Genomic DNA, 55,666 nt, shown 5'->3' with positions numbered 1-55,666 from the left:
ACCACGTCTCGGCCTCGACCGGCGGTCCTTCGCCGTAGATGAGGTGGTACGGACCGGCCGTGAGCAGTTCCCAGAGCGCGATGAGGATCATGTAGATCCCGACGACGATCGCCATCGACTTGCCCCGCGTGGAGACGGCGGCGGAGGTGCCGACGGCCAGTCCGGCGAAGGCAGCCCCGAAGAGCACGGAGACGGCGGCGAAGCCGAGCCAATCGACGAACGGGACCGAGCCGAACAGGACGGCCCCGAGCACGAGCGAGACGAGACACGCGAGCGCGACGGCGACGGTGACGACGGCCGTCCGACCGAGCAGTTTCCCGAAGACGACGTCGGTTCGGTTCGGCGGCAGGCCCAGGAGGAGCTTGATGCTTCCCGAGCGGCGCTCCCCGACGACGGCCATGTAGCCGGCGATCAGCGCCGCGATGGGGAGGATCACCTGCAGCGGCGTGGCGACGAAGCTGAGCACTTCCGCCCCGCTGACGTCGTCTACCGTGTACCAGATCGCGACGTAGCCGATCGTGACCAGTCCGACGAGCAGTCCGATCAGCGCCCAGAGCAGTTTCGACCGCCCGGCGTCCTCGAACTCCTTGCGGGCGACGGTGCCGACGTGGCCGCTCATCGGCTCACCTCCGTCTCCGAGGCGGTCACGGGAGCGGCCGTCGCGTCGGGCTCCGCCTCGCCCTCGTCGCCGCTCGTCAGCGCCGTGAACAGCGTCTCGAGCGAGACGTCCTCGATCCGCACGTCCGCGATCGTCGCCCCCGCGCGGTCGAGCGCGATCACGAGGTCGGCTTTCGCCGCGGGATCGGTGACGGTACACTCGAGGGTGTGGTCGGACGCGACGACGTCGGTGATGCCGGCGACCGACGCGGCCGGCTCGCGCACGTCGGCGGCGCCGTCGGCGAGGATCAGTTCCATCGACGCGCCGCCGCCGATCTCCTCGCGGAGCCCCGCGATGGTGTCAACGGCGACGAGTTCGCCGTCGTTCAACACGCCGACGCGATCGCAGACCGCCTCGACGTGCTGGAGGATGTGACTCGAGAAGAAGACGGTCGTTCCCCGTTCGGCCTCCGAGCGGACCAGGTCCTGCATCTCGCGGATGCCGTGGGGGTCGAGACCGCTCGAGGGCTCGTCCATGATGAGCAGGTCGGGGTCGCCCACCAGGGCCATCCCGGTCGCGAGCCGCTGACGCATCCCCTTGGAGTAGTCGCCGGCCGGTCGGTCGGCGTCGGCGGCGGAGAGGCCCACGCGCTCGACGATCGCGTCCGGATCGTCGGCGGCGTCTTTGGTCTCGATCGCGAACTCGATGTGCCGACGTCCCGAGAGACGCGGGTAGATGTCGAACCCCTCCGGCAGGACGCCGACGCGGGGGCTGATCTCGTCGATCTCGGTCTGTGCGTCGTGGCCGAGTACCGTCGCCGATCCCGCGGTCGGCCGGGTGAAATCGAGTAGCATGTTGATCGTCGTCGATTTCCCGGCGCCGTTGGGGCCCAGAAAGCCGAAGACCTCTCCCGCTTCCACCGCGAGGTCGAGATCGTCGACGGCGACGAGGTCGCCGTACGCTTTCGTCAATCCGGTCGTCTCTATCGCGGTCATGTACTTCAGCCAACACGCGAGAGACACATAACCGCTGGGCCGCAGTTTCACAGTCGGAAGTTCCGACCCGCGTGGTTCAACGCGGCGCCAGACCCGTTCGGAGTGGCGTCTGCGGCGTAATCGCCCCTCGTTGAACGTCAATCACGCGGGTGTCGGGTCACCCGGCCGGCAGTAGTACCAAAATAGTTTGGAGACATCGATATGTCGCTCCCCCAAGAACACCGAAGTGGCAGGGCAGGTTACTGGACGATCTGACCAGATCCCTGCCGAGGCACCCACCCACCAACCGACCCACCACTCCCACCGCATCCGCCTCCCGCCTCCGGTTTTTGGCCCCAACTCCCCGCACCCACCGTCGTGAACGCCGGTTCGATCGACGAGACCGAAGGAGTGTTTTGCCTGCGGTCCCTCCTAGTCGCCAATGAGTCAACAGAATCTCGAGGCGCTCGACGTCGAGGCCATCCGCGACGAGTTCCCCATCCTCGAGCGGGAGTTCGACGGCCAGCAGGTCGTCTACCTCGACAACGCGGCGACGACCCAGACCCCCGATCCGGTCGTCGACGCGATGAGCGACTACTACCGCGAGTCCAACGCGAACATCCACCGGGGGATCCACCACCTGAGTCAGGAGGCCTCCATCATGTACGAGGAGGCCCACGACCGCGTGGCGGAGTTCATCAACGCCGACGGCCGGGAGGAGGTCATCTTCACGAAGAACACGACGGAGAGCGAGAACCTCGTCGCCTACGCGTGGGGGCTGAACGAACTCGGTCCCGGCGATCGGGTCGTCCTCACGGAGATGGAACACCACGCTTCGCTGGTCACGTGGCAACAGATCGGCCAGCGCACCGGTGCCGACGTCGAGTACATCCGGATCGACGAGGACGGCCGCCTCGACATGGACCACGCCCGCGAACTGATCGACGACGACGCGGCCATCGTCTCGGCGGTCCACGTCTCGAACACGCTGGGAACGGTCAACCCCGTCGCCGAACTGACCGATCTGGCCCACGAGCACGACGCGCTCTCCTTCATCGACGGCGCCCAAGCGGTTCCGAACCGCCCCGTCGACGTCGAGGCCATCGACGCCGACTTCTACGCCTTTTCGGGCCACAAGATGGCCGGCCCCACCGGTATCGGCGTCCTCTACGGCAAGCAGCACCTCCTCGAAGAAATGGAGCCCTACCTCTACGGCGGCGGGATGATCCGGAAGGTCACCTTCGAGGACTCCACGTGGGGCGACCTGCCCTGGAAGTTCGAACCCGGCACGCCCCAGATCGCCGAGGCCGTCGGCCTCGAGGCCGCCATCGACTGGCTCGAGGAGATCGGCATGGAGCGCATCGCGGCCCACGAGGAGGAGATCGCCCGCTACGCCTACGAGCGACTCGCGGACGAGGACGACGTGGAGATCTACGGCCCCGAACCGGGCCCCGACCGCGGCGGCCTGGTCAGCTTCAACATCGAGGGCGTCCACGCCCACGACCTCGCCTCGATCATGAACGATCACACCATCGCGGTCCGCGCGGGCGACCACTGTACCCAGCCGCTGCACGACAAACTGGGGGTTCCGGCCTCGACTCGAGCGTCGTTCTACGTCTACAACACGCGGGAGGAGGTCGACAAACTGGTCGCGGCGTTAGACGACGCTCGAGAACTGTTCGCGTAAGCGACTGCTGGCTGCGGGACGGTTTCGCGGGTTCTTCGCTACTGTTCGAATCCGACGAGCGACGTCGCGGCCATCGACTGCACGACTCGAGTCGGACGCGACAGCAACGGACACAGTCCGCGTGCGGTGGCGCGCGCTGAGCCGCGAGGAGCGACAGCGACTCGCGGCCCAAATCGTGCGAGGGATGAGCGAACAACGTGAGCGAATCGGCTGGGGAGGGTGTGGAAATCCCAGTTGCCAGTAGCAGCAGAACGCACGCTCGTCGTCACTACTGATACCTGTGGTTCATCCTACCGTACCGTCAACGGGCGACTGCACACCGAACGTACTGCTGCTCGACGAATGTATTAGTCCGATCAGTGCGTTGATAGCAGTATGGACGACGCGACAGTCACGCTCCGACGGGCCGACGAGAGCGCACTCGAGGACGTCGAAACGCTGCTCGCCGAGAACGACCTCCCCTCGGCGGACGTCCGAACGTCGTCCGCGCGGTTCTACGTCGGCTTCGACGGCGACGAACGGGTCGGTATCGGCGGCCTCGAGCGCTACGGCACCGACGGACTCCTCCGCTCGGTCGTGGTCGAGCGATCGGTGCGCGGGAACGGGTACGGAACGGCGCTCTGTGATGCGCTCGAGCGGCGGGCTCGAGCCGACGGTCTCGAGACGCTGTACCTGCTCACGACGACCGCCGCCGGCTTTTTCGCGGGTCGAGGGTGCGAGGAACTCGAGCGAAGCGACGCACCGGCCGCGATTCGCGAGACGACCCAGTTCGATGAGCTCTGTCCCGCGTCGGCCACGTGTATGCGGACGTCGCTGCGAAACCAGTCCTGATGCGGCAGGAACGCCGGAGATCGGGTCGCTGGTCGCGAACGGAGCGTTTATTCGACCCGTACCGAAACACGACGGCCATGCTCGAGGCAGTCCGAACCCGCGCCCGAACCTACTTCGAGGCGGCCCCGCCGGCCCACGACTGGCACCACGTCCAGCGCGTCGAGACGCTCGCGGAGACGCTGCTCGACCGGCACCCGGAGACTGACGAAATCGACGACCAGGTCGTCACCCTCGCCGTTCTCCTGCACGATATCGGCCGCGAGAAGGAGGATCGCGGCGAGATCGACGATCATTCGGCCTGGGGCGCCGAGGAGGCGGGTCGGATCCTCGAGGACCTCGGCGCCGACCCGGCGACGATCGAGGCGGTCCGCCACTGCGTGCGCGCCCACCGGTACTCGAACGCCGTCGAACCCGAGAGCCTCGAAGCGAAACTCGTCAGCGACGCGGACAACCTCGACGCGCTCGGCGCCGTCGGGATCGCGCGCACCTTCGCCCACGGCGCCGCGTTAGGCGAGGCGATTCACGATCCCGCGGTCCCACCGGCTGACGACGAGACGTCGGCCGGCGCCACGCAGTACAATCACCTCCACAAGAAGATCCTCGACCTCCCCGAGCGCATGTACACCGACGTCGGCCGAGAGCTCGCCGCCGACCGGGCGGCGTTCGTCCGCGAGTACGTCGCCCAGTTCGACGCGGAACTGGCCGGCGAGCGCTGACGGCTGCGGGCGACCGCCGCTCGAGTCGCACGTCGGGGGAGCCGCAGTACGGGAACAACAACAACAAACTCGCGTAGGATTTTTCCGAATCCCGATCCTACGACGGCCTGCCGAGGTGAGAACGATGCAAGAGAACGGTATCAGTCGTCCCCGACGCGACCCCTTCGAAACCCTGGTCGACGTTCTCGCCGCGGTCGATCGGGACGACCTCCTGCTCGGGATCGTCCCGATCGCGTTCGCGGTTGCGCTGGTCGCGGCGAGCACCCTGAGCGTATCGCTGCCCGGAGCGATGGGCATCGCGGCGACGATCGGCGTGCTCGTCGTTATCGATGCCTGCTACCGCAACCCGCCGATCGACCAGGGGTCCACGTAGCGGTATCGACCAGCAACCGTTTTTCGCCGCCGGTCCCAACCGACCAGCGACGCCGCCGTCCCGACGCCCAGTCAGTCGGCCGTCCGCACCCGGATTTGCCCGTCAACGAGCCGTTCACGTGACCGTTCGCGGGACCGATCGATTCCGCCCCGGAACCCTTTTACAACTCTCGGGCCTATTCGAAGACAACAATGGGACTGGGCTCGGATATGTACCGACAGCAGATCCTCGACCACTACAAGAACCCCCGGAACTACGGGGAACTCGAGGATCCGACCTTCACCCACGTCGGCGAGAACCCGATGTGCGGCGACGAGATTCGCATGGACGTCAAGCTCGACGACGAGGAGGAGACGATCGAACGCGTCGCGTTCTCCGGCGACGGGTGTGCGATCAGCCAGGCCTCCGCCAGCATGCTCTCGAAGGAGCTTACGGGCAAGAGCCTCGAGGAACTCCACGAGATGGACCGCGACGACGTGACCGACATGCTCGGCGTCGACATCTCGCCGATGCGGGTCAAGTGCGCCGTCCTCGCCGAAAAGGTCGCTCAGGACGGCGCGGAGATCTATCAGGGCGAACTCGACGTGGACAAGACGACGACCGAGGACTGAGGCGCCTCGCTTCCGACCCGTCGACGATCGGTGAGCTGCCGGCCTCGACAGTTCCCTCCTGATTTTGGATCGTACAGCCGGGTTGCGAGTACTGATAGCTACGTATCGGTATCTAGCGTAGCGCTTTCGATGAGTATCCACTCGTGATCGACGTCGCAATCGATGTCGACGGCGTGGTCACCGTCTCGCTCGAGGCAGTCGAAGAATAGAATCGAAGCGCGTCGAACCGTCGTTATTCCGGCTTCAGCCCGCCGTCCTGGACGCGCATGACGGCCTCGCCGTCGGCGAGGTTCGGCGCGTCGACGAGTCGGACGATCCGCTTGTCGCCCTTGGACTTGCGGAGGTAGATGCGGAACGTCGACTTGTGACCGAGGATGTTGCCACCGATCGGCTGGGTCGGGTCGCCGAAGAACGAGTCGGGGTTCGAGGCGACCTGATTCGTGACGATGACGGCGCAGTTGTAGAGGTTGCCGACCTTGTCGATGTCGTGGAGGTGTTTGTTGAGTTTCTGCTGTCGGTCCGCGAGTTCGCCGCGGCCGACGTACTCGGCGCGGAAGTGGGCGGTCAGCGAGTCGACGCAGAGCAGGCGGACGGGGTACTCCGAGTCCTCGTGCTCGCTAGCCAGTTCCTTGGCCTTCTCGGCCAGCAGCATCTGGTGGTTGGAGTTGAACGCCTTCGCGACGTGGATCTTTTCGAGGACGTCCTCGACGAGTTCGTCGACCGCGGCCTCGTCGTCGGCCGAGCCCTCGATTTCGCGGTCCTCGAGCGTCGCGTTGATGGCCTCGTCGGGCAGGCCGCGAACCATGTCGTCGATCCGCTCGGGACGGAACGTGTCCTCGCTGTCCACGAAGATCGCACAGCCGTGGAGGCCGCCGACCTCCTTGGGAAGCTGGACGTTGACGGCCATCTGGTGGGTGACCTGGGACTTGCCGGCGCCGAACTCGCCGTACACTTCGGTGATCGACTGGGTCTCGATCCCGCCGCCGAGCAGGTCGTCGACCTCGTCGATGTGCCAGCTCAGCTTGCCGATTTCGTTTCGTCGCTCGAGGACGGTCGACCCGGTCTCGAAGCCGCCGATGTCGGCCGCGTCTCGGGCGGCGCGGACGATGTCCGACGCGGTGGACTCGCCGACGTCCGCGGTGTTCGACAGTTCCGAGGGGGAAGCCACGGCGAGACTCTGGTAGGAGTCGAAGCCAGCATCGTGGAGTTTGTCTGCGGTTGCCGGTCCGACGCCGGGGAGCGTCTCGAGGTCTGCTTCAGGCATATCCACTCCTTGTGCCGGACCCCTCATAAACCCTCGTTAACAGGGGAGTGAAAGTGAAACTGTGGGCCGGCAGCGGGCTCTTCGAGAGAAGAGCAGCAAGTTTAGAAGGAATGACGTCGGCTCGCTGGCGAGAGAGTGGTCGTGGACGAGAGAGTAGTCGTGGAGGAACGAGCGGGTGACGAGACCCGGCCGCGAGCGAACGAGCGGGTGACGAAACCGAATCGAGCCGTGAGCGTTAGCGACTCGATTCGCCGGATCCCCACTCGAGACAGTGGAGGTGCCCGTCCTCGGAGCCGACGAACAACCGTCCGTCACCGAGCGCGGGCGTCCCCGAGACCGCGCTCTCGAGGCGGTAGTGCCACTCGAGGTCGCAGTCGTCGCCGACGTCGACGCCGTAGAGCGACCCGGCCGCGTCGCCGACGCAGCAGATATCGCCGGCGACGACGGGACTCGAGCGAACCGGGCCGTCGAGTGCCACACCCTGCTTCGAGAAGAGCCAGCCCCGGAGTTTTCGCCGGCCGAAGGTCGTGTCGGTGACGTGGAGGTAGCCGTCCCCGGCGCCGACGAACGTCGTATCGATCTCGGGGAGGACGGTCGGGGACGACGTGAACCCGTCCTCGGTTCCGTAGGAGAACCACGACTGGCCGTCGTCGGCGTGCAACGCGACGAGCGTGCCGCCGTCGTCCGCGACGTACACCCGCTCGCCGACGACCGTCGGTCCGTCGACGACCGCGCCGCCAGTCGGTGCGTCCCACAGTTCCTCGCCGGTCTCGGCCTCGAGCGCGAGCACCGTCCCGTCGGCGGTGCCGGCGTAGACCCGGTCCTGATCGCTCGCCCGCTCGTCCATCTCGGCGTCGTCGAGCGACAGCAGGTCGATCTCCGTCTCGTCGCGTTCCTGCCCCCAGCCCCGCCGGTCCCGATCCGCGTCGCGGTCGACCGCCGGCGCGCCGGCGACGGGGGCGTCCGTTTCGTGCGCCCAGACGCGGGCGCCCGTTTCCGCCTCGAGCGCAGACAGACCGGCCGCGTGGCCGGCGTAAAGCAGCCCGTCCGACAGCGCGAGCGGCGACTCGAGCGCGCCCTCGAGTTCGGTCTCCCAGCGCTCCTCGCCGGTCCCGGGATCGAGCGCGCGGACGGTCCCCTCGCCGGTGCCGAAATACAACAGGTCGCGCGTGACGACCGGCGCCGCGTCGGTCGAAGCCGTCGTCTCGACGGACCAACGCTTCCGTCCGGTCTCGCGCTCGAGCGCGTAACAGTTCCCGGCGCTCGTCCCGACGAAGACGGTGTCGCGGTCGAGAACCGGCGTTCCGGCCGGGCCGGCGAGATCGGCCGTCCATGCCTTCGTGACGCGATCCGGCCCCTCGAGGTCGCGTCGGAGTCCCGAGTGGTGCGGATCGCCCTTGAACTGATTCCAGTCGGTCACTGGCTGGTGATAGCGAACGGACCGGTATGAAGATACGTCCTCGAGACCGGCCGGAAGACCGCCGACCCGTCAGCGCGCGCTCTGCTCCGACTCGACCGGCTCGACGCCGGAGAACTCGAAGCGGGCGCCGTCCGCGGCGCTCTCGTCGACCGAGACGTCCCAGCCGTGGGCCTCCGCGATGCTGCGAACGATGTTGAGTCCGAACCCGGTCCCCTCGGCGTTCGTCGTGTACCCCATCTCGAACACCGCCTCCCGACGGTCGGCCGGGATCCCGGGGCCGTCGTCTTCGACGACGAACCCTGCGTTCGTCCGACGGACGGTGACGGTTACGCCCGGATCGCCGCTGTCCTCGTCGGCTGCGGGCCGGTCGTTCGCGGAGCCGTGTTCCACACTGTCGTCGGCCTGCGGCCGACTGCCCGTGGAACCGTGTTCCACGCAGTTCCGAAACAGGTTCTCGAGCAACTGACGCAGTCGGTCCCGGTCGCACGAGATCACGCCCGGGTCGCCCTCGATCCGGAGCGTCGCCGCTGAGGACCCGGCCGTCGACCACGCCGATTCGACGAGGGGGCGAAACGGGACGCGATCGAACTCGTCGACCAGTTCGCCCTGTCGCGCGAGCGTCAGCAGATCCCCGATGAGAGCGTCCATGCGGGCCAACGCGTCCGACACCTCGGAGAGATACTCGTCGTCCCGCTCCTCGCGGGCGAGCTCGAGGTTGCCCGACGCGACGTTGAGCGGGTTCCGGAGGTCGTGCGAGACGACGCCGGCGAACGCGTCCAGCCGTTCGTTCTGCCGGGCCAGTTCGCGCTCGCGTTCCGCGAGGCGTTCGCGGGTCTCGATCGTGGCGATGGCGTGACCGATCGTCTCGCCGAGTTCCGTGAGGACCGTTCGTTCGTGGTCGTCGAACACGTTCTGGCGGTCCGCGTAGATGCTGAAAAACCCGTAGACGGTATCGCCGTGACCGACAGGAACGACCGCGAGCGACTGGACGCCGTGCCACTCCAGCAGGTCCCACCACGGCTCCATCGTCGGATCCTCGAACACGTTCGGAACGCACTGCATCTCGCGGCGCTTGATGGCGCGGCCGCCGGGACCGTTGCCGGTCGGGCTGTCGTCGACGGTGATCTCGATCGACTCGAAGTACTCGTCGTCGAACCCGGACCACGCCGCAGGGCGGACGCGGGCGTTCGCCTCGTCGTATCGGCCGATCCACACCGCCTCGTAGGGGTCGGATTCGCTCAACCGCTCGCAGACGGCCCGCTCGAGGGCCGATCGCTCCGTCTTGTTCACCAGCTCTCGAGTCGCGATGCGGAGCGTGTCGTTGATGCGATTCAACTGCTCGATCGAGCGCTGTCGGTCCGTTCCCCGGGCGTCGTACACGCCCACCAGCAGGCCGACGAGCGCACCGAACGTGGAGACGTTGAGCATCGCCGTCAGCGGGTCCAGCAGCGAGAACCCGCTGACGACGGTCGCGGCGAACAGCCACGCAGCCAGCGCCGTGAGCGCCAGCACGCCCGCACAGGTCCACGCCAGCAGCCGTCCCGCGAACCGCCCGGGAAGCAGGCGCTCTCGTGCGAGCAACGCGCCGGCGCCGATCAGCCCGAGCGATAGCACGAGGGGCGGCACCGTGACGAGCAACGGTACCGACGTCGTCCGCAGGCCGACGGCGGTGGCCAGGTGAAACAACGAGAGGAAGAGGCCTGCTGCGACGAGTATCCCGCCCGCGAGCCGGTTCGAAACGCCACTCATTGTATCGTTCACTCGGTACTGCGGAGCCGGGACTATAGCTACATCGGCCACGAGAGGTCCGCCGGCCAGCCGTCAGTCAGGTGAACGAGGACCGTCCGACGAACGAGACCCCGAGACGCGAGTGGGCGGAGACGATGCTGCTCGAGTCCGGGACTCGTCAGGAGTTGAAAAGCGGCAGGAAAAGGGGGCAACTGGTGTATGGCGCAGTTGGTGATGATGTGGCGTGGATGACTTCCTGCCGTACTTTCATCCATGGCCTCCGCTGGCATAGCAGTGATGCCAACACGATTTGGTATCGGCCGAGAACGAGGGCGCCGCCGGTTCGAGACGAGGGCTGGACCGTCGCCGTCGTCCCGCTCCTCCGTTCGATCTCACTCCCAGGGATGCGTTCCGCCCGAACTCGGCCACAGCGGGTACCAGTACTCCTTCTCTCGCTCGATCTCGAGTTCGCCGTCCAGGGCCGCCTCGAGTTTGAACTCGGCGCTCGAGTCGCGCTCGCGGCCGGAGCGGGGGGCGAAGGGGTAGAATCGGCCGCGACGGAACGAGTAGATCCAGTAGGCGGGACCGTCCACTCCGGCGGTTTCACCGCCTCCGTCCCGATGCCGCGAAGCGGCATCGCCATCCTCGTAGGCGAAGACGGCCGCCAGCAGCCGCGAGCCGTAGCCGTGCTCGATGAAGGTGTCGGCGGCGAAGTGCATGCTCGTGATCAGGTCCTCGGGGTCGTCGTCCTCGAGGACGACCCAGTGGTAGCCGTGGTCGTCGCTGGTGACCGAGAACGCCGTGCCGGTCTCCTCCTGGCCGGCCTCGAGGATCGCCTCGACCTCGTCGACCGCGTCCCGAAAGCTGCTCGAGTCGACCCCGGAGAAACAGAGCGCGCCGACGTCGAGCGACTCGTAGCCCAGATCGGCCTCCATCGTCATGTAGGCGGTGCTCATCCCGAAGAGGTCGTCGGGGTCGGCGTCGCGTCTGGCGTCGGTCTCGGCGCGCAGGCCGAAGACGGCCCGGAGTCCGTCGAACAGTCCCATGCTCGTCTAAAGCGCATAATTCCTTAGAAGGATTGCGTTTGGCCGCGACGACGGGACTCTGTCGCGGCGTCAGTTGATCCCCCAGCGCGTCTCGTACGGATACCGCTCGGCGCGGTACAGGCCGACGTGGAGGACGACTGCGGTGATAATCAGGCTGAGATTCACCGGGGTCGAGTCGTACGCGATGACGTTCACGATCACGTCGCCGCGGTACAGCGGCCAGAGCGGGGCGATCGCCGTGTCCGGTTCGGCCGAGAGCAGGTCGGCGAGAACGTGACTGACGCCGCCGGCCCAGAACGCGCCCGTCGTGAACACGAACGTCGTCGACGGCGTGATCGAGTCGCTGTGGATCAGCCGGGTCGCATTGAGGAACGGCGTCAGCACGCGCGCGGCGATGGCGCCGAAAACGGCGCCGACGAGCAGCATAAACGGAATCGTGTGGGTGATTCCGTGGTGCTGGAGCAACGGATGCGAGAAGTAGTCCTTGAGGACCATATCGACGTCGGGGAGAAGGGCCGTCACCTGGGTCAACGCGGTGAACGTGACAGCCGGGCGGCGACCCCACAGGAACCACGCGGGCACCGCGAACAACAGCGCCGTCGCGGCGTGACCGATCAGTTCGACCATGTCCGTGGCGTCCGCCCGACACCTCTTAAGTAATCACTCGAAAGCACGACTACTCTCCCGGATGCAATGCAGTTCACAGCGCCTGCATCTCGCGCTCGAGGGTGCGGAGCTGTTCGATGCGCTTCTCCGTCGGCGGGTGGGTGCTGAACAGTCGGCCGACGATGCCGGACTTGATGGGAATGATGAAGAACGCGTTCATCTCGGCCTCCTCGCGCAGGTCGTCCTTGGGGACCTTGTCCATCTCGCCGGAGATCTTCAGGAGCGCCGAGGCGAGCGCCGACGGGTTCCCGGTGATGGCGGCCGCGCCCCGGTCGGCGGAGTACTCGCGGTACCGCGAGAGCGCGCGGATCAGCAGGTAGCTGATGATCCAGACGACCAGCGAGATGACGATGGCGACGACGATGCCGCCGCCCCCGCCGCCGCGACCGCGGTTGTGACCGCCGCCGAAGAACGCGCCCCAGCGGACGATCATGAACGCCATCGTCGAGAGGAACGAGGCGATGGTCATCACCATCATGTCCCGGTTCTTGACGTGGGCGAGCTCGTGGGCGAGGACGCCGTCGAGTTCCTCCTGATCGAGCGTGCGCATGATCCCCGTCGTCACGCAGACGGCGGCGTTCTTCTGGTTGCGCCCCGTCGCGAAGGCGTTGGGCACGTCGGAGTCGATGACCGCCACTTTCGGCTTCGGGAGGTCGGCCTGCTGGGAGAGCCGTTCGATCGACCCGTGCAGTTGCGGGTACTCGTCGGCCGAGACCGTCTTGGCGCCCATGCTCCGGAGGGTGAGCGTGTCGCTGAAGTAGTACTGGACCAGCGACATCCCGCCGAACATGAGCGCGAAGACGAAGATGCCGCCGCCGATATACGCGGTGATTACGCCGGCGAAGACGATGTACAGCGCGAACAGCAGGAACATCGTCACGAACATCCGGAACCGTAATCCCCAGTCCGCCTGCCAGTTCATGGGTGGAATGAGGGGTTCCGGACGAATAAGTATCACCAACACAACCGGCGAACAACTGATAATTTATCGGACAATACTCGTCGACGTTCGGTGAACCCCTTCGTTTCGCATGGAGACTCCGGGACGCGGTCACGTCTGACACGCTCGAATCGGCCGTCGTCTGACGCGCGTCTGACGGTTCGTGGGCCGCTCGAGGGCGGAAATCGACTCGCGGCGGGCGACGGTCGCGGGGGAAGCCTTCGGTTCGCGTAGGCCGTCACGAAAGTATCGAGGGGCGACGGATCGAAGCGGCGCGGAGAACACGGCGTTTAACTCCGTCAGGGCCCAAGCGGGGGCAATGAGTGAGTCTCGTGCGTTCTGTCCTCGCTGTGGGGATCCGGTACCCGAGCGGTCGGCCGACGACGCCGACGGCGAGACCCCGGCGGATCCGCTGCGACCCGGTGCGGAGGTCGAACTCTGCGATTCGTGTTACTTCGAGGGGTTCGACTTCGTCGACGCGCCGGATCGGATCGACGTTCGCGTCTGCGCCCGGTGCGGCGCGGTCTACCGGGGCAACCGCTGGGTCGACGTCGGCGCGCAGGATTACACCGACATCGCGATCGAGGAGGTCAGCGAGGCGCTGGGCGTCCACGTCGACGTCGAGGACGTCGCCTGGCAGGTCGAACCCGAACAGATCGACGAGAACACGATCCGGATGCACTGTTACTTCACGGGCGTCGTGCGCGGGACGCCCGTCGAGGAGCAGGTGATGGTCCCCGTCAAGATCGCCCGCCAGACCTGCAAGCGCTGCGGCCGGATCGCCGGCGACTACTACGCCAGCATCGTCCAGATCCGCGCCGAGGATCGGACGCCGACGAGCGACGAGATGGACCGCGCGAAGGAAATCGCGAATACGGTCGTCGCCGACATGGAGGCGACGGGCGACCGCAACGCCTTCGTCACCGAGGTCGGCGAGGTCGACGAGGGGCTGAACATCAAGGTCTCGACCAACAAGATCGGCAAGAAGATCGCGAACAAGATGATCGAGGGGTACGGCGGCACCGTCAACGACGCCGAGACGCTCGTGACGGAGGACGAGGACGGCAACGAAGTGTATCGGGTCACCTTCGCCGTCCGCCTGCCGCCCTACACCCCCGGCGACGTCATCGACCTCGCCGACGACGAGGGCGGGCCCGTCATCGTCCGCAGCGCCCGCGGCAACCTCAAGGGCGTCCGCGCGACGACCGGCGAGCGCTACGAGGCCGGCTACGAGGAGGGGAACTCGCCCGACGCGCGGAAACTCGGCGACCTCGAGGACGCCGTCGAGACGACCGTCGTCACGGTCGAGGACGAGAACGCCGTGCAAGTGCTCGATCCCGAGACCTATCAAGCCAAAACGGTCTCCCGGCCGGACTACTTCGATGTCGACGCCGAGACGGTGTCCGTACTGAAGAGCCGTGCCGGCCTACACATTCTCCCCGAGACCGACGATGAGTGAGGACGACGCGCCGAGCGAGGGCGACGGGCCAGCGCGAGCGGAACCGACGGCCGACGACGTCCTCGAGCGAGCCGAGGCCGACGCCCCGCTGGCCGCCGTCGTCGAGCAATCGCGTGCCGAGACGGCCATCGAGTCCCTGCGCGCCGAGGGGGTCTACGACGACTCGAGGCGCGTGCGCGAGGCGCGAGGGCGACGCGGAGCAACGCCCTCGGACGATACGAACGGGGAGAGACGACCCGTGAGCGACGCGACCGGGGAGCGCGGCGAGCGAGAGGACGAGGGCGACAGGGTCGCGCTGCCCGTCACGGAGCCTCCCAGCGAGACGCGCGTCCTCGAGGTCGTCCGCCAGCTCGAGCCCGACCGCCGGAATCCGGACCTCGAGGACCTGCTGGCCGAGCGGGGCTGGAGCGAGGCGGACCTCGAGTCGGTGCCGGGCTCGTGGGCCGTGATCGGCTCGGTGATCCTCGTGACGGTCCCCGAGGGCTGTCCCGACGAGCGGGCGCTGGGCGAAGCTCTGCTCGAGCGACACGGCGAGGCCGACAGCGTGCTGGCCGACAAGGGGATCGCCAACGATGGCGCGGCCGGAACCTACCGCGAGCCTCGCACCCGGCTGATCGCGGGCGAGCGCGACACGGAGACGATCCACACCGAACACGGGACCCGGTACGGGCTCGACCCCGCGAAGGTGATGTTCTCGCCGGGGAATCAAGCGGAACGCGTCCGCATGGGCGAGTTGACTGACGCCGACGAGCGGGTCTTCGACATGTTCGCCGGCATCGGTTACTTCACCCTCCCGATGGCCCGCTCCGGCGCGCGGGTGACCGCGACGGAGCTCAACCCGACCGCGTTCCGCTACCTGCTCGAGAACGCCGTGCTCAACGACGTCGGGGACCGGGTCGACGCCTACATGACCGACTGCCGGGACCTCGCGGGCGAGATCGACGCCGACCGCGTCGTGATGGGGTACTACGGGAGCGACGACGGCTTAGACGAGGACGGACACGGCTCACGGACGGACGAGGCCCACGAGTTCCTCCCGGCCGCCCTCGAGGCGCTCGTCCCCGGCGGCGTCCTCCACTACCACGAGGCCACCCCGGAAGCGCGGCTCTGGGAGCGGCCCCTCGAGCGCCTCGAGACCGCGAGTGAGACGGCCGGCCGAGCGCTCGAGATTGTCGAGAAACGTCGCGTCAAGAGCCACAGCGCGGGCGTCGCGCACGTCGTCGTCGACGCGCGGTTCGAGTGAGCCGACCCGCGGCGACGCGAAACGACGAACGGCCGCGGCCGGGACGGGCGTGACTTTCATGCCGGAGTAGTGAGTGGCGTCTCGTATGGATCGAAACCAGATTATCGCCATCACCTTCGCCGTCCTCATGGTTACCTCGATGGTGGCGTGGGGCGTCCTCGCCGCACTCTAGGCGCGTCGTGTCCCCCAGCAGTTTGCACGCACTCGGCGATTCGTCTCGCCGTCGCCGTCTCGAGCGGCGGAACCACCGCGTCGTCGATCGACTTCGGCTTATCCATCGGTGTCCCAGACGTCGGCCAGCGGACTCGAGGACGACGACCGACCCGATCGTCTCGACCGAGAGCGCGATCGTGACCGTCCGGTTCGCGACTCGCTTCCGTTCCCCCCGGATCCGCCGGACCCGCCGTTCCCTCCCGACGACGCGGTGCCGTCGCCGAGGGCCGCCTGCGGCCGAAACTCGGGCAATTCGGGCCGTTCCATCCGATCGACTTGCGCCGCGAACCAGTCGGGCATATCCGCGCGAGCGCGCTCGAAGCAGTCCAGCAGGCTCGAGTCCGCGAGGTACGTCGCGCCGTAGTCGTCGGGCGCCCGCACGACGCGGCCGCAGGCCTGGATGACCGTCCGCAGCGTGGTGCGGTAGTACCACGCCCACTGCCCCTCCTCGAGTCGGTGGGCGACGCGAGAGTCGCCCGTGTTGAGGAAGGGGGCCTTGCAGAGTACCTGCCACCGACAGAGGTCGCCCTTCAAGTCGAGCGCCTCCTCCATCTTCACCGAGAGGAAGACGTCGGGGTCGTCGCCGGCCTTCCAGCCGTCCAGCGCGGCGTCGCGGCCGTCGCGGTCGTGGGTTCGAATCCGGTCGCCGACGCCGAAGTCCTCGAGTAGGTCGGCGAGTCGTTCCTGAATGTCGTAGGAGTGGGCGTGGACCAGCCCCTTCTCGTCGGGGTGGCGCTGCATCAGCCGAACGATCGTGCGAGCGATCTTCGGCGTCGTTTCGTCGCGGTGCTCGTAGGTCATCTTCCCCTGCGTCACGTCGTACAGCGGTCGGTTCTCGACCGGGAAGGTGTGTTCGACGTCGACCAGCGCGACGTTCTCGGGGGTCAGACCCACCTGTCGGCAGAAGGCGTCCTTGTTCAGAATCGTGGCCGACAGCAGCGCGAACTTGTTCCCCCGGTCCCAGACGGTGTGCTGGAGGTACTTCTCCGGGTTCATCGGCTTGATCGTGAGGGGGCCGCCGGCCGGTTCGTCGTCGGCGGCGTCGCTCCCGCTCGAGTCGCCGCCCCGACCCGCAGAGCCCGACGGTTCGGACTGGTCGACCAGCCACGTCGTCGGGCTCTGCGGGTCACGGTAGTCCGAGACGAACCAGTCGAGTTCCCCGATGAGTTCCTGCAGGCGGTCGCGTTCGCGCACTTCGGCGGGCGACAGGGAGTCCTGGGCGAGGAGGTCGTCCTTCCGCCGGCCGCAGGTCTGCTGGAGGCTCTCGGCGTAGCGGACCGCGCGGTCGACGGAGTCGATCTCCGGCACGCGGAGGTCGTCCCAGAACGGGACGGTCCGCGGTCCCAACTGAATGGTCGCGTACATCTCGGCCCACTCCGCGAGGCCGTGGGCCTCGTCGACGACGACGACGTCGCGCTTGCGGAAGACCTCGCTGCCCGCGGTCTGCATGAAATAGGCGAGCGTCATCGCCGCGATCGACCGGTTCGAGGCGATCGCGCGGTCGGAGAAATACGGACAGCGGTGCTTGACGGAGCAGTCGTACCCCCGCTCGCGGACGCAGGGAGCCTGATTGACCGGCGTGTCGCGCTCGTCGGGGAGGATACAGGAGTAGTTGGACTTCCCGCGGATGACGTTCAGATCTGCCAGCAGGTCGTCGGCCGCGACGTCGTCCAGCTGCGAGACCTGCGGGGTCGTGTAGTAGGCACCCGTCGCGTCGCTGGGGTCGGCATCATCCACCGGCCGAGCACAGCCTGCGACGGCCCGGGCCAGCAGGGACTTGCCGCTCCCCGTCGGCGCGCGGACTAACACGACGTCGTTGCCGGCCGCGAAGGCGTCGCGAATGTCGCGGAGGGCCTGCTCCTGCGCCCCGCGGTAACTCGGCGCGGGAAACTCCTCGAAGATCCGCTCGGGGTTCACCGTTCGACTCACGGAGCGGCGGCGTCCTAAAGGCTGCGAACCGTCGCCCGTCGTGGGGTCCTCGAGCGACGCGACGCAATAGCCGAAACGACGGAAACGGCCGCCGCCGGGCCACGAACGGACGGCCTACCGACCACGCGTCCGCGTCGACGGGCTGTAAGTGACCGATACCGGCGGATAGTCGCCCGATTACAAATATCAACTCCCAATACGAATGGAGTACGGAAGGGGCGTCGGCGACGGACGCCGCGGCGGCATCTCGTGGCGACCCACCCCTTCCGCGTGCGGCTGTCGGCACCACGGATCGCGGTTGCGCTCGTGGCTCACGCGCCAGTCCGCGATCGAATCGCGAGCGACGCGCGGTCGATGGGCACTCATACGGTCTGCTGTAACGATTTGCCGGAGCAACCACAGGACGGTTCGTGGTTGCTCCGGAAATGACTTACAGCGGTCCGTATCACACGTCGCGCTCACGACAACGGTCCACTCGTTATCCGCTCGCGTCGGCCCAATTTTTTGCCGTCACGACGCGCCGAGTTGCGAACGCTCCTCGTCGACTCGCTCGAGTCGGTCGACGTCCGCGGCGGACGGATCGTCGGGTAACGCCTCGATACAGGGGTAACAGAGCAGGTATTCGGAGCCGTCGGCGAGTTCCAGCGTCATCGCGGTGCCGTCGCTACCGGCCCCGAACGTCCAGATATTGGCGATCCCGCCGGTAACGGAGACCGTCCGACCGCAGCCGTCGCAAGAAGTCTTTGCCATGTGTCCCACCGCGCTCCGCGCGCTGAAAGTCGTTCCCCCGTGCCCGATCGATTATATTCGCGCCAGTGCTATCGATACGCATGGAGGTGCACTGCGAGGGCTGTGCGGGCTGTTGTCTGGACTGGCGACCGCTGCTCGAGGACGCTCCCCGTACGAACGACGCGACCCGCGGCCGGCGGCGGACGCCGTTCGACACCGACGCTCGAGCGCCGCTGGACGACGACACCAGTTTCGTCCCCCTGACCCGCGAAGAGGTACGGAGCTTCCTCGAGGACGGGATGGCCGCTGCACTGACGCCGCGGTTCTGGCGCGCTCGCGACGCTGACGAGGGCGTCGAGATCGACGGCCGCAGCGTCGCCGCCGTCGCGGGGCGTCCCGTCTTCTTCGTCGGCCTCCGGAAGCCCCCGAAGCCGGTCGCGCCCTTCGGCCGCGAGGAGACGACGTGGCTCCCGGCGTGCGTCTTCCTCGATCCGACGACGCTGCAGTGTCGCATCCACGGCGACGAGCGGTTCCCGGACGAGTGCGGGGCCTACCCCGCCTACAACCTCGCGCTCGAGCAGGAAACCGAGTGCCAGCGCGTCGAGTCAGCTTTCGGGGGCGAGCGGCTCCTCGAGGCCGAGGTCGACGCCGATCTCGACGGCCTCCTGCTGGGCTCGCAGGCGCTGGGTGCGAAGCTCTTCGTTCATCCCGACCCCGAGCGCCTCGAGGGGATCGTCGACCGGTCGGCCGCCGGAGAGCTCACCGCGGCGGACCGCGCGGAGTGTCTCGGCGTCGCCGCGGGCTCCAGTCCCGGCACGCTCGCGATCTCCGAGTCCCACTACGAGTGGGGGAAAGCGCGGGCGCTCGAGACCGCAAGAGACGACGACCGCGACACGGGCGAGCGCGAGACGGGCGACCGTGGCCGCGACGAATCGTGGGTCGGTCCAGCGATACGAGAGTGGCAGCGCCGCTATCGGGACGCGAACGGAACGGTTCCACCGGCTGACGTCGCCGGGTACGTCGAGGTGGACCGCGGCGCACCCGAAACGCCGGGCTGGGACGCCCTCGAGTGAGTTCGGTCGCGTCGCTGGCGGTCCGACGTCGCGAAGCACCCGCAGAAGAACGGAGCGGTGATCGCCGCTAGTTCGACTTGATCTGCTCGAACTGATCTAGCAGTTCCTCGGCCGACTCCCCGGAGTCGTACTCGACTTCGCCGCGGTAGATCGTCCGCTCGTCGTCGAAGTCCGTATCGACAGTGGAGGCCTGCTGCTCGCGTCGCTCGTGTTCGTCTTCGTCATAGGCACCCATTGACATGGTAAGTATACACACGTATGTCGCTGTCTCACATTAATGTAACGGTCCCTCATACCACCCGGTGCTCGCGGAACGCGTAAGACGTATGCAGTCGGCCTCCGTAGTGAACCCGTGGCACGGCCGCTTCGCTTTCGACACTCGCCCATCGCCTGGAGCGAGGAGAAGGTTCGACACGAAATTCTCCAGCCGCTCCGGTCGAACATCGGGGCTCGCGCGGTCGCGCCGTGGTTCGATATCGGCGCGAACTGGGAGACGCACCGCTTCGAGATGCAAAACGGCGACGTCGCGCTTTTCGCGCGAAACGGCGAAAAGGCCTACTGGATGGGCAACACTGAGACGCCCTCCGCACTCTGGAAGACCGACAAGGTCGGCTGGCGGGACGTCCCCTATCACGTCGCGCGCTGGACCCAGCGCGAACTGCTCGCGACCCTCCACGAGGAGGATCCGTGGCTGGCCGACTACCCGCACCTCTCGTGGTTCTTCCTCCCCGTATTCATGTCCAAGGACGGCCGCGAGTCGACGCGGGCCTTCTTCCGCGAGCACGCCGCCGGCTTCCCCGACGCCGGCCGCCGGGAAGCGACCCGCTTCTTCGAGGACTTTCTCGGCACCGGCGTCTTGGACGAGTACCGACACGTCATGTCGGGGAAACTCGGCACCAGCGACCACGTCGACCGAGTCCGCATGAGCGCCGCGATGGCCGAGTTCATCGCGGCGAAGATCCTCACCGACGCCGGTTACGACGTCGAGCCCGAAATCGAGGTCACGACGGGCCACTCGCTGGACTTTCGCGCCGAGGACGAACGCACCAACGTCCTCGTCGAAGTTACCCGGCCCCAGCCCCCGAACAACCGCGTGGCGGCCGGCCCCGTCGCCGCCGTCCGCGACACCGTCGAGACCAAGACCAGCGGCCAACTCGCGGAACACGGCGGCGGCGCCGTCCTCTTCGTCGACTGCTCGAGTTTCCGCGACGAGGCCTGGAACGCCGTTCGGGCCGAACAACCGGACGTGCGCCACCGACCCGCCGTCGTCTACCGCGTCAGACCGAACGGCCACGTCGAGGGCTACACCAAGGGGTCGGTGCCGCTCGATCTGGCGGGTGCGATCGACCTGCTGAACTGACCGCCCGGCGCTCCGCCGGCTCCCGCGACCGTTCGCAGAGCCGTTCTCACCGCTCCTCGAGGAATAACTCTCAGGTTCGGTGACGTTTCGGACAGGTATTTGTGATATGATAGCGATACACACTCTATGCGTGCAGCAGTCCTCGAGGAGCACGGCGAACCGCTATCGATCGAAGACGTCGACGCGCCGGAGCCGGCGCCGGACGGAGCCGTCGTCGAACTGGAAGCCTGCGGCGTCTGCCGGAGCGACTGGCACGGCTGGCAGGGCGACTGGGGATGGCTCGGCCTCGAAACCCAACCCGGGCAGATCCTCGGCCACGAACCCGCCGGCCGCGTCGCGGCCGTCGGCGACGAGGTGGAAGGGGTCGCGGAGGGCGATCACGTCGCCGTTCCCTTCAACCTCGGCGACGGGTCCTGTCCGCGGTGTCAGCGGGGCCGCTCCAATATCTGCGAGAACGTGATGCCGCTGGGGTTCATCGAGCAGGCCCAGGGCGCGTTCGCCGAGCAGGTCCACGTCCCCGTCGCCGACCACAACCTCGTGACGCTCCCGGACGGCGTCTCGTCGGTCGACATGGCCGGACTGGGCTGTCGGTTCATGACCTCGTTCCACGCGCTGGCCCACCGCGCCGACGTCGACGCCGGCGACTGGGTGTCGGTCCACGGCTGCGGCGGGGTCGGCCTCTCGGCGGTCCACATCGCCGACGCGCTCGGCGCGAACGTCGTCGCGGTCGACCTCAAGGACGAAAAACTCGAGAAGGCCGAGTCCCTCGGCGCGGTCGAGACCGTCAACGCGGCGGACGTCGACGACGTCCCCGGCGAGGTGCAGGGAATCACCGACGGCGGCGCGAACGTCTCGATGGACGCGCTGGGCATCGCGACGACCAGTCAGAACTCCGTCTCGAGTCTCGACGCCCGCGGCCAGCACATCCAGGTCGGCCTCACGACTCAGGAGGAACAGGGGATCATCCCCCTCCCGTCCGACGCGATGGTCATGCAGGAGATCGAGTTCATCGGCTCGCTGGGGATGCCGCCGACCCGCTACGACGAGATCTTCCGGATGGTCGCGACGGGCAAACTCGAGCCCGAAAAAGTGGTCTCCGAGACGATCGGCCTCGAGGACGTCAGCGACAAACTCGAGGCCATGACCGACTTCGAGACGGTCGGGATCCCGGTCATCGACAACTTCAACTAAATTTTGCTCTGTCGTTCGAGAAAGCGAAGCTCTCTCGTGATGACGAAAGGCGCGAAGCGCCTTTCGAACCACGGGCGCGGCTTCGCCATACCCTCGGCAAAATTTAGTATAACAGCACTCCTCCCTCCGTTCGCTCGCGCTGCTCGCTCACATCAGTCGTTGGCCCGCTCGCTCCCGTTGGTCGCTCGCGGATGCTAACGGTGACTCCTCCGCTGCAAGCAGTAGTACCGAGCGCGAGCGTAGCGAGGGCTGAGCAAAGCGAAGCCCTCGAGAAGCGACGCGCTCGGCCTTTTTTCATCGAAGTTTTTTGGCCGGGTTCGAGCGAACGGAGTGAGCGAGGACCCGGCCAAAAAAGTTCGGTTCTAGAAGGAAACCGCGTCGGGCGAGTACGGGCTGCCCACCGGCGTCGGGTCGCGGTCGCTGTAGCCGACGCGGCCGACGGCCTTGTCGCTGACGGCGGAGTAGATAGCGAAGCGCGCGTCCTCTGGAGATTCGAAGGTTTCGGACTCGAGGCGGGCGAGTACATCGCCGACCGTCTCGGACCCGTTCGGGAGTTCGAGGGTTCGATCGCCGTGTTCGTCGATCAGTTCCTCGGTGGTGGCGGGATACTCGTAGTCGTCGATGACGTCGCCGGTGCCGTTGAGCAGCATTACGCCCTATCCTCCGTGAACGATAATTATAAACATTGTCCATCTATGTTTCCTAGTAGCACTGTAGACCTAGTAGTCCTAGGATGACCCTAGAGATTAGCTGAACCGACGGGGGCGGGACCCGAGAAACCGGGCGCAGGCGCGGAGAAACGACTTTACGAGCGGCGGCCTTCGACTCGAGTGTTCATGCCGTACGCCGACCTGCACGTCCACACCACGCGCTCGGACGGGAGTCTCGACCTCGAGGGAGTGCCGGACGCCGCCCGCCGCGGGGGAGTGGACGTCGTCGCGGTGACGGACCACGATCGCCTCCAGCCGTTCGACGAACCGATCGTCGAGCGCGACGGCGTGACGATCGTCAACGGGATCGAACTTCGGGTCGAAACCCCCCACGGCGAGCGGGTCGACCTGCTGGGCTACGGCGTCGAGCCCACCCCGGAACTCGAGGGGCTGGTCGAGCGCATCCAACGAGACCGCGTCGAGCGCGGGCAGGCCATCGTCGACTGCGTCGAGACGCGACTCGGAATCGACCTCGACGTGACCGTCGACGAGGGGTTCGGCCGGCCCCACGTCGCCCGGGCGGTCGATGCCCATCCCGGCGTGGATCTCGACTACGAGGCCGCGTTCGACGGGCTCATCGGCGGCGGCGACCCCTGTTTCGTGGCTCGAGAGGTCCCCTCGTTCGAGCGCGGTCTGGCGGCGCTGACCGGAGCCGGTGGCCTCGTCTCGCTGGCCCACCCTCTTCGGTATCGGGACGCCGAGGCCGCGCTCGCGCTGACGGCCGACGACGACCTCGAGGCCGTCGAACTTCACTACCCCTACGGGCGCGACGTCGACCGCGGCATCGTCGAGCGGGCGATCGAGCGCCACGATCTGCTGGTTACCGGCGGCACCGACGCTCACGAGCACGAACTCGGCGTCGCCGGACTGTCTCGAGACGAGTTCGACCGACTGGGGTTGGCAGTTTCGTGATACAATCCTGGCCGATAGCGGAGGGTTCAATGCATCGTGGGTCCAACGCAGGGATATGAACTGTCACTACTGTGACCGCGAAGCTGCTTTCGCCGCCGAGTCGGAGGGACTCAAGGTTGGTCTCTGCGAGGAGCACTTCCGGGAACGGTTACAGGAGCTCGCCGAAGCCGACGGGCTCGAGACGCTGAAGGAGAAAGTCGACGTCGACCGCGCCGAGTAACGTCGGCGGGTCGCGTCGCGCTCGGTTCGAGTCGACGGATTCAGGCCGTCCGTCCGGCGTCGACGTCGATCGCGTCGACCGGACAGACGTCGACACAGAGCATACAATCGATACACTGGGCCTCCTTCGCGGGGTCCGCTTTCTCCTCGCTTTCCGGATGTCCCGGCGTCTCGACCCACTCGAAGACGTCGACCGGGCAGTCCTCGAGACAGGCGCCGTCGGCGATACAGAGGTCGAAATCGACCGCGACGTGGGTTCCGTGGATGCCGAGTTCTTCCGGTTCGTCGACGGGTCCCCAGACGGCGTGGCCCTCGTGTTCGTCGACTTTGTCGCGGTTCTCGTGGAACTGTGGATCTATGGCCATTGCTAACAGGCCTAAACACGGACGAGCACTTAAAAGTATTTACTCGTTGACCCGCAGCGGACGAACGAGCGGACGAAATTCGTCACTCGGCGGCCGTTCGCTCCTCCTCGCGGAACTCGAGGCGGTCGTCCAGCAGTTCGCGAGCCCAGACGGCAAAGCCGTGGTCGTCACCGTAGGTCCAGACCGCGACCTGATTGGTCACGTCGGGGAGACCGCTCTCCTTGATACCCGCGGCGACGATCGATTCCTGATCGACCATGAGCAACTGCGCGGGCCACTCGGAAAAGACCTCGCTGGTCGACTGCAGAGCGGACGAGGCGGTGATTTCGGTCTGCGGGACCGACTCCGAGAACTCCTCGCGGTAGTCGTCCGTTGGGACCTCGATGGAGACGGCGACGCCGCGGTCGGCGGCCGACGTCAGCCCGTCGACGATCGGCCGCTCGGCTACATCGGTCGCCGGGACGAGGTAGTGGACCGTCTCTTCGGCGTCGTCCAGAAAGGTGACGACCCGGTCCGTAACGTGTTCGTGCTGGGTGATCGCCCACATCCCCTCGTCGTCCGCTTCCTCCGGCGACTCGAGGTTACCGAGGGCGTTCTCGGCGGCGTTGATCCGCGAGTCGTAGTCCTCGCGGATGCGCCGACACGCCGTCTCGACCGAGACGGCCATATACTCGCGGGGCTCGGACTGCTGGACGTTGACCAGCCCCTTCCGGTCCAAGCGCTCGATGGTGTCGTACACTCGCGATCGGGGAACGTCCGCGACCTGACTGATCTCCTTGGCCGTACCCGTCGAGATCCGGGTCAACGCGACGAAACACCGCGCCTCGTACTCCGTGAGCCCCAGTTCCTCGAGGGCCGTGACCGCTTCCTCGGCGTTGGACACAGCGGTGCCTCGAGGAGCATCGGCGAAAAGACGCGGCTTGCGTGCGCCACACCCTCACACAGCGGCTACTCGAACGGGCGAAGCGAGTTCCCACCGCAGGGACAGCCGTCGGTACTGCCGATCGGTCGAACCTCGAGCGATGGTCCGACTCGGATCCAGCCGAACCGAACAGACACGTATCCGGGCGCGTCTAGGGCCTCGTATGCAACCACACGTCCGCATCGTCAGCACCGGCGGGACGATCGCGAGTACCTCGAGCGGCGACGACGAGTCCGGATCGACGCCGTCGGTCTCCGGCGACGACCTCGTCGAGGCCGTCCCGGAACTCGCCGACCACGCCTCGATCGACGTCGACGACGTCTGTCAGGTATCGGGCTTCCAGATGGCGTTCGAGACCGCCGGAGGGATCGTCGACGCGATCGAACGCGGGGCGGCCGAGGGCGCGGCCGGCGTCGTCGTCACCCACGGCACCGACACGATGGCCGAGTCGGCCTACTACGCCGACCTCGCGCTCGAGACCGACGTCCCGGTCGTCTTCACCGGCGCCCAGCGGCCGTTCGACCAGTTGGGGACCGACGGTCCGACAAACCTCCTCCTCGCCGTCCGTGCCGCGGCTCACGACCGATTTCGCGCCGGCGGCGGGAGCTATCTCGCGTTCAACGACGCCGTCCACGCCGCCCGCTGGGTCGTCAAATCCCACACGAGCAAACTCGAGACCTTCGCGTCGCCGACCGCGGGACCGATCGCTGAACTGACGCCGAACGGCCTCCGGTTCCTCCGGGAACCGGGCCGCTACTCGCGGCCCATCCCCGGCGCCCGAATCGATCCTGACGTCCGCGTCGACATCGTCACGAACGCGATGGGCGTCGACGGCCGGCAGATCAGGTGCGCGCTCGAGTCGAACGATACGGGTTCGAATGGCGCGGATTCGGACGGCACGGATTCGGATGGAAGCGTCGACGCTATCGTCGTCGCGGGCACCGGCCTCGGAAACACGACCGGCGAACTCGGCGCGGCGCTCGAGGAGGCGATCGATCGCGGCGTCCCCGTCGTACTCACCTCCCGGTGTCACGCGGGGACGACGGCCGGGCGCTACGGCGGCCCCGGCGGCGGGCGGACGCTGCTCGAGGCGGGCGCGGTTTCCGGCGGCGACCTGCCGGCGTGGAAGGCGCGGCTCAGGACCGCGCTCGTGCTGTCGACGCTCGAAGGTGGCGAGGAGCAGGATGCGATCGATCGGGTCGCGGCTGCGTTCGACGGCGTCGACTCGGTCGCGTGAGGAGTTGTCCTGACGCTTGCGGCGGATTTCGGTTCGAAATGGCCAGCACGCTTATTTCGGATTGCTTTGATTTTCACCTGGGATGAGCGAGCAAACGAGCTACGACGAGGAGAGGGATGTGAAATCGAACAGTTCACCGCGTGACCAGCGGGGGCAATCGACGATCCAGCAGGGGACGACGTCCGTTCCGCTGCTCGACGGCGAGGAGATACTCATCGACGAACGGCCGGCGTGGTCCGCGTGGAGCGTCCACCTCATCGTCGCGGGACTGGTCTTTCTTGGATCGACCGTCTCCGATGCGTTGCTTTTCGGCGTACTCGGTGCCGGTCTCATCGTCGGTTACGTCTGGTACCAGCGGACCAAAGTCACGTACGTCGTCACGGATCGACGGGTCGTAATCGTGACGGGCCACTCGTCGAAGTCGACGAACGAGACGTGGATGGAGGACGTCCGCGGGATGCAGACCGGCGCCTCCGCACTCGAGCGGCTGCTCGGCCACGGTCACATCACGATTTCCCACGCGGTGATTCCGACCGGCATCGGCCGATTCACCGGACTCACCCTCGGCGGAGTGGCCAACTACGAGGAGATCGCGTCCGTCATTCGCCAGCGCCAGTCCGAGCGGAAGGGCGGCGCCGACTGACCGACGGCGCCGGCAACGGGCGATGAACGAGATTCTTTTGCGACTCGGGTCGAAAACACGGCTATGGACCTCACACATCGCCCTCGGCGGCTCCGGCGGGACCGGGTTCGCGGACTCGTCAGCGAGACGAGCCTCGAGCCCGCCGACCTCATCGCACCGGTGTTCGTCGACGCGACGGCTGACGAACGGATACCGATCGAGTCGATGCCCGGCCACGAGCGCGTTCCCGTAGACGAGTCGGTCGCCCGCGTCGAAGAAGTCCTCGAGACGGGCGTCGAAGCCGTCATGCTGTTCGGGATTCCGGAGTCGAAAGATCCCGACGGAACCCGCGCGTGGGCCGACGACGGCGTCGTTCAGGAGGCGCTGCGCCGGATCACGGACGAGACTGACGCCTACGTCATCACTGACGTCTGCCTCTGCGAGTACACCGACCACGGCCACTGCGGGCCCCTCGAGGAGGAACTCCGGAGCGAAGGCAGGGTCGCCGCGGACGCTCCGGCCTGCGAACCGACGCTGACCGTCGACAACGACGCGGCGCTCGAGGCCCTCGAGAAGATCGTCACCTCGCACGCCCGTGCGGGCGCTGACATGGTCGCCCCGAGCGGCATGATGGACGGCATGGTCGGCACGATCCGGAAAGCGCTCGACCGCGACGGATTCGAACACGTCCCGATCATGAGCTACGCGGCCAAGTACGAGAGCGCCTTCTACGGCCCGTTCCGGGACGCCGCCGACGGCGCGCCCTCGTTCGGCAACCGCCGACACTATCAGATGGACCCCGCGAACTCGCGGGAAGCCATGCGCGAGGTTCGACTCGACGCCGAGCAGGGCGCTGACGTCATGATGGTCAAGCCCGCCCTCCCCTACCTCGACATCGTCAGCGCGGTGCGCCGGGAGTTCGACCACCCCGTCGCCGCCTACAACGTCTCCGGCGAGTACGCCATGCTCCACGCCGCCGCCGAGAAGGGGTGGCTCGATCTGGAGGCGACGGCCCTCGAGTCGCTGCTCTCGATCAAACGCGCCGGTGCGGATCTGATTCTGACCTACTTCGCGGAGGACGTCGCGCGGCGACTGCCCGGCGGGCGGTAGACGGACCGCACAGTCCCCGTATACTCGGGGCTCGGCGGCGACCGAAACGAAGTGAGATCGCGTCGGACGACTGCCGAATCCGACCATTGACGACCAGTATTCGGACGAACGTCCAGTCACCACTCCCCGGGACGCACAGGTGGCAACATCTGCCGCGCGCGAGGGCTACCGGCCCGCTCGAGCCCCGAAATCGGACTCTCGAGACCGGTGTTCCGCTCAGTGCCGGTTTTATCTGGTTTACAAAGATCGAATATATAACCACGGCTCGTGAAATACACAAGATCGAATCGCCTTATATACATTAAATCACCTCTAGATTTGTTCGCTTGTGCCTATTACGACGCCCTTATTCGACAACCATAAACGCTAACCCTTATATGAAGATAGTCCATCCGAATCAGACGTGATTCAGAAGACAACCATGAGCTCGAACGGACAAGACATGGACAAACGTCTACAATGCATCGGTGACGAAACGATCGAACTCGAGGTGACCGCCTGATGGAGCCGACGCTCCTGCAGAGCGAAGTCGAGCTCGAGATGTTGATCGACTCGATCAACTACATGTGGATCCTGGTCGCCACGTTCCTGATCTTCTTCATGCACGCCGGCTTCGCCATGCTCGAGGCGGGGCAGGTACGCTCGAAGAACGTCGCCAACCAGTTGACGAAGAACCTGCTGACCTGGTCAGTGGGCGTGACGGTGTTCTTCCTGATCGGCGCCACCGTAGAGGGGCTCGTCGCCGGAGACGGCCTCGCGTTCCAGTTCCGGAGCGACGCGGTGAGCTGGATGGACTGGCTGTACGGTGCGGTCTTCGCCATGACTGCGGCGACCATCGTCTCCGGAGCCGTCGCCGGTCGCGCGAAACTCCGCGCGTACGTCACGTACACCTTCCTGCTGGCTGCGGTGATCTACCCCGTCGTCACCGGACTCACGTGGGCGGGCGGGCTACTCTCGTACAACGGCGTGGTGTTCGATGACTTCGCCGGCGGGATGATCGTCCACGGGATGGGCGGCATCGCCGGTCTCACCGCCGCGTGGATCCTCGGTCCGCGCATGGACCGGTACAACAGCGACGGGAGCGCGAACGTCATTCCCGGGCACTCGCTGACTTTCGCCGCGCTCGGCACGCTGATCCTCGCCTTCGGCTGGTACGGCTTTAACGTCGGTACTTCGGCGATCATCGGCGAGGGCGCGTTCCTCGGCGATCAGCTCGGTCGCGTCGCCCTGACGACGACCGTCTCGATGGCCTGCGGTGCGATGGGTGCCGGACTCGTCGCCTGGTTCAAGACCGGCAAAGTCGATACCCTGTACGTCGCCAACGGTCTGCTGGCCGGCCTGGCTGCCATCACCGCGATCCCGCACGCCTCGAGCTGGTTGGGTGCGTTCCTGGTCGGCGGCCTCGCCGGTGCCCAGCTCCCCATCGTCTTCGGCATCGTCGAGAACTACCTGAAGATCGACGACGTCTGTGCGGTCTTCCCGGTCCACGGTTCGGCCGGCGTCCTCGGGACGCTGCTGCTCCCGCTCGTGGCCACACCCGAATACATGAGCGGCATTAGCGGCAGTCGCGTAGACGTGTTCGTCGCACAGCTCATCGGCGTCGTCGTCATCGCCGGCTGGACGATCGTCATGACCGCGCTCATCTGGTACGTGTTCAAGGCCACCGGTCAGGCACGCGTCTCGCCCGAACACGAGCGTGACGGACTCGACGTCTCCGAACACGGCGTCGACACCTACCCCGAGTTCGGTCAGCCCGATATCGCGACCGACGGCGGTCGCACTACTGACGATAAGGTCATTCGCACGGACGGGGGCAAACCCAACGACGGCGAGCTCAAGATGATCACCGCGATCATCCGCCCCGACAAACTGGGCGACGTCAAGAAGGGCCTCGCCGAGATCGGCGCGCCGTCGCTGACGGTCACTAACGTCTCCGGCCGCGGCTCCCAGCCCGCGAAGAAGGGGCAGTGGCGCGGCGAGGAGTATACGGTCGACCTCCATCAGAAGGTCAAGATCGAGTGCGTCGTCGCCGACATTCCGGCTCAGGACGTCGTCGATGCCATCGCCGGCGCGGCCAACACCGGCGAACCCGGCGACGGCAAGATCTTCGTGATGCCCGTCGACGACGCCTACCAGGTCCGGACCGGCAAGACCGGACAGGACGCCGTCTGAGTTCGGGACTCGAGGTCGTCACACGCGCGTCACGCCGATAGCGCAGTTCTGCGAGGACGACATCGCGCGACCCACGGTGCCGGCCGTCGGCCGAATCGACGGGCGACCACCGCTCGAGGCGACCCGATCGCGCCGACCGGATAACGACGGTCGGACCTCGGTACTACTTTCCCGCCCCGTTTCCAAGGCTCGAGTATGAACGACGACAGCTCACGCGAACTGTACGACCGGGCGCTCTCGGTCATGCCCGGCGGGGTCAACTCGGCGGTTCGGGCGGCGATCGAGCCGTACCCGTTCTTCGTCCGGAAGGGCGAGGGCGGCCACGTGATCGACGCGGACGGCAACCGCTACGTCGACTGGGTGATGGGGCTGGGCCCGCTCCTGCTGGGCCACGACCTTCCCGACCCCGTGCGGGCGGGGATCCAGCAGCGAGCCAGCGAGGGGCCGATGTACGGCACGCCGACCGAAGTCGAGGTCGACCTCGCGGAGTTCGTCGCCCGCCACGTCCCGAGCGTCGAGAAGATCCGCTTCGTCAACTCGGGGACCGAAGCCACAACCTCCGCCGTGCGACTCGCGCGCGGCTACACCGGGCGCAACAAGATCGTCGTCATGCAAGGGGGCTACCACGGCGCCCAGGAGTCGACGCTGGTCGAAGGCGACGCCGACGATCCGAAACCCTCCTCGGCGGGCATCCCGCAATCGTTCGCCGAGCACACCCTCCCGGTGCCGTTCAACGACGAGGACGCGATGCGCGAGGTCTTCGAGGAACACGGCGACGACATCGCGGCGGTTCTCACGGAACCCATTCTGGGCAACTACGGCATCGTCTACCCCGAGGAGGGGTACCACGAGTTCCTGCGCGAGATCACCGACGAGCACGGCTCCCTGCTGATCTTCGACGAGGTTATTACCGGCTTCCGCGTCGGCGGACTGGGCTGTGCACAGAGCGAGTTCGGCATCACGCCCGACCTGACCACGTTCGGCAAGATCGTCGGCGGCGGCTTCCCCGTCGGCGCCATCGCCGGCCGCGCCGAGATCGTCGAGCACTTCGCACCCACCGGCGACGTCTTCCAGGCCGGCACGTTCTCCGGTCACCCCGTCACGATGGCCGCCGGGCTCGAGACCCTGCAGTTCGCCGCGGCAAACGACGTCTACGAGCACGTCAACGGACTCGGCGACAAACTCCGGCGCGGCCTGACCGAAATCGTCGCCGATCAGGCGCCCAGCTACACCGTCACCGGCACCGACAGCATGTTCAAAGTGATCTTCACCAGGGAGGGCCCGGGACCGGACTCGCTCGAGGAGCAGTGCCCCGCCGGCTGTCGGCAGGACCCGACCTGCCCGCGCTACGACTACAGTCCGAAGAACGCCGCCGACGTGAAGAACGCCGAGACCGAGCGCTGGCGGCGCATCTTCTGGGGCCAGATGAAAGAGCAGGGGGTCTTCCTCTCGCAGAACCAGTTCGAGTGCCAGTTCGTCAGCTACGGCCACACCGAGGAGGACGTCGAGGAGACGCTCGAGGCGTACAAAGAGGCCCTGTGATCGGGAGGCGCAAGCGACGGCGGAGCGAGCGACGGACCCTCGACGGTAGCGCACCGCCCGCCAGATGAGGACACACGTCGACGAAATCGAGTGGGCGCGGCTCGCCGAGCGGTTGTTGTACCTGTTCCCGCCGGTGATCGGAGTGGGGGTCGTCGGCGTCCTGCAGGACGCCGACCTCGGCGTTCCGGGCCTACAACTCGCGCTGGTTCTCGTCAGCGGGTTCGGCTACACGGCCCTGACGCTCGGCCTGCTCGTGGCGATCTTCTTCGACGCCCGGCGGATCCGCCGTCGACCGCGAGCGAGCGGGAACTGGCGGCCTCGTCCGTGGCTCAACGCCGCGGTCACGCTCGTCTCGGCGCCGGTCGCGGGCGTCGTCTACCTCGCGCGACGACACAGACGGTTCGGGACGCCGCCGGGCGGGTCGGACTGGTGGCTCGTGGTCGCCGTCTCGCTCGCGGTGACGCTGTTCGGGGCGGTCGCCGCGGTGATCGCCGTCGTCCTCACGATTCCGGGGCTGCTTCTCGCCGGCGTCGGCCTCGCGGGTGCGGTCGCGTTCGGTTCGTTTCCGATCGCGATCCACCGGGACGCGGCCTACGTCTGCACGCACACCCGGTCGTGGCGACCGAATCCGGCGATCTACCTCGGGATCGCGTTCCTGAGCCTGTTCGTCCCGCCGCTCCAACCGATCGTGGCGGGCTACTATCTCGTGCGCCGGCGGAACGCGGTCGGTCGGCCGTGACCCGAGCGGGGCGGACCGTTACTCCTCGAGCGTCGACTGCGGGGAGTCCGCGCTCGCGTCGTCCGGACCGGCGCTCGCGGCCGGGAGTTCGACCGCGAACAGGCTGCCGTCGGGGCCGGTTTCGACGAGTTCGACCGATCCGCCGTACCGATTCACCAGTCGGTCGACCAGATAGAGCCCCAGCCCGTGGGTGCTCCCGTGGCTCTCGACCCGCTCGAAGAGCGCGTCGCGCTCCGAGTCGGGGATTCCCGGGCCGTTATCACTGATTTCGATCCGCACGGTGTCGGGGCCTGGGTCGACTCGCACCGCGACCCGCGGCGTCGCCGCGTCGTTGTGTTCGACCGCGTTCGAGAGGAGGTTACCGAAGACGCGAGCGACCAGACCGTCGGCCCGAACGCGGACGTTCGGCGGGATCTCCGTCACCACGTCGACGGGCCCCCACTTGTGCTCCAGTTTCCGCACTTCGTCGGTCAGGACCTGGGAGACGTCGACCGCCTCGAGTCGCCACTCTCCGTCCGTCGACTGCAACAGGACCCGCACGTCGTCGATCACCGACGACATCTCCTCGGACTCGTCGATCACGATCTCCGCCCACCGGCGGTGCTGATCGGTCGTGGCCGCCTCCCGGCGGAGAAGCGACGCGTAGCCGTTGATGATCGTCGCGGTGTTCAACACCTCGTGGCGGAGGATGCTGTTGAGGTAGTCGAGGTACTCCCGTTGCTCCTCCGCGTGTTCCGCCCGGAGCGCGGCCCGTTCGGCGGCCAGCGAGCGCTCGATGGCTCGGGCTTCGATACAGCCGATCAGTAACCCGGTACCGGCGCCGAACGCGACGGCCCACCGGACCCACCCGACGACCATCGCGAACGGGTCGGTCGGAAACACGGCGATGAGCGCGAGATTGATGAGGAGGAAGACGAAGAGTCCGCCGAGCAGCCAGCCGACGATCCGCGGGTAGCGAGACGGCGAGAGCGGGACGGAGTCGAGCCAGTAGCCCCCGTACGCGATGCCGACGATGATGGGGGCGACGGTGATCAGACCGACCAGAAACGGGCCGGCCGTGAGGTACGAAGAGCCGGACGCGGCGAGCAGCCCGATTTCACCGAGGACGACGAGCGTCAGGGCCACACCGAAGCCGACCACGTACTGCGGGATCCGCTCGGCGGAGACGATATCGGTGACGCCGGGCCTGCGCATACGCTGGTAATTCGGGTCGGTTTTGTTAGCCGTTGCGGCCCCTCGAGGGGGACTCCGTCGGAAAATGACAGCGTGACAGATAGAGAAGCGTCGACCGGGGCGTCAGTCGTCGTCGCTGACCGGGTCGACGGGATCGACGGGGTCGACCGCGTCGTCCTCGCCGAAGATCCGGTCGGCGATGACGTGGCTGCGCGTCTCCTCGGCGGTCGCCTTCCGCTGGAAGAGCAGTTTCGCGGCGACGTCCCAGGCGAAGACGATCGCGCCGGCGATCAACAGCGTGTCGCCGGGCATGCGCAGCCAGAACAGCGTCTGGATCGTCCCGCTGTTGTAGAACTCCAGTCCCCGCGAGGCGGCGTAGCCGTCCGTGAACGCCGTCTCGAGCTGGAGGAAGCCCACGGGGAGCAGGGAGAGGAACAGCATCAGCGCGAGGCCGGCGTTACAGAGCCAGAACGACCAGCGCAGTCGTCGGTCGGACCAGTGCGCGTCGCGGGTGGTCACCCGGAGGATGTAGACGGCCATCCCCATCGCGAGGAAGCCGAAGGCGCCGAACATCGCGCCGTGGGCGTGGGCGACCGTCAGGTAGGTCCCGCTCTCGAAGTAGCTGATCACCGGGAGGTTGATGAAGAACCCGATGACGCCCGCCCCGAAGAAGTTCCAGACGCTCGAGGCGACGATGAAGTAGAACGCCATCCGGTAGGGGAAGTCCGTCCCGGCGGCGTCCATCGCGCGGTACTGGCCCAGCGCCTCGTGGAGGATGAACAGCAGCGGGATGAACTCGAGCGTCGAGAAGACGCTCCCGATGGGGAGCCAGACCTCGGGGAGGCCGGCCCACCAGTAGTGGTGGGAGACGCCGATGATGCCGCTGCCCATGACCAGCGCGGCCTGGAAGATGACGGCCTTCTCGGCCGATTTCTTGGTCAGGAGGTTCATCGAGACCAGCGTCAGCGCGATGACGACGAGGATGAAGAACTCGAAGACGCCCTCGACCCACATGTGGACGACCCACCAGCGCCAGAACTCCGTCATGACGAAGTTCGTCTTCGGCGTGTAGAGGAAACCGGCCATAAAGAGCAGGCCGATCGAGCCGCCCGCGTAGACGATCATGTGGGCCAGCCCGTACCGGGGCTCGCGGTCCAGCAGTGGCTTGAACCCGCGGGCGACCAGGGCGGTCCAGCCGACGAAGCCGACAAGTAGACCGGCCTGCCAGACGCGACCGATCTCGAGGTACTCGAGTCCCTCGTTGCCCAGCAGCCACCACAGCTGGCCGTCGAAGAAGTTGTTGACGCCGAGCCAGATACCCGCGAGGCCGCCGACGGCGACGACCAGCAGCGCGCCGATCAATCCCTTGATGTACAGGGCCTGCTTGCGCGGCTCACGGCCGGTCAGCAGCGGCGCGAGGAAGAGGCCGGCGCCGAGCCACATCGTGGCGATCCAGAGGATCCCCAGGTCGACGTGCCACGTGCGGGCGATGGTCCACGGGAGCCACTCGAGGATGTCGATCCCGGCGAGTTCGTGGAGGCCGAAGAAGTCGTCGCGCTCGACGTAGTAGTGGGCGAGCAGGCCGCCCATGAACGTCTGGAGGACGAACAGCAGCGCCCCGATGAGGATGAACCTGGTGCTCAGTAACTGGCTCGGCGTCAGATCGATCTCCTTCGGGTGGGGGATCGAGACGCCGCCGGCCTTCGGTTCGGGGAGTTCGACGGCCTGGTAGAGCCAGATCGCGACCCCGGCCCCGGCGACCAGCAACACCATCGCGATGACGCTCCAGGTCATCACCGCGCCGCCGGCCTCGTTACCCGCGTCGGGCGAGTACGGGAAGTCGTTCGTGAACGAGACGTCCGTCCCCGGGCGATCAGTGTGTGAGATCCAGGCGGTCCACAGCGCGAAGTCCGCGAACTGTTCGGCCTCCTCCTCGGTCGGAATCAGCCCCTTCTGAATCCCGCGCTCGCGGTCGCCCTCGTGGTAGGTCTCGACGTAGTCCTGTCGGACCTGCTCGTGTGCGTACGCTTCGGCAGCGGAGTACTCGACCTCGTCGGGGTCGTAGCTGCTCGACTGCAGCTCCTCTCGGACCTGCGCGTCGATCGCGGCCTGCTCGGACGACTCGAGGTCCTCGTAGGCCGTGTCGTACGCTTCTTGCGCGTAGTAGTCGCGCATGTAGTCGGTCTTCAACTCGAGGGCGTCGGCGGTGTAGTCGACGTCGTAGTAGCTACCGCGGCCCAGCATCGACCCCTGATTCATCAAGCCGTTCTCCTGGAAGACCATCTTCCCCGTCTGGACGTCGTCGCTGGTCGCGACGGTCTCGCCGTCCGGGCCGACGATCGTCTCCGGAATCTCGGGTTCGTTCTCGTAGGACAGCCACGCCCCTCCGCCCATCACGACGAGGTTGAGGACGAAGATCGCCGCGAGGAACGTGGCCAGTTGTTTTCGAGAGATTTGCATGACAGTCACAGGTCGATTCCGTATCCCCTCAAGTAACGCTACAATTCCTACGGAGTGGAAAAAAGTGCGAACCGGTTCGGGTGGACGGTCAAGGGCGAGGCGAGTCACCTCTACGGAATCATCCGACCGCCGTCGACCGACCGCACGTCAGTATCGCCGAGACGACCGACCGGTGTACCGTGTCACCGCGACACGTGACGAACGTGCGATGGAAGGACGGCAGGCGGCTGCAGGCACCGCCACTTCAACGAATCGCGTGAAAGGGACCGTATCGAACCGCGACGGCGGCGGCACGGGCAGAGAGCGCCGACGAACGGACCGTCGTCGAACCGACCGACATCAAAGCGTCGACTACCGCCACGCTGGCCGAACCGAAGGGCAACGGAGAGCGACGGCTGCGGAACCGACGCCACGACAGCGGAACCCCCTCTCGAGTATGAACACGAGCATCGAAGTCGAGTACTGGGTCGTCGATACCGACGGCGAACTCACCGAACCGGGCGCGCTCACGGACGTCTCCGAACGGACGGAAGAGGAGTTCGTCGAACCGCTGTTCGAACTGAAGACCTCGCCGTGTGAGACCATCGACGAACTACGGGCGGAGTTCGTCAGGGACCTCGACGAGGTGCTCTCGAAGGCGGCGGCCGAGGACAAGCGGCTCGTCCCGCTGGGGACGCCGATCAACTGCGGGCAGATCGACCGGCGGTCCGGCGAGCGTGGCCGCATCCAGAAGGCTGTCGTCGGCGAGAACTTCGACTACGCGAAGCACTGCGCCGGGACGCACGTTCACGTCGAGAAGCGAAACGTCACCGACCAGCTCAACGCGCTCATCGCGCTGGACTCGGCGCTGGCGCTGGTCAACTCCTCGCCGTACATCGACGGCGAACGCGTCGCCAACAGCGCCCGCGCCTACAGCTACCGGAAGAAGAGCTACGAGGAGTACCCCAAACACGGCCAGCTCTGGCACTACGTGGAGACCGTCGGCGAGTGGCACCGCCGACTCGAGAACCGCTACGACGAGTTCAAGCAAGCGGCCCTCGAGGAGGGAATCGCCGAGGAGGCGATCGAGGAACACTTCTCGGTCGACGACGTCGTCTGGACGCCGATCAGGTTGCGCGACGAGATGCCGACGGTCGAGTGGCGCTCGCCCGACGCGGCGCTCCCGAGCCAACTGCTGCAACTGGCCGACGAACTCGAGACGGTGATGGAACGGCTCCACCACACGACCGTCGAAATCGAGACCGACAGCGACCCCCGGAACACCGGCCACGTCACGCGCGACGGCATCAGCCTCCCCGCGTTCGACGTCGCCTGCGACCTCGCCGAGGCGGCGATCCACGACGGCCTCGAGTCGGCCGAGGTCGTCCGCTACCTCGATCGGATGGGGTTTTCCGTCGACGACTATCACCCCATCTCGACGCGGATCGACGGCCGCCAGTACGTGACGAAGGCGGACGCGCGGGACCTGCGTCTGGAGTACGCGAACCGACTCGAGGAGGACGTCGAGGGGCTGATCGACGTCGTGGACGTCTGAACGGGACGGCGGAACGTCGAGAAGTGGGCGGGTCGTATCGGATCGGTGCGAACGGAGTCGCGGTCGTCTCGGCGGTGCGGACTCAGTTACCGTCGTTGTACTCGTACTCCGTCTCGGGGTCCTCGACGCCTTCGGTCCGCGATCCGACCCACGCGCCCAGCGAGAGGCCGTAGACGAGGTGTCCCGCGTGGAACAGCGCGAGTTCGTCGGCGTCGAGGCGGATCCCCAGCAGTTCCTTCAGCATGAACTGCGAGCCGAAGGCCGAGAGGACCATTCCGTAGATCGATCCCCAGACGAGACCGCGTTGCTCGGGTTCGATGGATCGGTCGGCGTCCTGCAGGGCGAACAGGCCGCCGAATATCGCCCCCGCCTGCACGCCGTAGACGAAGTGCAGGATCAGCCCGGCGAGCGGATGCTCCTCGGGGTCGCCGCCGGTAACGTACTGCGCCCAGAAGTTCGCCGAGGGCGGCAGCGACCGCAGGATCGGGAGCCGGAACGCCGTCATGATGATCGTCGCGACGAACCCCGCCTGGAGGCCGCGCACGGCGGAGTAGAACGCGTGTTCGGCGCGCGACTGATGGGCCATCGAGTCGGGGCCCTCCCGTTCGTCGCTCGTCGCTCGCAACTGCCGTAATCGGTCGGACACGGACATCGTACTCTCGAGGTCTACCACGAACAGGGACTTAACCGCCCGGCGTGCAGTGGACGGCCCGCTCCGGACGCCCGCTCGCGACGACGCGGTCGTCCTCGAGCGCCGCTGGTGACTCGACGAGCGAATGCGCGCCGACGAGGTCCCGCCGGAGGCCCGCGAGGCGCTTCGAGCGGCCGTCGGGGACTCGAGCCGAGACGGGCGGGATCGCGGTCGGGAGTAGACCGGTTGTTTTGTGGCTGGTGACCGTACGGTGAAGACGATTCGATGGTCTACCTGTACGCCGAACACGTAATCGAGGACTACGACCGCTGGGAAACCCACCACGAGGAGAACGCCGACGCGCGGGCGGCTCACGGCTCGCTGGGAACGCAAGTGTTTCGCAAGCGCGACGATCCGACGACGCTGCTGGTCGTACAGGAACTCGACGACGATCGCCTCGAGGAGGCGCTCGAGTACTTCCAGTCCGAGGCGTTTCAGTCGGTGTTAGACGCCGCCGGCGTCGTCGACGTGCCGGAGTCGGGACTGCTCGATCGGGTCCACGAGGCGGACGGCTGATCGCGGCGACGTCCCGATCCCGACCGACGACAACGCGCTTTTGCCCGTCGGGTGCGAACGACGGGTCATGACAACGCTCGAGGCGAAACTCGAGGCCGCGCGCGAGGACCTCGCGGAGCGGGACGGCGTGCTGGTCGCGTTCTCCGGTGGGGTAGACTCGAGCGTCGTGGCCGCCATCGCCCGCGATGCCCTCGGGGAGGACGCGGTCGCCTGTACGGCGAAGAGCGAGACGCTCCCCGAGGCGGAACTCGAGGATGCCAGGCAGGTCGCCGAGGAGATCGGGATCCGCCACGAGATCGTCTCCTTCTCCGAACTCGAGAGCGACGCGTTCGTCGCGAACGACGACGATCGCTGCTACCACTGCCGGACGATGCGGTTGGGCGAGATGCTCGAGACGGCCCGCGAGCTGGGGATCGAGACGGTCTGCGACGGCACGAACGCGGACGATCCGGGCGCGGGCCACCGCCCCGGCCTGCAGGCGGTCGACGAACTCGAGGTGCACTCGCCGCTGCTGGCTCACGACATTACCAAAGAAGAGGTGCGCGAGATCGCCGCCCGCTACGGCCTCTCGGTGGCGGACAAGCCCTCGATGGCCTGCCTCTCCTCGCGGATCCCGACGGGCCTCGAGGTCACCGAGGAGCGGCTCACCCGCGTCGAGCGCGCGGAGGCCCTGCTCCGCCAGTGGGGGTTCGATCAGTTCCGCGTGCGCGACCACGACGGACTGGCCCGCATCGAGGTCGCGCCCGACGAACTCGAGCGGGCGCTGACCCGCGAGTTCGCCGAGACGGTCCGGGAGGAACTCTCGCAACTGGGGTTCGACCACGTCACGCTGGATCTCCACGGCTACCGGACGGGGAGCGTCAGTCCGGCGGAGACGGGCGCGAGCGAATCCGCAACTGGGACTGCGGACTCGAGCGACGACTGACGGGCTGGCACGGGTACGTCGGATCGGTGGAGTTCCGACCCTATCGGGAACCGAGTGCGATTTCGACCCCGATTCCGTCCCCGGTTTCGACATCCTCCGAATTGTTCCTCTGTAATCAAACGTTCTTCCAGAATATAATCCGGTTCGACGGAGTGAACCCATCATTGGTGGAATTTCTGGACTTGCGTCCGAGAATATTGCGTATTTCGGTACGGACGTAGCCCTTCGGTCGGTATCGATGGATGATGGACGCCGACGTGCCGCCCGAATGGAATACGGAAGAGAGTCGGACCTACACCCCGGCCGACACGGACCGGGAAATGGAGTATCGGATGTATCGTCACGAATCGGGTGACCTGCGGTTGAAGGTCGCGCCGGCGTCGCTCGACGGCGAGGACCACCCCGGGTACGCCCTGACCGCGACGACCTACCCCGGCCTCGACCTCTCCGAGACGATCCGCGTCAGGACAGTCCTCACGTTCGAGCGCTGCGGGCGGATCGCCCGCCAGTTCATGGATCTCTTCGCGGCCAACTACGACGGCCCCGGCTCGCTCGAGGACGCCGTCGACTACGCCTACGAGCGAACGCGCGAACACCGGTAACCCGCGCCGCCGGACGGTCGACGGCACCGTCTCCGCCCGTCTGCCGTCGGCGTCCCGGGCCATCGAATACCGTGCGAACGTTACTCGGTCACGATTGATTGTTTTCGATACGAGAACTAAATTTGCAAAAACGTAAATGCGCCTGGTTCCAATCGATCGTATGGCAGCCAAGAACTCCACGGACGAGACCTGGAACGATCCCCCGGAACTGACCGAACGGAGCGAGGTGCCGGTCTACCTCCCCGGAACGCCGACGATCGGATTCGCGAAATTTCTCGAGCGACTCCTCGCCCGCCGCTTCTGAGTCGGCAGTTGTCGGCGGTTTCGCCGTACTAGCGTGACGGACGCTCTCCTCCCTGATCGACTCGCGTTCTCGACGAGCGAATCGCACGAGACGATACTCGGTCGGCGAAATGGCGCAGAATACCGTTTCGAAACGCCGTTAGTCGTCAGACGGCGCCGCGGTCTCGTCGGCGACGGCAGCCGCGGCGGACTCGCTCTCGGCGAAGGGGTACCAGGACTGCTTGGCGTCGTCCATGTACGGCGCCTCGAAGTCGGTCTCCTCGGGCTCGCAGAACTCGACGAGCTGTTCGGTGCCCGTCGCCTCGACCCACTGGCGGAACGTCTGTCCCTCCGAACGGTGGGCCGCGAAGGCCTCGAGCAGATTGCGGATCGCGCCGGGGGCCTCGTCGGCGGGGACGCGCTGTTGAATCCACTCCACGAAGGAGGGCTCCTCGCCGATGCCGCCGCCGACGCCGATGTCGAAGGCCTCGACCATCTCGCCGTTCTTCCGGGCGCGCATCCCCTGCAGGCCGATGTCGGCGGTCATCGCCTGCCCGCAGTCGGCGGTGCAGCCGGAGTAGTGCATCTTGATCTTGCCGACGTCGTCGGGTAGGTCGACGTTCGACTCGAACCAGCGCAGCATGCGGGCCATGCGCGTTTTCGTCTCGGTCAGCGCGATCGAGCAGAACTCGGTGCCCGTACAGGCCATCGCGCCGCGCTCGAAGGTGCTGGGCTCGGGCCGGTAGGTCTCGAGCAGCGGTTCCGCGAGCAGCGCCTCGAGGTCGTCGTCGGCGACGTCGACGATGACGGGGTTCTGGCGTCGCGTGAGTCGAACCTCACCGGAGCCGTACTCGTCGGCCAGATCGGCGAGTTCGACGGCGTCCTCGGCGGGCATGCGACCGACGGGAACGCTGAGGCCGACGTAGTTGCGGCCGTCCTGCTGGTCGTGAACGCCGACGTGGTCGTGGGGTCCGTCCTCGGTCGGCCGACCGGCGTTGTAGGTGTACTCCTCGCGGAAGTCCTCGCCGGCGGTGTGCATCTCGAAGTCGACGTACTCCGCCTGGAGCGTCTCGCGGATCTTCTCCATCCCCCAGTCGTCGGCGAAGAATCGGGCGCGGTTCTTCGACCGGTTCGTTCGGCCGCCGTGGTCGTGGTAGAGTTCGACGAAGCCGCGGCCGACCTCGTAGGCGTTCTCCGGCCGGACGAAGACGTCCAGCGGCGTCGCGGCGCGGGGCTGGCGGCCGCCGAGACCGCCGCCGATGCGGACGTTGAATCCTCGCACTTCCTCGCCACCGTCGGACTCGTCCGACGAGCCTCCGGCTTCGCCGGAGACGTCGATCTCCTTCTTCGCGGGTTCGAAGCCGATGTCGTTGATCGAATCCTGGGCGCAGCCGATCTTGCAGCCCGTCGCGCTGATGTTGAACTTCCGGGGCATGTTCGCCAGATCGTCATCCTTGCGCAGGTCCTCCTCGAAGCGCTCGAGCAGCGGTCCGGCCTCGACGAACTCCTCGGCCTTGCCGTGGAGCGGACAGCCCGAGATGTTGCGCATCGTGTCGCCGCCGGCCGAGCGGGAGTGGACGCCCACGGATTCGAGTTTCTCCCAGATTTCGGGGACGTCCTCGAGTTTGAGCCAGTGCAACTGCACCGATTGGCGGGTCGTCAGGTCGATCCAGCCGTTGCCGAACTCGGGGTTCTCGACGGGGCCGTTCGCGTACTCGCGGGCGACCTCGCCGATCGTCCGAAGCTGTTCCGGCTCCAAAATCCCGCTGGCGTTGGTCAGGCGCATCATGAAGTACGACTCCTGCCCGTCGCGCTGGTGGAAGAGCCCCCAGAACTTGAACCGGGTGAACCACTTGTCGCGTTCGTCCTCCGGAATCGCCTCGTAGCCGCCGTTCTCGGCGAACTCGAGGATGTGCTCGCGAACCTCGTCGCCGTAGCAGCCCTCCTTGAGCTCCTCTTTCTTATGCGCCATCGGCGACCACCCCGATCGTACGATCGAAACCAAATTTGCGCATTCCCTCTCTGAGCATGACGTAATTCACGTTTTTACTCCACGTTACTAAACCATATAACGGTAATCGTTTACAAATAACTGATTTTCTTCCCCGTTCGGCCTCGAACGTACCATCTCCAATGGAATATGATGAGTATTAGGACGTATATCCGACTCGAGTGGTGGGGCGACTGGGCGATTCGAAACAATGAGAACGACCCACAACCCGCTGAGACACCGGTGTTCGGTCGACGATGGACGCACGACCCGTCTCGCAAACTCGCGCGCAATGGAGCACGCATATCGCAAAGGTCAGCGCTCGAGCGCGTCACCGGTCATGATCGCGTCGAGAACCGGGTCGGCCCGACCGTTCGGTCGATTCAAACTCGACGATCCGGCCGTCCGGTCGACACTCGACTCGAGGGCGGAACGGGGGCAGTCGGCGGTCAGTCGTCGGCGGACGCCGGAGCGTCAGTATCGGGGACCAGCGTCGACCGCGTGCGGTACAGTCCGGCCGAGAGCCCGATCGAGACGATTCCGAGGACGAGGAAGACGACGAATCCGGTCGCGTACCCCGTCGTCCCCTGGAAGTCGACGAAGAGACCGAGGATCGGCGGGACGGCGAAGCCGCCGAAGGCGCCGATCCCGCCGACCAGTCCCGAGGCGCCGCCGACGGCGTCGGGGACGTACGTCGGGACCAGTTGAAAGACGGCCGCGCTGGCGACGCCCATGCCGGAACCGAGCAGGACCGTCGCGGCGACGGCGAGCGCGAACTCGCGGGTCGCGACGAGGACGGCGGTGGCGATCACGATAGCCCCGAAACTCGCGATCGCGGTTCGTTCGCCGCCGAGGCGGTCGCTGACGACCCCGCCCGGCACGCGGATCAGCGCCGCGAGCAGCGTGAAGGCGACCGCCGTGAGCGCGCCGGCGGTTCGCACGTCGACGCCGTGGACGGCCTGCCAGTACGACGGGAGCCAGGTCGTCAGCGCGAGAAAGCCGCCGAACGACGTGAAGAACAGCGCGACGAGGACCCACGTCCGGGGGATGCTCGCCGCTCCCCGAATCGAGGCCATCGCGTCGCCGCCGGGGAACAGCTCCTGTCCGGCCGCCTCGGCGCGTCGTCTGGCCTCGTCCTCGTCGACGCCGCGCTCGAGGAACTGGAAGTAGGGCGCGTCGACGGCGTAGCGCGCGTAGGCGACGGTGCCGACGATCAGGAACGCGAACCACGCGAGGTAGGCGCCCGTCAGGCCGAACGCAGCCAGCGCGACGGGGAGGACGAGCGTGAACAGTCCCGGCGACGTGTTGCCGAGACCGCCGAAGACCGCGAGCACCGTCCCCTGTCTCTCCGAGGGGTACCAGTAGGACGTCTGGGTGATCCCGACGGAGAACGTCGCGATGCCACAACCCGATAGCGCCCCGAAGAAGAACACGAGCGGGTAGTGCGCCATCGTCAACCCGTCGGGGGAGGACGTCAGCAATAGCACCGACAGCCCGCCCATCCCGACGATAGACAGCCCGAGCAGGACCAGAAACGGCTTCTTCGCGCCGACGTCCTCGACCCACGCGCCGAAGGGGATCCGGAGGAGCGAGCCGGTCAACTGGGGCGCCGCGACGAGCAGGCCGAGCAACAGGCCGGAGAGACCCATCGCACCCTCGAACTCCGACGCCACGGGTCCGTAGAGGACCACGCCGGCGAACCCGACGAAGAACCCCAGCGTCGCGGAGGCGACGCCCCGTCGCGGCGTCCCCCGAACGGCGGGCGTCTCACCCGAGTCGGTCGGCTCCGGCGGACGCTCAGGCATCGGTCGAACACCCGAACCGTCCCGCCATCGTCAGGCGCTTACTTCCGCGACCGCCCTGACGTCCCGTTCCCGGGGCGCCTCGAGGCGGACCGCACACTGCTTGAAGTTGGGTTCCTTCGAGCGCGGATCGACGTCGGAGAGCGTGAGTTCGTTGACCGCGGGCTGGTGGATCGGGAGCCAGACGACGCCGTCGGGGATGGACTCGTCGCGCTCGACGCGGACGGTGATCGCGCCGCGACGGGAGACTACCCGGGCGTACTCGCCGGAATCGCCGTCGTCGTCGATCGACTCGAACTCCCCCGCCGGTCGCGACTCGAGTTCGTCGGCCAGCGCGGCGGCGGTCGCGGGGCTGACCCGGGCCACGGGTTCGTCGTCGCGCGCTCGGACGCCCGAGTTGTACGCGTCCGGGCGGCGAGCCGTCGTCAGGGTGAAGGGGTACTCCTCGTCGGTCGACTCCGGCAGGGGTTGGGTCTCGCTCGTCGAGAACTGCGCGCGACCGGACGGAGTCGGGAACGACCAGGATTCCTCTCGCTCGGCGGTACCGGTCGAATCCGCGCCGGCGCTGTCGTCATCCGCCCCGTCAGCGCGCCGGTCGTCCGCCGCCGGCCCCTCGTAGTAGCGGTAGCCGGCCGAGACGTCCGGCTCCGGTGCGGGCCAGCGGACCGCCACCTCGCGCTCGAGGCGATCGTAGCTGATCCCCGAGAGATCGGCGGGGGTCCCAGCGGTCAGGGCGGCCAGTTCGTCGAAGACCGCAGCGGGCTCGAGTTCCCCGTCGAAGAGGTCGGGAACGAGGCGACCGGCGAGGTCACCGATCAATTCGAGGTCGGTCTTGACGCCGGAGGGCGTCTCCGTCGCCGCGCGCACGCGAGAGACGGTGCGTTCCATGTTGGTCGTCGTCCCCTCGGACTCGCCCCACGTCGCCGCGGGGAGGACGACGTCGGCGAATTCGACCGTCTCCGACCGGAAGGCGTCCTGCACGACGAGGAAGGCGTCCTCGAGTTGTTCGCGGACGCGGTTCGCGTCGGGCATCCCGGCGACGGGGTTGGTCGCGACGGCGTAGACGGCCTCGACGTCGCCGCCGATCTCGTCGACGATGCCGACCGGGCCGGGGCCGGGGTCGTCGGGAAGACGGGATGCGGGAACGTCCCACGTCTCGGCGACCTCGCGGCGGTGGTTAGGGTCGGCGAAGGGGCGCTGGCCGGGCCAGGATCCCTTCGAAGAGCAGACGCGAGTGCCCATCGAGTTGGCCTGCCCGGTCAGCGAGAACGGACCGGAGCCGGGCCGGAGGTTGCCCGTCGCGAGACAGCAATCGATCAGCGCGCCCGACGCCGCCGTTCCGTTGACGCTCTGGTTGATTCCCATCCCCCAGTAGAGCAAGGTGGGGTCCTCGAGGGCCTCGGCGATGCGGTCGACGTCCGCGAGCGAGACGCCGGCGGCCTCCGCGGCCTCGCCCGCGTCGGGGAGCCGCTCGCGGAGGTCGTCGAACCCCTCGGTCGCCTCCGCGACGAACGCCTCGTCGACGCGGTCGGTCTCGACGACGCGCGCGAGGACGGCACGAGCGAGGTCGACGTCGCCGCCGGGCGCGACGGGAACGTGGTGGTCGGCGACTTCGGAGGTCTCGCTCTCGATCGGGTCCACGACGATCAGTTCGGAGTCGTCCTGTTGGGCCGAGTGATTAATCCACCGGAGAAGGACTGGGTGGGCAGCCGCCGGATTCGCACCCCAGACGAGGTGCGTTTCGGCCTCGGGGATGTCGTCGTAGGTCGGCGGCGGCGCGTCGCTGCCGAAGGCGTCGTAGTAGGCCGTGACGGCCGAGGCCATACACAGCGTCGTGTTGGCGTCGTAGTACGGCGTGCCGAACCCCCCGCGAGCGAGTTTCCCCAGCGCGTAGGCGGCCTCGTTGGTCTGCTGGCCGCTGCCAAGCACCGCGACGCCCTCGCCGCCCGAACCGCTCTCGAGGGCCGCGTCGAGCCCCTCCGCGGCGCGCTCGAGGGCCGTCTCCCACGTCGTCGGGACCAGTTCGCCGTCGCGACGGACGAGCGGCCGGGTCAGCCACTCGCCGCCGGGATCGACGCTCTCCTTGATCCCGCGCTGGCAGGCCAGCCCGTTGTTGACCGGGTGGGCGGCGTCGCCGCGGACGACGTCGAGCCCGTATCCCTGTTCGACGGCCCGCTGGACGTGTCCGCAGCCGACCGCACACCGCATACACGTCGTCGGCACGAGGTCCGTCACGCGGTCCACCTCCCGCACGATCCGAGACGACCGATGTGTGATTTACAATCACACTCTACAGAGAGGATTTGGACCAATATCATGCACTCTTTCACAGAAATAGAGAACGTATACGACTACTAAACGCTGATCGTTTACAATCCGTATCTTTTCTGCCGATAACGCGAGGCTTCCCTCAATCTACGGATGCATAGGCAGAATATAAGGACCTGAAACACGCTGACGGGAGGCCGCGATCGAACGCGTGTCCACGAAATCGGGAGGTCGTACGACGGGTCTTGTTACGTGTTCTCGCGGCACGTGACGAGAGCGCGCGGACGCACCGCGCAGCGAGCGCACGAGGGACGAAAGACGCCGGCGAGGGCGAGACGCTGGAACGAGGAACCGACTCGAGAACCCGAACGGATCGGATCGACGGGGCCGGTTACTCCCGTCCGACCCACTTCAGGACGACCAGCGTCCCCTCGAACAGCAGGATCATCGTGACCGCGACGAGGATGGGCGCCATCATGGTCGGGTCCACGGTGAACATGAACGAGAGGCCCGCGAAGGCGGCCCAGAAGTAGAGTCGCTTCTGGGCCAGCCAGCGCCGGGTCGTCACGCCCATCATGATCGCGAGCATGATGAACAGCGGGATCTGGAAGACGATCGCCAGAAAACCGGTCAGCGTGATGATCAGGTTGAACGTCTCGCCGAGCGCGTACGCGATGTTCGCGCTGCCTTCGGCGTAGTACGTGAAGTACTGGAAGAGCGTCGGGAGGACGAGCAGGTACGAGAACAGCATGCCGAGCGCGGCGAGGACGACGCTCGTCGGCACCGCCGCGAGGTAGTACTTGCGCTCGTTGGGATAGAGCCCGGGGCGCATGAACCGGTAACACTGGTAGACGAACGCCGGGAGCCCGACCATGATCCCCAGCAGCGCCGACAGTTTGATACGGGTCAGCCATAGCTCCAGCGGATGGTAGACGTGTGGCGGCGGCACTTCGTCGGTCTGGTAGGGGAACACGTCAGTCCAGATGTAGCTGAGGGCGTCGGAGGCGACCAGCAATCCCAGCGCCGTCCCGGTGGCGGCGAACAGGAGGACGACCGCGAACCGGAGCACCATCTCCTCGATGTGATCGGCCAGCGGCATCTCCTCGTCGTCGGGCGGCGTCGAGATGCCGCCGACGTCGTCGTCGGGATCCGGATAGCCGGGGCCCCCGTGATCGGGGTGATCGCCGACGACGCCCTCGCCGTCGGTTTCGACCGGCGGGGTAGTCTCGGCGTCACGTTCGTCCGGCGAAATCGGCTCGTCGGACGACTCCTGTGGCTCCCCGGTGGTTTCGGGTTCCGCGTTGCCGTCCCCACGGTCCGGCGGGTCGTCCGACATCTATCGAGATATGAAAGGGTCCCCAGTTATAGGCCTTTTTCTTACGGCCACTGCTCGAAGGTGACAAGGCCCTCGCGGCGGTCGTCGCCGTATCAGCACACGAAAGGTTGATAACTCGATATCAGTTACCCACGGGTAGTCAATGAGTTCTGCCGTTGGCGAGGATACGGCCAAAGCCATCAACACCGGCCGTGAGACGATCGGCGCGATGCTGTCGGCCGCGCAGACGCATCTCCAAAAGGTGTTTATCGTCTTCGTCATCGGGTTCATCGGGTCCTTCTACGCCCTCCGGGTCTTCGTCTGGGAGTTCCTCGAGGCGACGGCGAAAGCGGAGATGAACGAGACGGTCGCGAACGCGACCCAGATCATCACTCGCACGCCGTTCGAGGTCATCCTCCTGCAGGCGAAGATCGGGATGTTTACCGGTATCCTCGTCGCGATTCCGGCCCTGCTCTACTTCTCGCGTGACTCCCTTCGCCGTCGCGGCTACCAGTCGGTCGTCCCGGTCTCGCGGTGGTACGCGGCCGCCCTCGTTCTCACCTCGTTCACGCTGTTCTGTATCGGCGTCACTTACGCCTACGGCGTCTTCTTCCCCTTCGCGTTCGACTTCCTCGGGACCGTCGCCCACGACGCCGGCGTCAACCCGAACTGGGGGATCACCGAGTTCACCGAGTTCGTCGCCCTGCTGACGATCTCGTTCGGACTCGCCGCGCAACTCCCGCTGTTCATGAGCGTGCTCTCCTACACCGAGATCGTCCCCTACGAGACGTTCCGGGACAAGTGGCGCCACGCGATCGTCGCCATCACGGTCTTCGGGGCGGCCTTCTCCCCGCCGGACCCGTTCACGCTGATCATGTGGGCGCTGCCGCTGGTCGGTCTCTACGCCTTCAGCCTCGGTCTCGCGAAGATGGTCGCCAACATCCGTCGCCGCGGTGCGGCGGAACTGGACACCGGCGCCTCCTTCATGAAACGACGGGTCCTGCAGTTCGTCGGCGCCCTGACGCTCGTCTGGGCCGGGACGGCCGTCTTCGTCGAGCAGAACGGGTTCGACCGACTCGAGGAGTCGGTCTACCCGATGCTTCCCGCACCGTACCGTCCCGGTGGCACGCTCTGGTTCGAGTCGTTCGCGGCCGAACACGGTCTGCTGGGTGCGGTCGGCGTCGGTGCCATCGTCGCCGCCGCGGTCGGCTTCGTCGTGCTGGTCGCCTACACGATCAAGGTGTTACGGTCGCCGATCTACCCCCGGGAGGACGACCTGCGAAGCGCCGACGACCCCGACGACGTCGACTTCGACACCCTCGCGGCCGACGACATCGCGGACGTGCCCGCCGAGGTCTTCCTCTCGATGGAAGAGGAAGAGGCGCTCGACTACTCGCGGCAGGCGATGTACGACGACGACCGAGCGAAGGCCGAAGCGATCCTCAATCGGTTCGACACGCTGCAGGAACAGCAGTCGGGCGACGGGGCCGACGCCGGCGCGGCTGAAACGGCCGCTGCGGCGGGCACCGCCGGCGCGGCCGCCGGGGACGACGGCGACGACGATAGCCTCGTCTCGAGCACCGCCGCCGGCATGCTCGACGCGTTCACCGAGGAGGAGACGACCGAGGAGGACATCGGCGGCTACGCCTACGACCTCGCCTTCATCGTCGACAGCCTCACGTCGAAGACGATCTACATCGTCGGCGTCTTCATGGCCGTCCTAGCCGGGACCTTCATCGCGCTGTATCAGGGCGGGTTCGGCGTCATCCTCGCGCAGTTCGTCGACCGCGTCCCCGACGACGTCCTCCGGGAGGTCGCGGAAGGAAACGGGGCGGAGGTCACCGGATCGGAGGCGACGACGGAGCTGCTCGGCGACCTCGGACTGGTCGTCGCCTTGCACCCCGTCGAAGTGCTGATCTTCATGGTGAAGGTGAGTACGATCCTCGCGTTCGTCTCCATCCTGCCGCTGCTCATGTACTGGGGCTGGCCGGCCGCCAAGGAACGCGGCCTCGTCCGCGGGGACTCGCGGGTGTTCCTCCTCTGGGGATTCACGCTGTTCGCCGGCTTCGGCATCGGCGTCTTCCTCGGATTCTACTGGATCGCACCGGCGGTCATCTCGTATCTCATCACCGACGCCGTCCAGAACCAGATGGTCGTCTCCTACCGGATCAATAGCTTCTCCTGGCTCGTGATCTACACGACGCTGGGCATCGGCTTCCTCCTGAACATCGTCGTCACGATGGCGCTGTTCCACATCGGCGGCATCGTCAACTACCGGACGATGCTCGCGCGCTGGCGGCCGGTCGTCATCGGGATCTTCACGGTCGCCGCCTTCGCCAGCCCCAAGGGCATCCTGACGATGCTCCTGCTCGCGTTCCCGATCGCGTTGACCTACGTGCTCGGACTCGGCCTCCTCTACGTGCTCACCGCCGGCGGCCGACTGTTCGGCGGCGGCCGCGGCGGCACCCCCGCCGAGGCCGAGTCGGACGCCGAGGCCGGCGCGAGCCCCGAGTAATCGCGGCGCAGATCGGGCCGCGAGCCGACGGCTTAAGGGGGGTGGCTGCGAACGTCGACCCAGACTGATGCCCAAGATCAGCGTCGAAATTCCGCAGGAACTGCTCGAGGATCTGGACGACCACGTCGGCGACGACGGCAAGTTCGTCAACCGCAGCGACGCGATCCGCGCGTCGATCCGAAAGACCCTCGATATTCTCGACGAGATCGACGAACGCCACGACCGCCTCGAGACGGAGGAGTAGCCGACCGGTCAGCCAGACTGCTAGAAATCGGTGTCGACGCATCCGCAGGACGGTCGCAGTTGCGCCGGGAAACCCTTACCAGTAGATAGTAGTACAGTTTCGTTATTCGGTTTTGAGCGTGCAACGTACGGTAAGTCCAGCCCAAAGAGTGTACACTCACCGCGAGCGAACGGAGTGAGCGAGCGGGCCGACGACCGACCCGGAAAGCGCGGCGCGAAGCGCCGCGGTACGGCGAGCGGCAACGCCGCGAGCCAAGGGAGGGAGGAGTGCTGTTAATCAACATTTTGCCGAGCGACCGAGCAGAGCGAGGGAGCGCAGAGCAAAATGTTGGTACGCGTAGTTACCGAATCACCAAATTCAGCACCGATCACAGTTCTGAACAAAGAAATCCGTTACAACTGCTGTTACAGCGATCCGTCTCAGTCCCGGTCGATCCGCTCCGCGAAGCCGAAGTTGGGCTTGACGTCCTCGACGCGCACCGTGACGGTCTCCCCTTCCTCGGTGTCGGGGACGAACAGCCGGTAGCCGTCGACGCTCGCGATGCCGTCGCCCTCGCTGCCGACGTCGACGATCTCGACCTCGAGTTCGTCGCCCGGCCGCACGGGGGCGGTGAGCCGCCCCTTCCCGATGAGGTAGATCTCGGAGGACTCGTCGCGACTGGCCTTCGGAGCGGTCGCGCGGACGTACTGGAACTCGTCCTCGATATCCGCCCGGAGGTCGTCGACGTCCGGCCCCTCGAAGACCTTCACGACGAAGTTGCCGCCGGTGTCGAGCAACTCGAGTGCGGTCTCGAAGGCCTGCCGCGCGAGGTGGAGCGAGCGGGCCTGGTCCAGCGAGTACTCGCCGGACATGTTGGGCGCCATGTCCGAGACGACGGCGTCCACGGGCCCGTCGGCGGCGTCGGTGACGCGCTCGCGGGTCTTCTCCTCGGTCATGTCGCCGCGGAGCGTCTCGATCCGCTCGTTCAGCGTCTCGTCCTCGAGGTCCTTGATCCGCTGGAGGTCGACGCCGATGACCGACCCCTGCGGGCCGGCCTTCTCGGCGGCGACCTGCAGCCAGCCGCCGGGAGCGGCGCCGAGGTCGACGACGGTGTCGCCCCCCGAGATGACGTTCTCGAGGTCGTCGAGCTGTTTGAGCTTGTAGGCCGCTCGAGACCGGTAGCCCTGCTGCTTCGCCCGGTTGTAGTAGTCGTCTTTCCCCGTCATAGGTGCCTCACCGAACCTCGTGTCACGTTCCGCGTCGGCGCGGTCAGTGGATCTGCGTTCATACGGAATGAGACGCCCCCGACCCGGAAAGGCACATCGGATAGTATCGGTCAGCCGTCGAGCACTGCGTACCCGCACCATCACAGTACTCAAACGGGGGACGGCTACCCGTTACATCTATTGCGTATCGTAACGTAGTCGATCGTAACGATGAAAACGGTCACCACGCGCATTCCGGAGGACGACGAGGAGGCCCTCGCCGAACTCGAGACGGAGTGGAGCGCCGATCGGTCGGAGGTGCTTCGGCGCCTGATCCGACAGGGCCTCGCCGACTGGCGCGAGGAGCGGGCACTCGATCAGCTCCGTGACCACCGCATCACGCTGCGGAAGGCAGCGGAGCTGGCGGACGTCTCGTACGTCGAGATGGTGACTCTCGCCTCCGAAGAGGGGATCGACGTCGGGTACACGACGGACGACCTCGAACGCGATCTCGATCGCATCTGATGGTCGTCGTCGATTCCTCCGCGCTGATTCCGCTCGCGTGGATCGGGCGGCTCGACCTCGTCTCAACCGCCTTCGACGATATTCGAACGACAGAAGACGTTCGGGAGAAAGTCCTTACGGAGGGAAAGCGTGGTGCCGCGGCGCTCGACGAGTTTCTGTCGGACGTCGCCGTTCACCGAACGCCGGACGCAGCCGACGAAGTGGCGACGATGGAGGGAATTGCGGTGGCCGACGCGTCGGTGATCCTGCTAGCGGAGGCCGACGAGGAGATCCTTCTCGCGAACGACAAGGGGCTGATCGAGGTCGCTCGGAGTCACGGCGTCGAATGTTGGTGGGTGACGACGCTGTTGCTCAGTTGTACGAAAGACGGTGAGTTGACGGCGGACGAGGCGACCGATATCCTGTACGACCTCGTGGACGAAGGAATGAACCTGCACCCGAACGTATACGCGCAGGTGCAGAAGAAGCTCCGAGAACTGGGCGACTGAATCAGCGTCCTCGATCAGCAGGACGCGTTCAGTTGTAGTCACAACAGGCCGGGAGAAGAGTTGTCGGAGTCGTCTTACCCGCTCGAGTCGCCGGTTCGCTCGCTCACGACGTCATCGGCCAGCGGGGCCGTCTCGGTGTCACCGCCCCGCTCGAAGACGGCCCGGGTCGAGTCGCCGGCGTCTGGCGCCGGTTCCTCGTAGGCGGTCTCCGGGTCGACGTCGGCGACGGCGCCGATTCGGTCGCCCGCGGCCGTTTCGACGGCTTTGCCGACGTCGTCGCTGGTAGAGGTCGGACTCACTCCTCGAGGTTAGGGGGCCCGTAGGAAGCCGTTCGTGTCTGCAGCCGTACGGACGAGGGCCGTGATCGGGTCGTGGTCGAATCGCGCGACGGTCGCCGATCCGACACTACAGGTCGACGGTTTCGATCGTTTTCAACCGGTTAAACTGTGTCCGGGAACGGAAATGGGTCACTGATCGACGAGGCCCCCCTCATGGATGCGGGTTACAGAACGAATAACGATGTCACATATCGAATTTCGTGTAACTATCAGCTACGGTGACCATGAAGGCGCTCATCTTCAACAATACGCCGGCCCACGTTCACATGTACAAACACGCGGTAACGCGACTCGAGGACCAGGGCCACGACGTTCTCGTTCTCGCCAGAGACGACGAGGTGACGGAGGCGCTCCTGGAGGCCGCCGATCTCCCCTACGTGATCTACGGCGAGCGCAGCGAGTCGCTGCACTCGCTGGCCTGGGAACTGCCCTCCCACCTCTACACGATCGTTCGGCAGGCCCGTCAGTTCGATCCCGACGTGATCTTCGGGAAGGGACCGTACGCGGCGGTCGCCGGCACGGTAACGCGGACGCCGACGATCGCCGTGCTGGACTCGGAGACGTCGCTCGACCACGTCGTCGCCCGACCGTTCGTCCGGGCGATCCTGACGCCCAGCGCCTTCCGGAAGGATCTCGGCGACAAGCACTACAAGTTCACGGGCGTCACCGAAACCGCCTACCTCCACCCCGACGTCTTCGAGCCGGACGAATCGGTCCGGGACGAACTGGGCGTCGGGCGGGACGAACCCTACGCGCTCGTCCGATTCAACGCGTTCAACGGTCACCACGACGTCGGAAAGAAGGGGTTCTCGATCGAGCAACGGCGCGAACTGCTCTCCGAACTGGCCGACCACGCCACCGTCTTCGTCTCCGACGAGAGCGGGCGCCTCGACTTCGACGACCTCGAGGCCCGACCCTACGACCTCCACCCCGCTCGGATGCACGACGCGCTGGCCGAGGCCGACCTGCTGGTCGCGGACACCCAGACGATGGTGACCGAGGCCGCGCTGCTGGGGACGCCGGCGATCCGCTCGAACTCCTTCGTCGGCGAGGAGGACATGGGGAACTTCATCGAACTCGAGGAGGCGGGCCTCGTCCGGAACCTCGAGTCGTTCGAAGCGGTCCTCGAACAGGCGCAGGAACTGCTGGCCGACGAGACGGCCGTCGACCGCTGGGAGCAGCGACGCGACGAGTACGTCGAGGACATCGACAACGTGACGGAGTTGCTCTGTGACATCGCCGTCTCCTACGGCGATCAGCGGACGAAACAGGCCACGGCCGGCGCCACGGAGGTGAGCTGATGCGGGTCTGTTCGATCGTCGGCGCCCGGCCCCAGTTCGTCAAGGCCGCGGTCGTCTCGGACGCGATCCGGGAGGTCGGCGAGGAGGTTCTGGTTCACACCGGCCAGCACTACGACGAGGAGATGTCGGCCGTCTTCTTCGAGGAACTGGGCATCCCCGAACCCGATTTCAACCTCGGCGTCAAGTCGGACACCCACGGCCGGCAGACGGCGAAGATGATCGCGGAGATCGAACCCATCGTCGAGGAGACCGACCCCGACGTGATCCTGCTCTACGGCGACACGAACTCGACGCTGGCGGGGGCCATCGTCGGCTCGAAGTGCGACACCGTCGTCGCCCACGTCGAGGCCGGCCTGCGCAGCCACAACCGCGACATGCCCGAGGAGATCAACCGGGTGCTGACCGACCACGCCTCGGATCTGTGTTTTCCCCCCAGCGAGAGCGCCGTCGACGCCCTCGCGAGCGAGGGGATCACCGACGGCGTCTACTGGACCGGCGACGTGATGTACGACAGCGTGCTGGCGGTCCGAGACCGGGTCGCGAACATCTCGACGGTCCTCGACGATCTCGGCGTCGAGGCGGGCGAATTCATCCTCGCGACGGTCCACCGCCAGAGCAACACCGACCGCCGCGAGAACCTCGAGTCGATCCTCGCGGGCCTCGAGGACGCCCAGAAGCCGATCGTCTTCCCCGCCCACCCGCGGACCGTCGAGGCCCTCGAGGAGTACGGCCTCCGGGAGCGGGCCGACGACGCCCTCGAGATCGTCGAACCGCTGGGCTATCTGGACTTCGTGCGCCTGCTCGACACCGCCGACCGGGTCGTCACGGACTCCGGCGGCGTCCAGAAGGAGGCGTTCTTCCTCGAGACGCCCTGCGTCACGCTCCGCGAGGAGACCGAGTGGACCGAGACCG

Annotated in this window: 52 protein-coding genes (2 of these 52 cut by a window edge); 29 read left to right on the top strand and 23 right to left on the bottom strand. The window is 66.7% G+C overall.

Going from position 1 to position 55,666, the window contains the following annotated elements; translation table 11 throughout:
* A protein-coding gene (locus tag J0X25_RS26430) for an ABC transporter permease (RefSeq protein ID WP_207290523.1) crosses the window boundary here: on the bottom strand, positions 1-619 show its 5' portion. 257 nt of this gene lie to the left of the window's left edge; the window shows 619 of its 876 coding nt (coding positions 1-619); its start codon is at positions 617-619; the stop codon falls past the left edge of the window.
* A complete protein-coding gene (locus J0X25_RS26425) occupies positions 616-1,593 on the bottom strand; it encodes an ABC transporter ATP-binding protein (protein WP_207290522.1) in 978 nt (325 codons plus the stop codon). Before J0X25_RS26425 ends, J0X25_RS26430 begins: the two co-directional genes overlap by 4 nt.
* Positions 1,594-2,014: 421 nt before the next feature.
* Here J0X25_RS26425 and J0X25_RS26420 point away from each other — a divergent pair, with 421 nt between their 5' ends.
* The 5 genes from J0X25_RS26420 (at position 2,015) to sufU (ending at position 5,790) form a co-directional block, all read left to right on the top strand.
* Positions 2,015-3,259: an aminotransferase class V-fold PLP-dependent enzyme gene (locus J0X25_RS26420; RefSeq protein WP_207290521.1), complete on the top strand. Its 1,245-nt coding sequence runs from the start codon at positions 2,015-2,017 to the stop codon at positions 3,257-3,259.
* A gap of 375 nt (positions 3,260-3,634) precedes the next feature.
* Complete coding sequence (arsN2, locus tag J0X25_RS26415) at positions 3,635-4,090, top strand: arsenic resistance N-acetyltransferase ArsN2 (RefSeq protein WP_207290520.1); 456 nt, start codon at positions 3,635-3,637, stop codon at positions 4,088-4,090.
* Positions 4,091-4,167: 77 nt separating this feature from the next.
* On the top strand, positions 4,168-4,806 hold the full coding sequence (locus J0X25_RS26410) for an HD domain-containing protein (protein WP_207290519.1): 639 nt from the start codon (positions 4,168-4,170) through the stop codon (positions 4,804-4,806).
* Positions 4,807-4,930: 124 nt separating this feature from the next.
* The gene (locus J0X25_RS26405; protein WP_207290518.1) at positions 4,931-5,179 is read left to right on the top strand and encodes a DUF8015 family protein; all 249 of its coding nucleotides are present in this window, start codon (positions 4,931-4,933) and stop codon (positions 5,177-5,179) included.
* Positions 5,180-5,370: 191 nt separating this feature from the next.
* On the top strand, positions 5,371-5,790 hold the full coding sequence (gene sufU, locus J0X25_RS26400) for a Fe-S cluster assembly sulfur transfer protein SufU (protein ID WP_207290517.1): 420 nt from the start codon (positions 5,371-5,373) through the stop codon (positions 5,788-5,790).
* Positions 5,791-6,022: 232 nt separating this feature from the next.
* Here sufU and radA read toward each other — a convergent pair whose 3' ends face one another.
* The 6 genes from radA to htpX all read right to left on the bottom strand — a co-directional run bounded on the left by radA (position 6,023) and on the right by htpX (position 12,836).
* Positions 6,023-7,054, bottom strand: a complete 1,032-nt coding sequence (gene radA, locus J0X25_RS26395) for a DNA repair and recombination protein RadA (protein WP_207290516.1) — start codon at positions 7,052-7,054, stop codon at positions 6,023-6,025.
* 235 nt (positions 7,055-7,289) lie between these two features.
* On the bottom strand, positions 7,290-8,474 hold the full coding sequence (locus tag J0X25_RS26390; RefSeq protein ID WP_207290515.1) for an outer membrane protein assembly factor BamB family protein: 1,185 nt from the start codon (positions 8,472-8,474) through the stop codon (positions 7,290-7,292).
* A gap of 69 nt (positions 8,475-8,543) precedes the next feature.
* Complete coding sequence (locus tag J0X25_RS26385; protein ID WP_207290514.1) at positions 8,544-10,223, bottom strand: receiver/sensor box histidine kinase; 1,680 nt, start codon at positions 10,221-10,223, stop codon at positions 8,544-8,546.
* Between the two features lie 371 nt (positions 10,224-10,594).
* Positions 10,595-11,248 carry a PspA-associated protein PspAB gene (gene pspAB / locus J0X25_RS26380; RefSeq protein WP_207290513.1) on the bottom strand — a complete coding sequence of 218 codons (654 nt, stop codon included), beginning with the start codon at positions 11,246-11,248 and terminating at the stop codon, positions 10,595-10,597.
* Positions 11,249-11,317: 69 nt separating this feature from the next.
* Entirely contained in the window at positions 11,318-11,875 is a 558-nt protein-coding gene (locus J0X25_RS26375; RefSeq protein WP_207290512.1) for a metal-dependent hydrolase, read from the bottom strand.
* A gap of 73 nt (positions 11,876-11,948) precedes the next feature.
* Positions 11,949-12,836 (bottom strand): zinc metalloprotease HtpX, encoded by an 888-nt coding sequence (gene htpX / locus J0X25_RS26370; protein ID WP_207290511.1) that lies wholly within the window; start codon positions 12,834-12,836, stop codon positions 11,949-11,951.
* Positions 12,837-13,173: 337 nt separating this feature from the next.
* On the opposite strand from htpX, the gene J0X25_RS26365 reads away from it, so the two are divergent.
* Both J0X25_RS26365 and J0X25_RS26360 read left to right on the top strand, forming a co-directional pair.
* Positions 13,174-14,313 carry a 60S ribosomal export protein NMD3 gene (locus J0X25_RS26365; protein WP_207290510.1) on the top strand — a complete coding sequence of 380 codons (1,140 nt, stop codon included), beginning with the start codon at positions 13,174-13,176 and terminating at the stop codon, positions 14,311-14,313.
* Positions 14,306-15,556 carry a class I SAM-dependent methyltransferase gene (locus tag J0X25_RS26360; protein ID WP_207290509.1) on the top strand — a complete coding sequence of 417 codons (1,251 nt, stop codon included), beginning with the start codon at positions 14,306-14,308 and terminating at the stop codon, positions 15,554-15,556. The genes J0X25_RS26365 and J0X25_RS26360 overlap by 8 nt, the downstream gene beginning before the upstream one ends.
* Before the next feature lie 270 nt (positions 15,557-15,826).
* Here J0X25_RS26360 and J0X25_RS26355 read toward each other — a convergent pair whose 3' ends face one another.
* Positions 15,827-17,686, bottom strand: a complete 1,860-nt coding sequence (locus J0X25_RS26355) for a helicase C-terminal domain-containing protein (RefSeq protein WP_207290871.1) — start codon at positions 17,684-17,686, stop codon at positions 15,827-15,829.
* Positions 17,687-18,208: 522 nt separating this feature from the next.
* Positions 18,209-18,448 (bottom strand): DUF7561 family protein, encoded by a 240-nt coding sequence (locus J0X25_RS26350; protein ID WP_207290508.1) that lies wholly within the window; start codon positions 18,446-18,448, stop codon positions 18,209-18,211.
* Between the two features lie 80 nt (positions 18,449-18,528).
* Here J0X25_RS26350 and J0X25_RS26345 point away from each other — a divergent pair, with 80 nt between their 5' ends.
* The gene (locus J0X25_RS26345; protein ID WP_207290507.1) at positions 18,529-19,500 is read left to right on the top strand and encodes a YkgJ family cysteine cluster protein; all 972 of its coding nucleotides are present in this window, start codon (positions 18,529-18,531) and stop codon (positions 19,498-19,500) included.
* Positions 19,501-19,567: 67 nt separating this feature from the next.
* On the opposite strand, the gene J0X25_RS26340 is transcribed toward J0X25_RS26345, so the two are convergent.
* On the bottom strand, positions 19,568-19,741 hold the full coding sequence (locus tag J0X25_RS26340; protein WP_225896746.1) for a DUF5786 family protein: 174 nt from the start codon (positions 19,739-19,741) through the stop codon (positions 19,568-19,570).
* A gap of 111 nt (positions 19,742-19,852) precedes the next feature.
* Here J0X25_RS26340 and J0X25_RS26335 point away from each other — a divergent pair, with 111 nt between their 5' ends.
* Together J0X25_RS26335 and J0X25_RS26330 are read left to right on the top strand one after the other, a co-directional pair.
* Positions 19,853-20,860: a DUF5784 family protein gene (locus J0X25_RS26335; protein ID WP_207290506.1), complete on the top strand. Its 1,008-nt coding sequence runs from the start codon at positions 19,853-19,855 to the stop codon at positions 20,858-20,860.
* A gap of 126 nt (positions 20,861-20,986) precedes the next feature.
* On the top strand, positions 20,987-22,051 hold the full coding sequence (locus tag J0X25_RS26330; protein WP_207290505.1) for a zinc-dependent alcohol dehydrogenase family protein: 1,065 nt from the start codon (positions 20,987-20,989) through the stop codon (positions 22,049-22,051).
* Positions 22,052-22,413: 362 nt separating this feature from the next.
* On the opposite strand, the gene J0X25_RS26325 is transcribed toward J0X25_RS26330, so the two are convergent.
* Positions 22,414-22,701 carry a DUF5789 family protein gene (locus J0X25_RS26325; RefSeq protein ID WP_207290504.1) on the bottom strand — a complete coding sequence of 96 codons (288 nt, stop codon included), beginning with the start codon at positions 22,699-22,701 and terminating at the stop codon, positions 22,414-22,416.
* 186 nt (positions 22,702-22,887) lie between these two features.
* Here J0X25_RS26325 and J0X25_RS26320 point away from each other — a divergent pair, with 186 nt between their 5' ends.
* Together J0X25_RS26320 and J0X25_RS26315 are read left to right on the top strand one after the other, a co-directional pair.
* Positions 22,888-23,673, top strand: coding sequence for a PHP domain-containing protein (locus J0X25_RS26320; RefSeq protein ID WP_207290503.1), 786 nt, complete (start codon positions 22,888-22,890; stop codon positions 23,671-23,673).
* Between the two features lie 55 nt (positions 23,674-23,728).
* Positions 23,729-23,893: a DUF6757 family protein gene (locus J0X25_RS26315; RefSeq protein WP_006066091.1), complete on the top strand. Its 165-nt coding sequence runs from the start codon at positions 23,729-23,731 to the stop codon at positions 23,891-23,893.
* A gap of 40 nt (positions 23,894-23,933) precedes the next feature.
* Here the strand turns inward: J0X25_RS26315 and J0X25_RS26310 are convergent, their stop codons facing one another.
* Positions 23,934-24,257, bottom strand: a complete 324-nt coding sequence (locus J0X25_RS26310) for a 4Fe-4S dicluster domain-containing protein (protein ID WP_207290502.1) — start codon at positions 24,255-24,257, stop codon at positions 23,934-23,936.
* 82 nt (positions 24,258-24,339) lie between these two features.
* Positions 24,340-25,140 (bottom strand): TrmB family transcriptional regulator, encoded by an 801-nt coding sequence (locus J0X25_RS26305; RefSeq protein WP_207290501.1) that lies wholly within the window; start codon positions 25,138-25,140, stop codon positions 24,340-24,342.
* A gap of 202 nt (positions 25,141-25,342) precedes the next feature.
* Here J0X25_RS26305 and J0X25_RS26300 point away from each other — a divergent pair, with 202 nt between their 5' ends.
* The 6 genes from J0X25_RS26300 to J0X25_RS26275 all read left to right on the top strand — a co-directional run bounded on the left by J0X25_RS26300 (position 25,343) and on the right by J0X25_RS26275 (position 32,601).
* Positions 25,343-26,416 (top strand): asparaginase, encoded by a 1,074-nt coding sequence (locus J0X25_RS26300; RefSeq protein WP_207290500.1) that lies wholly within the window; start codon positions 25,343-25,345, stop codon positions 26,414-26,416.
* 82 nt (positions 26,417-26,498) lie between these two features.
* Positions 26,499-27,059 (top strand): PH domain-containing protein, encoded by a 561-nt coding sequence (locus J0X25_RS26295; RefSeq protein ID WP_207290499.1) that lies wholly within the window; start codon positions 26,499-26,501, stop codon positions 27,057-27,059.
* Between the two features lie 63 nt (positions 27,060-27,122).
* Positions 27,123-28,148 carry a porphobilinogen synthase gene (gene hemB, locus J0X25_RS26290; RefSeq protein ID WP_207290498.1) on the top strand — a complete coding sequence of 342 codons (1,026 nt, stop codon included), beginning with the start codon at positions 27,123-27,125 and terminating at the stop codon, positions 28,146-28,148.
* Positions 28,149-28,649: 501 nt separating this feature from the next.
* The gene (locus tag J0X25_RS26285) at positions 28,650-30,320 is read left to right on the top strand and encodes an ammonium transporter (protein WP_207290497.1); all 1,671 of its coding nucleotides are present in this window, start codon (positions 28,650-28,652) and stop codon (positions 30,318-30,320) included.
* 195 nt (positions 30,321-30,515) lie between these two features.
* A complete protein-coding gene (hemL, locus tag J0X25_RS26280) occupies positions 30,516-31,862 on the top strand; it encodes a glutamate-1-semialdehyde 2,1-aminomutase (protein WP_207290496.1) in 1,347 nt (448 codons plus the stop codon).
* A 64-nt stretch (positions 31,863-31,926) separates the two neighbouring features.
* Complete coding sequence (locus J0X25_RS26275; protein WP_207290495.1) at positions 31,927-32,601, top strand: hypothetical protein; 675 nt, start codon at positions 31,927-31,929, stop codon at positions 32,599-32,601.
* Positions 32,602-32,619: 18 nt separating this feature from the next.
* Here the strand turns inward: J0X25_RS26275 and J0X25_RS26270 are convergent, their stop codons facing one another.
* Together J0X25_RS26270 and J0X25_RS26265 are read right to left on the bottom strand one after the other, a co-directional pair.
* Positions 32,620-33,795 carry a sensor histidine kinase gene (locus tag J0X25_RS26270; protein WP_207290494.1) on the bottom strand — a complete coding sequence of 392 codons (1,176 nt, stop codon included), beginning with the start codon at positions 33,793-33,795 and terminating at the stop codon, positions 32,620-32,622.
* A gap of 102 nt (positions 33,796-33,897) precedes the next feature.
* The gene (locus J0X25_RS26265) at positions 33,898-36,234 is read right to left on the bottom strand and encodes a nitric-oxide reductase large subunit (protein WP_207290493.1); all 2,337 of its coding nucleotides are present in this window, start codon (positions 36,232-36,234) and stop codon (positions 33,898-33,900) included.
* 436 nt (positions 36,235-36,670) lie between these two features.
* Here J0X25_RS26265 and J0X25_RS26260 point away from each other — a divergent pair, with 436 nt between their 5' ends.
* Positions 36,671-37,768 (top strand): glutamate-cysteine ligase family protein, encoded by a 1,098-nt coding sequence (locus J0X25_RS26260; protein ID WP_207290492.1) that lies wholly within the window; start codon positions 36,671-36,673, stop codon positions 37,766-37,768.
* A gap of 82 nt (positions 37,769-37,850) precedes the next feature.
* Here J0X25_RS26260 and J0X25_RS26255 read toward each other — a convergent pair whose 3' ends face one another.
* Positions 37,851-38,420: a DUF6789 family protein gene (locus tag J0X25_RS26255; RefSeq protein ID WP_207290491.1), complete on the bottom strand. Its 570-nt coding sequence runs from the start codon at positions 38,418-38,420 to the stop codon at positions 37,851-37,853.
* A gap of 264 nt (positions 38,421-38,684) precedes the next feature.
* Between J0X25_RS26255 and J0X25_RS26250 the strand changes: the two genes are divergently transcribed.
* The 4 genes from J0X25_RS26250 (at position 38,685) to J0X25_RS26235 (ending at position 40,806) form a co-directional block, all read left to right on the top strand.
* Positions 38,685-38,975 (top strand): cyclase, encoded by a 291-nt coding sequence (locus J0X25_RS26250; RefSeq protein ID WP_207290490.1) that lies wholly within the window; start codon positions 38,685-38,687, stop codon positions 38,973-38,975.
* A 67-nt stretch (positions 38,976-39,042) separates the two neighbouring features.
* Positions 39,043-39,900: an ATP-dependent sacrificial sulfur transferase LarE gene (gene larE, locus J0X25_RS26245; RefSeq protein WP_207290489.1), complete on the top strand. Its 858-nt coding sequence runs from the start codon at positions 39,043-39,045 to the stop codon at positions 39,898-39,900.
* Between the two features lie 245 nt (positions 39,901-40,145).
* Positions 40,146-40,502 (top strand): hypothetical protein, encoded by a 357-nt coding sequence (locus tag J0X25_RS26240; RefSeq protein ID WP_207290870.1) that lies wholly within the window; start codon positions 40,146-40,148, stop codon positions 40,500-40,502.
* Between the two features lie 160 nt (positions 40,503-40,662).
* Positions 40,663-40,806 carry a hypothetical protein gene (locus J0X25_RS26235; RefSeq protein WP_207290488.1) on the top strand — a complete coding sequence of 48 codons (144 nt, stop codon included), beginning with the start codon at positions 40,663-40,665 and terminating at the stop codon, positions 40,804-40,806.
* A gap of 138 nt (positions 40,807-40,944) precedes the next feature.
* Here the strand turns inward: J0X25_RS26235 and J0X25_RS26230 are convergent, their stop codons facing one another.
* From J0X25_RS26230 to tatC, 4 genes are all read right to left on the bottom strand, one after another.
* Positions 40,945-42,756, bottom strand: a complete 1,812-nt coding sequence (locus tag J0X25_RS26230) for a nitrite/sulfite reductase (protein ID WP_207290487.1) — start codon at positions 42,754-42,756, stop codon at positions 40,945-40,947.
* A 467-nt stretch (positions 42,757-43,223) separates the two neighbouring features.
* A complete protein-coding gene (locus tag J0X25_RS26225) occupies positions 43,224-44,579 on the bottom strand; it encodes an MFS transporter (protein ID WP_207290486.1) in 1,356 nt (451 codons plus the stop codon).
* A gap of 30 nt (positions 44,580-44,609) precedes the next feature.
* Positions 44,610-46,811, bottom strand: a complete 2,202-nt coding sequence (nasA, locus tag J0X25_RS26220) for an assimilatory nitrate reductase NasA (protein ID WP_207290485.1) — start codon at positions 46,809-46,811, stop codon at positions 44,610-44,612.
* Positions 46,812-47,235: 424 nt separating this feature from the next.
* Positions 47,236-48,180, bottom strand: coding sequence for a twin-arginine translocase subunit TatC (tatC, locus tag J0X25_RS26215; RefSeq protein WP_207290484.1), 945 nt, complete (start codon positions 48,178-48,180; stop codon positions 47,236-47,238).
* 142 nt (positions 48,181-48,322) lie between these two features.
* Between tatC and J0X25_RS26210 the strand changes: the two genes are divergently transcribed.
* Both J0X25_RS26210 and J0X25_RS26205 read left to right on the top strand, forming a co-directional pair.
* On the top strand, positions 48,323-50,674 hold the full coding sequence (locus J0X25_RS26210) for a twin-arginine translocase subunit TatC (RefSeq protein ID WP_207290483.1): 2,352 nt from the start codon (positions 48,323-48,325) through the stop codon (positions 50,672-50,674).
* 67 nt (positions 50,675-50,741) lie between these two features.
* Positions 50,742-50,918, top strand: a complete 177-nt coding sequence (locus J0X25_RS26205) for a ribbon-helix-helix domain-containing protein (protein WP_207290482.1) — start codon at positions 50,742-50,744, stop codon at positions 50,916-50,918.
* Positions 50,919-51,337: 419 nt separating this feature from the next.
* Here the strand turns inward: J0X25_RS26205 and J0X25_RS26200 are convergent, their stop codons facing one another.
* Positions 51,338-52,123 (bottom strand): 23S rRNA (uridine(2552)-2'-O)-methyltransferase, encoded by a 786-nt coding sequence (locus J0X25_RS26200; RefSeq protein ID WP_207290481.1) that lies wholly within the window; start codon positions 52,121-52,123, stop codon positions 51,338-51,340.
* Positions 52,124-52,333: 210 nt separating this feature from the next.
* Here J0X25_RS26200 and J0X25_RS26195 point away from each other — a divergent pair, with 210 nt between their 5' ends.
* Together J0X25_RS26195 and J0X25_RS26190 are read left to right on the top strand one after the other, a co-directional pair.
* On the top strand, positions 52,334-52,627 hold the full coding sequence (locus tag J0X25_RS26195) for a UPF0175 family protein (RefSeq protein WP_207290480.1): 294 nt from the start codon (positions 52,334-52,336) through the stop codon (positions 52,625-52,627).
* Positions 52,627-53,115: a PIN domain-containing protein gene (locus J0X25_RS26190; RefSeq protein WP_207290479.1), complete on the top strand. Its 489-nt coding sequence runs from the start codon at positions 52,627-52,629 to the stop codon at positions 53,113-53,115. Before J0X25_RS26195 ends, J0X25_RS26190 begins: the two co-directional genes overlap by 1 nt.
* Before the next feature lie 74 nt (positions 53,116-53,189).
* On the opposite strand, the gene J0X25_RS26185 is transcribed toward J0X25_RS26190, so the two are convergent.
* A complete protein-coding gene (locus tag J0X25_RS26185; RefSeq protein ID WP_207290478.1) occupies positions 53,190-53,414 on the bottom strand; it encodes a hypothetical protein in 225 nt (74 codons plus the stop codon).
* A 263-nt stretch (positions 53,415-53,677) separates the two neighbouring features.
* Here J0X25_RS26185 and J0X25_RS26180 point away from each other — a divergent pair, with 263 nt between their 5' ends.
* Together J0X25_RS26180 and wecB are read left to right on the top strand one after the other, a co-directional pair.
* Positions 53,678-54,754 carry a DUF354 domain-containing protein gene (locus tag J0X25_RS26180; RefSeq protein ID WP_207290477.1) on the top strand — a complete coding sequence of 359 codons (1,077 nt, stop codon included), beginning with the start codon at positions 53,678-53,680 and terminating at the stop codon, positions 54,752-54,754.
* A protein-coding gene (gene wecB, locus J0X25_RS26175; RefSeq protein WP_207290476.1) for a non-hydrolyzing UDP-N-acetylglucosamine 2-epimerase crosses the window boundary here: on the top strand, positions 54,754-55,666 show its 5' portion. Its footprint extends 200 nt past the window's final position; 913 of the gene's 1,113 nt are visible here — the first part of the coding sequence; the start codon lies at positions 54,754-54,756; its stop codon lies beyond the right edge, outside the window. The genes J0X25_RS26180 and wecB overlap by 1 nt, the downstream gene beginning before the upstream one ends.

Source organism: Haloterrigena alkaliphila, from assembly GCF_017352155.2.
In the GTDB taxonomy this organism is placed as follows: Archaea; Halobacteriota; Halobacteria; order Halobacteriales; family Natrialbaceae; genus Haloterrigena; species Haloterrigena alkaliphila.
This window is presented reverse-complemented; position numbering and strand designations above follow the sequence as displayed.

What these genes read in the sequence shown, in the direction of transcription:
- J0X25_RS26425 (WP_207290522.1), bottom strand. Translation starts at nt 1,593, where the DNA reads ATGACCGCGATAGAGACGACCGGATTGACGAAAGCGTACGGCGACCTC.
- J0X25_RS26420 (WP_207290521.1), top strand. Translation starts at nt 2,015, where the DNA reads ATGAGTCAACAGAATCTCGAGGCGCTCGACGTCGAGGCCATCCGCGAC.
- arsN2 (WP_207290520.1), top strand. Translation starts at nt 3,635, where the DNA reads ATGGACGACGCGACAGTCACGCTCCGACGGGCCGACGAGAGCGCACTC.
- J0X25_RS26410 (WP_207290519.1), top strand. Translation starts at nt 4,168, where the DNA reads ATGCTCGAGGCAGTCCGAACCCGCGCCCGAACCTACTTCGAGGCGGCC.
- J0X25_RS26405 (WP_207290518.1), top strand. Translation starts at nt 4,931, where the DNA reads ATGCAAGAGAACGGTATCAGTCGTCCCCGACGCGACCCCTTCGAAACC.
- sufU (WP_207290517.1), top strand. Translation starts at nt 5,371, where the DNA reads ATGGGACTGGGCTCGGATATGTACCGACAGCAGATCCTCGACCACTAC.
- radA (WP_207290516.1), bottom strand. Translation starts at nt 7,054, where the DNA reads ATGCCTGAAGCAGACCTCGAGACGCTCCCCGGCGTCGGACCGGCAACC.
- J0X25_RS26385 (WP_207290514.1), bottom strand. Translation starts at nt 10,223, where the DNA reads ATGAGTGGCGTTTCGAACCGGCTCGCGGGCGGGATACTCGTCGCAGCA.
- pspAB (WP_207290513.1), bottom strand. Translation starts at nt 11,248, where the DNA reads ATGGGACTGTTCGACGGACTCCGGGCCGTCTTCGGCCTGCGCGCCGAG.
- J0X25_RS26375 (WP_207290512.1), bottom strand. Translation starts at nt 11,875, where the DNA reads ATGGTCGAACTGATCGGTCACGCCGCGACGGCGCTGTTGTTCGCGGTG.
- htpX (WP_207290511.1), bottom strand. Translation starts at nt 12,836, where the DNA reads ATGAACTGGCAGGCGGACTGGGGATTACGGTTCCGGATGTTCGTGACG.
- J0X25_RS26365 (WP_207290510.1), top strand. Translation starts at nt 13,174, where the DNA reads ATGAGTGAGTCTCGTGCGTTCTGTCCTCGCTGTGGGGATCCGGTACCC.
- J0X25_RS26360 (WP_207290509.1), top strand. Translation starts at nt 14,306, where the DNA reads ATGAGTGAGGACGACGCGCCGAGCGAGGGCGACGGGCCAGCGCGAGCG.
- J0X25_RS26350 (WP_207290508.1), bottom strand. Translation starts at nt 18,448, where the DNA reads ATGGCAAAGACTTCTTGCGACGGCTGCGGTCGGACGGTCTCCGTTACC.
- J0X25_RS26345 (WP_207290507.1), top strand. Translation starts at nt 18,529, where the DNA reads ATGGAGGTGCACTGCGAGGGCTGTGCGGGCTGTTGTCTGGACTGGCGA.
- J0X25_RS26340 (WP_225896746.1), bottom strand. Translation starts at nt 19,741, where the DNA reads ATGTCAATGGGTGCCTATGACGAAGACGAACACGAGCGACGCGAGCAG.
- J0X25_RS26330 (WP_207290505.1), top strand. Translation starts at nt 20,987, where the DNA reads ATGCGTGCAGCAGTCCTCGAGGAGCACGGCGAACCGCTATCGATCGAA.
- J0X25_RS26325 (WP_207290504.1), bottom strand. Translation starts at nt 22,701, where the DNA reads ATGCTGCTCAACGGCACCGGCGACGTCATCGACGACTACGAGTATCCC.
- J0X25_RS26320 (WP_207290503.1), top strand. Translation starts at nt 22,888, where the DNA reads ATGCCGTACGCCGACCTGCACGTCCACACCACGCGCTCGGACGGGAGT.
- J0X25_RS26315 (WP_006066091.1), top strand. Translation starts at nt 23,729, where the DNA reads ATGAACTGTCACTACTGTGACCGCGAAGCTGCTTTCGCCGCCGAGTCG.
- J0X25_RS26310 (WP_207290502.1), bottom strand. Translation starts at nt 24,257, where the DNA reads ATGGCCATAGATCCACAGTTCCACGAGAACCGCGACAAAGTCGACGAA.
- J0X25_RS26300 (WP_207290500.1), top strand. Translation starts at nt 25,343, where the DNA reads ATGCAACCACACGTCCGCATCGTCAGCACCGGCGGGACGATCGCGAGT.
- J0X25_RS26295 (WP_207290499.1), top strand. Translation starts at nt 26,499, where the DNA reads ATGAGCGAGCAAACGAGCTACGACGAGGAGAGGGATGTGAAATCGAAC.
- hemB (WP_207290498.1), top strand. Translation starts at nt 27,123, where the DNA reads ATGGACCTCACACATCGCCCTCGGCGGCTCCGGCGGGACCGGGTTCGC.
- J0X25_RS26285 (WP_207290497.1), top strand. Translation starts at nt 28,650, where the DNA reads ATGGAGCCGACGCTCCTGCAGAGCGAAGTCGAGCTCGAGATGTTGATC.
- hemL (WP_207290496.1), top strand. Translation starts at nt 30,516, where the DNA reads ATGAACGACGACAGCTCACGCGAACTGTACGACCGGGCGCTCTCGGTC.
- J0X25_RS26275 (WP_207290495.1), top strand. Translation starts at nt 31,927, where the DNA reads ATGAGGACACACGTCGACGAAATCGAGTGGGCGCGGCTCGCCGAGCGG.
- J0X25_RS26270 (WP_207290494.1), bottom strand. Translation starts at nt 33,795, where the DNA reads ATGCGCAGGCCCGGCGTCACCGATATCGTCTCCGCCGAGCGGATCCCG.
- J0X25_RS26265 (WP_207290493.1), bottom strand. Translation starts at nt 36,234, where the DNA reads ATGCAAATCTCTCGAAAACAACTGGCCACGTTCCTCGCGGCGATCTTC.
- J0X25_RS26260 (WP_207290492.1), top strand. Translation starts at nt 36,671, where the DNA reads ATGAACACGAGCATCGAAGTCGAGTACTGGGTCGTCGATACCGACGGC.
- J0X25_RS26255 (WP_207290491.1), bottom strand. Translation starts at nt 38,420, where the DNA reads ATGTCCGTGTCCGACCGATTACGGCAGTTGCGAGCGACGAGCGACGAA.
- J0X25_RS26250 (WP_207290490.1), top strand. Translation starts at nt 38,685, where the DNA reads ATGGTCTACCTGTACGCCGAACACGTAATCGAGGACTACGACCGCTGG.
- larE (WP_207290489.1), top strand. Translation starts at nt 39,043, where the DNA reads ATGACAACGCTCGAGGCGAAACTCGAGGCCGCGCGCGAGGACCTCGCG.
- J0X25_RS26240 (WP_207290870.1), top strand. Translation starts at nt 40,146, where the DNA reads ATGGACGCCGACGTGCCGCCCGAATGGAATACGGAAGAGAGTCGGACC.
- J0X25_RS26235 (WP_207290488.1), top strand. Translation starts at nt 40,663, where the DNA reads ATGGCAGCCAAGAACTCCACGGACGAGACCTGGAACGATCCCCCGGAA.
- J0X25_RS26230 (WP_207290487.1), bottom strand. Translation starts at nt 42,756, where the DNA reads ATGGCGCATAAGAAAGAGGAGCTCAAGGAGGGCTGCTACGGCGACGAG.
- J0X25_RS26225 (WP_207290486.1), bottom strand. Translation starts at nt 44,579, where the DNA reads ATGCCTGAGCGTCCGCCGGAGCCGACCGACTCGGGTGAGACGCCCGCC.
- tatC (WP_207290484.1), bottom strand. Translation starts at nt 48,180, where the DNA reads ATGTCGGACGACCCGCCGGACCGTGGGGACGGCAACGCGGAACCCGAA.
- J0X25_RS26210 (WP_207290483.1), top strand. Translation starts at nt 48,323, where the DNA reads ATGAGTTCTGCCGTTGGCGAGGATACGGCCAAAGCCATCAACACCGGC.
- J0X25_RS26205 (WP_207290482.1), top strand. Translation starts at nt 50,742, where the DNA reads ATGCCCAAGATCAGCGTCGAAATTCCGCAGGAACTGCTCGAGGATCTG.
- J0X25_RS26200 (WP_207290481.1), bottom strand. Translation starts at nt 52,123, where the DNA reads ATGACGGGGAAAGACGACTACTACAACCGGGCGAAGCAGCAGGGCTAC.
- J0X25_RS26195 (WP_207290480.1), top strand. Translation starts at nt 52,334, where the DNA reads ATGAAAACGGTCACCACGCGCATTCCGGAGGACGACGAGGAGGCCCTC.
- J0X25_RS26190 (WP_207290479.1), top strand. Translation starts at nt 52,627, where the DNA reads ATGGTCGTCGTCGATTCCTCCGCGCTGATTCCGCTCGCGTGGATCGGG.
- J0X25_RS26180 (WP_207290477.1), top strand. Translation starts at nt 53,678, where the DNA reads ATGAAGGCGCTCATCTTCAACAATACGCCGGCCCACGTTCACATGTAC.